50 protein-coding genes, 1 tRNA gene and 15 pseudogenes (1 of these 66 only partly in view) are annotated in these 55701 nt (G+C 68.3%); 32 read left to right on the plus strand and 34 right to left on the minus strand.

Annotation, left to right across the window (positions count from 1 at the left end; all coding sequences use genetic code 11):
• Positions 1–176 precede the first annotated feature (176 nt).
• Together G5C60_RS54035 and G5C60_RS10565 are read right to left on the minus strand one after the other, a co-directional pair.
• Positions 177–817, minus strand: a pseudogene (locus G5C60_RS54035) (DUF4158 domain-containing protein); the annotation flags it as partial.
• Positions 818–896: 79 nt separating this feature from the next.
• Positions 897–1550 (minus strand): TetR/AcrR family transcriptional regulator, encoded by a 654-nt coding sequence (locus tag G5C60_RS10565; RefSeq protein WP_165257331.1) that lies wholly within the window; start codon positions 1548–1550, stop codon positions 897–899.
• A gap of 133 nt (positions 1551–1683) precedes the next feature.
• On the opposite strand from G5C60_RS10565, the gene G5C60_RS10570 reads away from it, so the two are divergent.
• On the plus strand, positions 1684–2433 hold the full coding sequence (locus G5C60_RS10570) for an NADPH-dependent F420 reductase (RefSeq protein ID WP_165257333.1): 750 nt from the start codon (positions 1684–1686) through the stop codon (positions 2431–2433).
• Between the two features lie 943 nt (positions 2434–3376).
• Here the strand turns inward: G5C60_RS10570 and G5C60_RS10575 are convergent.
• The 5 genes and pseudogenes from G5C60_RS10575 to G5C60_RS10590 all read right to left on the minus strand — a co-directional run bounded on the left by G5C60_RS10575 (position 3377) and on the right by G5C60_RS10590 (position 6812).
• Positions 3377–4123 carry an MBL fold metallo-hydrolase gene (locus G5C60_RS10575; RefSeq protein ID WP_165257335.1) on the minus strand — a complete coding sequence of 249 codons (747 nt, stop codon included), beginning with the start codon at positions 4121–4123 and terminating at the stop codon, positions 3377–3379.
• Between the two features lie 83 nt (positions 4124–4206).
• A complete protein-coding gene (locus tag G5C60_RS10580) occupies positions 4207–4764 on the minus strand; it encodes an ester cyclase (protein WP_165257337.1) in 558 nt (185 codons plus the stop codon).
• A 16-nt stretch (positions 4765–4780) separates the two neighbouring features.
• Positions 4781–5395, minus strand: coding sequence for an MBL fold metallo-hydrolase (locus G5C60_RS10585; protein WP_241266669.1), 615 nt, complete (start codon positions 5393–5395; stop codon positions 4781–4783).
• A gap of 120 nt (positions 5396–5515) precedes the next feature.
• Positions 5516–5716, minus strand: a pseudogene (locus tag G5C60_RS54040) (zinc finger domain-containing protein); the annotation flags it as partial.
• 94 nt (positions 5717–5810) lie between these two features.
• Positions 5811–6812: a helix-turn-helix transcriptional regulator gene (locus G5C60_RS10590; protein WP_165257339.1), complete on the minus strand. Its 1002-nt coding sequence runs from the start codon at positions 6810–6812 to the stop codon at positions 5811–5813.
• A 158-nt stretch (positions 6813–6970) separates the two neighbouring features.
• Between G5C60_RS10590 and G5C60_RS10595 the strand changes: the two genes are divergently transcribed.
• Together G5C60_RS10595 and G5C60_RS10600 are read left to right on the plus strand one after the other, a co-directional pair.
• Positions 6971–7393 carry a VOC family protein gene (locus tag G5C60_RS10595; RefSeq protein ID WP_165257341.1) on the plus strand — a complete coding sequence of 141 codons (423 nt, stop codon included), beginning with the start codon at positions 6971–6973 and terminating at the stop codon, positions 7391–7393.
• Between the two features lie 135 nt (positions 7394–7528).
• Positions 7529–8269: pseudogene (locus G5C60_RS10600) on the plus strand (aldo/keto reductase); the annotation flags it as partial.
• 292 nt (positions 8270–8561) lie between these two features.
• Here the strand turns inward: G5C60_RS10600 and G5C60_RS10605 are convergent.
• The 3 genes and pseudogenes from G5C60_RS10605 to G5C60_RS51030 all read right to left on the minus strand — a co-directional run.
• Positions 8562–8991, minus strand: a pseudogene (locus G5C60_RS10605) (MmyB family transcriptional regulator); the annotation flags it as partial.
• Positions 8992–9058: 67 nt separating this feature from the next.
• Positions 9059–11050, minus strand: a complete 1992-nt coding sequence (locus G5C60_RS10610) for a leucine-rich repeat domain-containing protein (protein WP_165257343.1) — start codon at positions 11048–11050, stop codon at positions 9059–9061.
• Between the two features lie 149 nt (positions 11051–11199).
• Positions 11200–11331, minus strand: a pseudogene (locus G5C60_RS51030) (IS5/IS1182 family transposase); the annotation flags it as partial.
• 33 nt (positions 11332–11364) lie between these two features.
• On the opposite strand from G5C60_RS51030, the gene G5C60_RS10615 reads away from it, so the two are divergent.
• On the plus strand, positions 11365–11799 hold the full coding sequence (locus G5C60_RS10615) for a YceI family protein (protein ID WP_420907361.1): 435 nt from the start codon (positions 11365–11367) through the stop codon (positions 11797–11799).
• Between the two features lie 319 nt (positions 11800–12118).
• Here G5C60_RS10615 and G5C60_RS10620 read toward each other — a convergent pair whose 3' ends face one another.
• Together G5C60_RS10620 and G5C60_RS10625 are read right to left on the minus strand one after the other, a co-directional pair.
• Entirely contained in the window at positions 12119–13102 is a 984-nt protein-coding gene (locus G5C60_RS10620; RefSeq protein ID WP_165257347.1) for a sugar-binding transcriptional regulator, read from the minus strand.
• Positions 13103–13159: 57 nt separating this feature from the next.
• Positions 13160–13432 carry an HPr family phosphocarrier protein gene (locus tag G5C60_RS10625; RefSeq protein WP_165257349.1) on the minus strand — a complete coding sequence of 91 codons (273 nt, stop codon included), beginning with the start codon at positions 13430–13432 and terminating at the stop codon, positions 13160–13162.
• Between the two features lie 465 nt (positions 13433–13897).
• Between G5C60_RS10625 and srlA the strand changes: the two genes are divergently transcribed.
• The 9 genes from srlA (at position 13898) to G5C60_RS10670 (ending at position 22157) form a co-directional block, all read left to right on the plus strand.
• Positions 13898–14569, plus strand: coding sequence for a PTS glucitol/sorbitol transporter subunit IIC (srlA, locus tag G5C60_RS10630; protein WP_206439337.1), 672 nt, complete (start codon positions 13898–13900; stop codon positions 14567–14569).
• Positions 14566–15618, plus strand: coding sequence for a PTS glucitol/sorbitol transporter subunit IIB (gene srlE / locus G5C60_RS10635; RefSeq protein WP_165257351.1), 1053 nt, complete (start codon positions 14566–14568; stop codon positions 15616–15618). The genes srlA and srlE overlap by 4 nt, the downstream gene beginning before the upstream one ends.
• Positions 15618–15989: a PTS glucitol/sorbitol transporter subunit IIA gene (locus G5C60_RS10640; protein WP_165257353.1), complete on the plus strand. Its 372-nt coding sequence runs from the start codon at positions 15618–15620 to the stop codon at positions 15987–15989. Before srlE ends, G5C60_RS10640 begins: the two co-directional genes overlap by 1 nt.
• Before the next feature lie 117 nt (positions 15990–16106).
• Positions 16107–16475 carry a hypothetical protein gene (locus G5C60_RS10645; RefSeq protein ID WP_165257355.1) on the plus strand — a complete coding sequence of 123 codons (369 nt, stop codon included), beginning with the start codon at positions 16107–16109 and terminating at the stop codon, positions 16473–16475.
• Between the two features lie 11 nt (positions 16476–16486).
• Complete coding sequence (locus G5C60_RS10650) at positions 16487–16909, plus strand: transcriptional regulator GutM (protein ID WP_165257357.1); 423 nt, start codon at positions 16487–16489, stop codon at positions 16907–16909.
• 675 nt (positions 16910–17584) lie between these two features.
• A complete protein-coding gene (locus tag G5C60_RS10655) occupies positions 17585–18916 on the plus strand; it encodes an NAD(P)H-dependent oxidoreductase (protein WP_165257359.1) in 1332 nt (443 codons plus the stop codon).
• On the plus strand, positions 18913–19899 hold the full coding sequence (locus G5C60_RS10660; RefSeq protein WP_338145771.1) for a thiamine pyrophosphate-dependent dehydrogenase E1 component subunit alpha: 987 nt from the start codon (positions 18913–18915) through the stop codon (positions 19897–19899). Before G5C60_RS10655 ends, G5C60_RS10660 begins: the two co-directional genes overlap by 4 nt.
• 18 nt (positions 19900–19917) lie before the next feature.
• Positions 19918–20967 (plus strand): alpha-ketoacid dehydrogenase subunit beta, encoded by a 1050-nt coding sequence (locus G5C60_RS10665; protein ID WP_165257361.1) that lies wholly within the window; start codon positions 19918–19920, stop codon positions 20965–20967.
• Positions 20967–22157, plus strand: a complete 1191-nt coding sequence (locus tag G5C60_RS10670; RefSeq protein WP_165257363.1) for a dihydrolipoamide acetyltransferase family protein — start codon at positions 20967–20969, stop codon at positions 22155–22157. Before G5C60_RS10665 ends, G5C60_RS10670 begins: the two co-directional genes overlap by 1 nt.
• 234 nt (positions 22158–22391) lie before the next feature.
• Here G5C60_RS10670 and G5C60_RS10675 read toward each other — a convergent pair whose 3' ends face one another.
• A complete protein-coding gene (locus G5C60_RS10675) occupies positions 22392–23339 on the minus strand; it encodes a sugar-binding transcriptional regulator (protein WP_165257365.1) in 948 nt (315 codons plus the stop codon).
• Between the two features lie 437 nt (positions 23340–23776).
• Between G5C60_RS10675 and G5C60_RS10680 the strand changes: the two genes are divergently transcribed.
• Entirely contained in the window at positions 23777–24088 is a 312-nt protein-coding gene (locus tag G5C60_RS10680) for a hypothetical protein (protein WP_165257367.1), read from the plus strand.
• A gap of 46 nt (positions 24089–24134) precedes the next feature.
• Here G5C60_RS10680 and G5C60_RS10685 read toward each other — a convergent pair whose 3' ends face one another.
• From G5C60_RS10685 to G5C60_RS10695, 3 genes and pseudogenes are all read right to left on the minus strand, one after another.
• Complete coding sequence (locus G5C60_RS10685) at positions 24135–24314, minus strand: hypothetical protein (protein WP_165257369.1); 180 nt, start codon at positions 24312–24314, stop codon at positions 24135–24137.
• Between the two features lie 153 nt (positions 24315–24467).
• Positions 24468–25049: a hypothetical protein gene (locus G5C60_RS10690; protein WP_165257371.1), complete on the minus strand. Its 582-nt coding sequence runs from the start codon at positions 25047–25049 to the stop codon at positions 24468–24470.
• A gap of 268 nt (positions 25050–25317) precedes the next feature.
• Positions 25318–25522 (minus strand): annotated as a pseudogene (locus G5C60_RS10695) (cold-shock protein).
• 312 nt (positions 25523–25834) lie between these two features.
• On the opposite strand from G5C60_RS10695, the gene G5C60_RS53080 reads away from it, so the two are divergent.
• Positions 25835–25957: a hypothetical protein gene (locus tag G5C60_RS53080; RefSeq protein WP_277611199.1), complete on the plus strand. Its 123-nt coding sequence runs from the start codon at positions 25835–25837 to the stop codon at positions 25955–25957.
• A gap of 127 nt (positions 25958–26084) precedes the next feature.
• A pseudogene (locus G5C60_RS10700) lies at positions 26085–27163 on the plus strand (IS30 family transposase).
• A 63-nt stretch (positions 27164–27226) separates the two neighbouring features.
• Here G5C60_RS10700 and G5C60_RS10705 read toward each other — a convergent pair.
• Positions 27227–27532 (minus strand): annotated as a pseudogene (locus tag G5C60_RS10705) (transposase); the annotation flags it as partial.
• Positions 27454–27813 carry a GNAT family N-acetyltransferase gene (locus tag G5C60_RS10710; RefSeq protein ID WP_165257373.1) on the minus strand — a complete coding sequence of 120 codons (360 nt, stop codon included), beginning with the start codon at positions 27811–27813 and terminating at the stop codon, positions 27454–27456. The gene G5C60_RS10710 and the pseudogene G5C60_RS10705, both read right to left, overlap by 79 nt.
• 108 nt (positions 27814–27921) lie before the next feature.
• Between G5C60_RS10710 and G5C60_RS53615 the strand changes: the two genes are divergently transcribed.
• Entirely contained in the window at positions 27922–29211 is a 1290-nt protein-coding gene (locus tag G5C60_RS53615) for a phosphatase PAP2 family protein (protein ID WP_165257375.1), read from the plus strand.
• Positions 29212–29586: 375 nt separating this feature from the next.
• Positions 29587–29974, plus strand: a pseudogene (locus G5C60_RS10720) (transposase); the annotation flags it as partial.
• Between the two features lie 166 nt (positions 29975–30140).
• Here the strand turns inward: G5C60_RS10720 and G5C60_RS10725 are convergent.
• The 5 genes and pseudogenes from G5C60_RS10725 to G5C60_RS10745 form a co-directional block, all read right to left on the minus strand.
• Positions 30141–30477, minus strand: a pseudogene (locus G5C60_RS10725) (hypothetical protein); the annotation flags it as partial.
• Positions 30477–31097, minus strand: a complete 621-nt coding sequence (locus tag G5C60_RS10730; RefSeq protein ID WP_165257377.1) for a hypothetical protein — start codon at positions 31095–31097, stop codon at positions 30477–30479. The gene G5C60_RS10730 and the pseudogene G5C60_RS10725, both read right to left, overlap by 1 nt.
• 428 nt (positions 31098–31525) lie before the next feature.
• A complete protein-coding gene (locus G5C60_RS10735; protein ID WP_165257379.1) occupies positions 31526–31969 on the minus strand; it encodes a hypothetical protein in 444 nt (147 codons plus the stop codon).
• 239 nt (positions 31970–32208) lie between these two features.
• Positions 32209–33061: pseudogene (locus tag G5C60_RS10740) on the minus strand (IS5 family transposase).
• A gap of 380 nt (positions 33062–33441) precedes the next feature.
• Positions 33442–33807, minus strand: a complete 366-nt coding sequence (locus tag G5C60_RS10745; RefSeq protein WP_165257381.1) for a hypothetical protein — start codon at positions 33805–33807, stop codon at positions 33442–33444.
• 254 nt (positions 33808–34061) lie between these two features.
• Here G5C60_RS10745 and G5C60_RS53085 point away from each other — a divergent pair.
• A pseudogene (locus G5C60_RS53085) lies at positions 34062–35374 on the plus strand (NF041680 family putative transposase); the annotation flags it as partial.
• 20 nt (positions 35375–35394) lie between these two features.
• On the opposite strand, the gene G5C60_RS10755 reads toward G5C60_RS53085, so the two are convergent.
• Positions 35395–36306, minus strand: a complete 912-nt coding sequence (locus G5C60_RS10755; protein ID WP_165257384.1) for a MerR family transcriptional regulator — start codon at positions 36304–36306, stop codon at positions 35395–35397.
• A gap of 385 nt (positions 36307–36691) precedes the next feature.
• Between G5C60_RS10755 and G5C60_RS10760 the strand changes: the two genes are divergently transcribed.
• From G5C60_RS10760 to G5C60_RS10785, 6 genes and pseudogenes are all read left to right on the plus strand, one after another.
• Positions 36692–37684 carry an Imm49 family immunity protein gene (locus G5C60_RS10760; protein WP_165257386.1) on the plus strand — a complete coding sequence of 331 codons (993 nt, stop codon included), beginning with the start codon at positions 36692–36694 and terminating at the stop codon, positions 37682–37684.
• Between the two features lie 337 nt (positions 37685–38021).
• Positions 38022–38420 (plus strand): hypothetical protein, encoded by a 399-nt coding sequence (locus G5C60_RS10765; protein ID WP_165257388.1) that lies wholly within the window; start codon positions 38022–38024, stop codon positions 38418–38420.
• Positions 38421–38468: 48 nt separating this feature from the next.
• Positions 38469–39335 carry a hypothetical protein gene (locus G5C60_RS10770; RefSeq protein WP_165257390.1) on the plus strand — a complete coding sequence of 289 codons (867 nt, stop codon included), beginning with the start codon at positions 38469–38471 and terminating at the stop codon, positions 39333–39335.
• A gap of 124 nt (positions 39336–39459) precedes the next feature.
• Positions 39460–40260 (plus strand): annotated as a pseudogene (locus G5C60_RS10775) (recombinase family protein); the annotation flags it as partial.
• A gap of 172 nt (positions 40261–40432) precedes the next feature.
• The gene (locus G5C60_RS10780) at positions 40433–41212 is read left to right on the plus strand and encodes a methyltransferase domain-containing protein (RefSeq protein ID WP_165257392.1); all 780 of its coding nucleotides are present in this window, start codon (positions 40433–40435) and stop codon (positions 41210–41212) included.
• Positions 41213–41300: 88 nt separating this feature from the next.
• Positions 41301–41924 carry an outer membrane protein assembly factor BamB family protein gene (locus G5C60_RS10785; protein ID WP_165257395.1) on the plus strand — a complete coding sequence of 208 codons (624 nt, stop codon included), beginning with the start codon at positions 41301–41303 and terminating at the stop codon, positions 41922–41924.
• Positions 41925–41999: 75 nt separating this feature from the next.
• Here the strand turns inward: G5C60_RS10785 and G5C60_RS10790 are convergent, their stop codons facing one another.
• The 3 genes from G5C60_RS10790 to G5C60_RS10800 form a co-directional block, all read right to left on the minus strand.
• The gene (locus G5C60_RS10790; RefSeq protein WP_165257398.1) at positions 42000–43232 is read right to left on the minus strand and encodes an ISL3 family transposase; all 1233 of its coding nucleotides are present in this window, start codon (positions 43230–43232) and stop codon (positions 42000–42002) included.
• Positions 43187–43615 carry a transposase family protein gene (locus tag G5C60_RS10795; protein ID WP_165257400.1) on the minus strand — a complete coding sequence of 143 codons (429 nt, stop codon included), beginning with the start codon at positions 43613–43615 and terminating at the stop codon, positions 43187–43189. Before G5C60_RS10795 ends, G5C60_RS10790 begins: the two co-directional genes overlap by 46 nt.
• Before the next feature lie 408 nt (positions 43616–44023).
• Positions 44024–45214, minus strand: coding sequence for an epoxide hydrolase family protein (locus G5C60_RS10800; RefSeq protein ID WP_165257403.1), 1191 nt, complete (start codon positions 45212–45214; stop codon positions 44024–44026).
• 63 nt (positions 45215–45277) lie between these two features.
• On the opposite strand from G5C60_RS10800, the gene G5C60_RS10805 reads away from it, so the two are divergent.
• The gene (locus tag G5C60_RS10805; RefSeq protein ID WP_165257405.1) at positions 45278–46234 is read left to right on the plus strand and encodes a WYL domain-containing protein; all 957 of its coding nucleotides are present in this window, start codon (positions 45278–45280) and stop codon (positions 46232–46234) included.
• 398 nt (positions 46235–46632) lie between these two features.
• Positions 46633–47145: a transposase gene (locus tag G5C60_RS51790; RefSeq protein ID WP_420907358.1), complete on the plus strand. Its 513-nt coding sequence runs from the start codon at positions 46633–46635 to the stop codon at positions 47143–47145.
• Positions 47146–47347: 202 nt separating this feature from the next.
• Here G5C60_RS51790 and G5C60_RS10815 read toward each other — a convergent pair whose 3' ends face one another.
• Both G5C60_RS10815 and G5C60_RS10820 read right to left on the minus strand, forming a co-directional pair.
• Positions 47348–47788, minus strand: coding sequence for an HIT family protein (locus G5C60_RS10815; RefSeq protein ID WP_206439342.1), 441 nt, complete (start codon positions 47786–47788; stop codon positions 47348–47350).
• A gap of 134 nt (positions 47789–47922) precedes the next feature.
• A pseudogene (locus G5C60_RS10820) lies at positions 47923–48066 on the minus strand (ATP-binding protein); the annotation flags it as partial.
• Between the two features lie 825 nt (positions 48067–48891).
• Between G5C60_RS10820 and G5C60_RS51035 the strand changes: the two are divergent.
• Genes G5C60_RS51035 through G5C60_RS10840 form a run of 5 tightly spaced genes read left to right on the plus strand, consistent with a single transcriptional unit; the run spans position 48892 to position 51905 of the window.
• Positions 48892–49275 carry a tyrosine-type recombinase/integrase gene (locus G5C60_RS51035; RefSeq protein WP_241266682.1) on the plus strand — a complete coding sequence of 128 codons (384 nt, stop codon included), beginning with the start codon at positions 48892–48894 and terminating at the stop codon, positions 49273–49275.
• Positions 49272–49586, plus strand: coding sequence for a helix-turn-helix domain-containing protein (locus G5C60_RS10830; protein WP_165257412.1), 315 nt, complete (start codon positions 49272–49274; stop codon positions 49584–49586). Before G5C60_RS51035 ends, G5C60_RS10830 begins: the two co-directional genes overlap by 4 nt.
• Positions 49587–49601: 15 nt before the next feature.
• Complete coding sequence (locus tag G5C60_RS10835; RefSeq protein ID WP_241266672.1) at positions 49602–51044, plus strand: site-specific integrase; 1443 nt, start codon at positions 49602–49604, stop codon at positions 51042–51044.
• Positions 51045–51083: 39 nt separating this feature from the next.
• A complete protein-coding gene (locus tag G5C60_RS51795; RefSeq protein ID WP_241266673.1) occupies positions 51084–51227 on the plus strand; it encodes a hypothetical protein in 144 nt (47 codons plus the stop codon).
• Between the two features lie 27 nt (positions 51228–51254).
• Entirely contained in the window at positions 51255–51905 is a 651-nt protein-coding gene (locus tag G5C60_RS10840; protein ID WP_165257415.1) for an HAD family hydrolase, read from the plus strand.
• 89 nt (positions 51906–51994) lie between these two features.
• Here G5C60_RS10840 and G5C60_RS10845 read toward each other — a convergent pair.
• From G5C60_RS10845 to sucC, 5 genes and pseudogenes are all read right to left on the minus strand, one after another.
• Positions 51995–52378 (minus strand): annotated as a pseudogene (locus G5C60_RS10845) (ATP-binding protein); the annotation flags it as partial.
• 196 nt (positions 52379–52574) lie between these two features.
• Positions 52575–52659 (minus strand) — tRNA-Leu (locus tag G5C60_RS10850).
• A gap of 252 nt (positions 52660–52911) precedes the next feature.
• Complete coding sequence (locus G5C60_RS10855; protein WP_165257418.1) at positions 52912–54468, minus strand: aldehyde dehydrogenase family protein; 1557 nt, start codon at positions 54466–54468, stop codon at positions 52912–52914.
• Positions 54469–54647: 179 nt separating this feature from the next.
• On the minus strand, positions 54648–55532 hold the full coding sequence (gene sucD, locus G5C60_RS10860) for a succinate--CoA ligase subunit alpha (RefSeq protein ID WP_165257429.1): 885 nt from the start codon (positions 55530–55532) through the stop codon (positions 54648–54650).
• A gap of 11 nt (positions 55533–55543) precedes the next feature.
• A protein-coding gene (gene sucC / locus G5C60_RS10865; protein WP_165257431.1) for an ADP-forming succinate--CoA ligase subunit beta crosses the window boundary here: on the minus strand, positions 55544–55701 show its 3' portion. Its footprint extends 973 nt past the window's final position; the window shows 158 of its 1131 coding nt (coding positions 974–1131); its start codon lies off the right edge, out of view — the gene reads right to left on this strand; its stop codon occupies positions 55544–55546.

The following is a 55701-nucleotide window of genomic DNA, read 5'->3' on the forward strand; positions in this document are numbered from 1 at the left end:
GGCGCCGTTGGCCTCGGCGATACTCTCCTTCGCCGCAGGGGCCGGGCGCGCCCGGCAGTCTCGACTATGGGGGTGTATCGGCGGGGGCGGGAGAGGATCACCTATCCATGGACCGACGGTCCTCCCCAGCCGGCCACCATGGAGATCGCAAGAAAGAGCTGCGGACCCGGGAGTGTCTGGTCCACCCGCTCCAGGGCCTTCGCCAAGCCCGTGCCCGTCGTGCGTGTCGGCGGCCGGCGCAGCCGCTCCAGCTCCGAGAGCTTGCGCCCCTGCGGCACCCCGAGCAGCGCCACCAGATTCGCCGGCAACGACGCGTCCGACCGCCGCGCGGCACCCGCGACCGTGGCGTACAGCCGCTTCTCCGCGACCACACCGCGGCGACCTGCTTGGCCAGCACCGAGACACCCGGCAGCAGCACCCGGTTGCGCCGCAGCCACCCCACCGCCTGGTTGAACAGCGCCACCGGCCCCTCGGCGCCTGTCCACGACCGGCCGTGGAGGAACGTCCGGAACTTCCGGCCCCCCTCCACATCCTCGAAGGAGTGGTAGCCGTTAGGCGTCCCGGATCTCCCATGCGTGCTCGTACGCCGTCTTCAGCCGCTCGGTGTACCGCTTCACGCACAACGGGTCCTCGATCCCCAACTGCGCGGCCAAGTGCTCGACCACCGACCACGGCACGTCCAGCGGATCGTCCACCAGGAACCGGCCGACATACCGCACGGTGCACATCTGCACCGCGAATCCCAGCTGGTGGCCTTCGTCCGCCGCAACGCGATCAGGTCCCGATCCACGTCGTCCAGGTAGAAGGACCGCTCCAGCGCGGAGGCCTGTAGGAGCCGGATTCGGTTGTGTCGGCAGCCCGCGCGTCGGTGAGCTTCTGGCGCATGCCGGTCGGCCCTACCGGATCGTCGGCAGCAAGGAGTCGTGGAAGAGTGCCGGGGGTAGAGGCCCGGTGCCGGTGGCGCACATGCCGTCGAAGGTGAGCCGCAGGTAGCGCCGCCAGGCCGACGGATCGGCAGCCAGCAAGGGTGCGGCGGTGTAGTACACGCCGCAGATCAGCAGCATCACGTCCTGCCCGTTCAGGTCCGCACGGAGTGAGCCGTCGCGTTGCGCCCGCCGCGCCAGTGACTCGGCTGTTGCGATCAGCTGCTCCTGTCCGGCCTGTATCTCCGGGTGCCGAACATCCGACACCATACGGAGTGCCTCCGCGAGCGCCCGGTTGTTTGCGTAGAGCTCGACGCCCGCACTCATGAACTGCAGCAGGGCGGCGTCGGCGTCGGCCTGCTCGGCCTGCTGGCGGCCCACTGTCACCAGTCCGTCGATTTCCTCGCTGATGATCGCGGCGAACAGGTCCTCCTTGGTGGGGAAATGCCGGAAGACGGTTCCCTTTCCGATTCCCGCCCGTGCCGCGATCTGTGCGATGGACCCTTCCGCGCCGTGCTCGGCGAACACCTCCGCGGCAGCCTTCAACAGCGCCTTTCGCGTCCGCACCGCGTCGGCTCTCATCCGTCGCGCGGGCGGCGCTGCAACGGCTTCTTCTTCAGTGCTCATGGGTCCACTCTACGCAACATGACCGAGCGGTCCGGTTAGGTGGTACGGTAGTTAAAGTGACCAGCCGGTCCGGTTATGGTTCGTGGCTGTGGCCGGTCCGGCATTTCCTCATCCCATTGGAGAACAGAGCACCATGAGCAAGACACTCGGCTTCATCGGCAGTGGCAACGTCGGCGGCATCTTGGCCCGCCTTGCTGTCGCCGCAGGCCTGGACGTCGTCCTGAGCAACTCCCGCGGCCCCGAGTCCCTCGCCGGTCTCGTCGCCGAACTCGGCCCCCGCGCCCGGGCGGCCACTCCCGCCGAGGCCGCCGAGGCCGGGGACCTGGTAGTGGTGTCCATCCCGCTGAGCGCCTATGAGCAGATCCCGGCCCAGCCGCTGGCGGGCAAGATCGTGATCGACACGCTGAACTATTACCCGGAGCGCGACAGCCGCATCGCCGAGCTGGACGCGAACGAGCTGACGACCAGCGAGCTGGTACAGCGCCACCTGGCCGACTCCCGTGTGGTCAAGGCGGCCAACAACATCGTCGTCAGCCAGCTGTTCAGCCTTGCCCGCCCCTCGGGTGCGCCGGACCGCAGTGCCATGCCGATCGCCGGCGACGATGCCGCCGCCAAGGCAGAGGTCGTGGAGTTGCTCGACATCCTCGGCTACGACGCGGTGGACATCGGCACGCTCGCCGACAGCTGGCGCAGCGAACCAGGCACGCCCGTCTACTGCAAGCCCTACTTCGGGGAAGTGCCCAAGGACGTGAGCTTGGACAAGACGATGGAATGGATCTTCCAGGCCCCGGGCGTTCCGGTACCTGCCGACCGGGTGAGGGAACTGACCGCCACGGTTGTCCGGCCAGCGGGCGGCAGCTTCTCGATCGACGACTGGAGGTGAGTGGAGAGCACCGCGGAAGAAGAGGTGGAACCGGAACTCCTGACCGGGTCCGGACACCGACCCACCGTGGGGGTTCCGGCCGCCAGCGGGGAGACAGACGCCTGCGGCCGCCGCCCCGGCTGCGACTGCTGCCGCTGAGCCGACACCTGCACGAGGCAGAGGGACCCCGGCCGTCACACGGCCGGGGTCCCTCTGCTGTCCAGACCATCTCCGCGAGCGTGGTCTTCCCAAAGCCCCCCCGCACCGTGCAGTCCGGCCACAACGGTGATCCCCACCGACCGCAACCGCCTTCGGCGGCCCAGCTCAGCCGCCACCTGCCGGACCTGTGCACGGTTGACTACCCACCGCGGCATCTCCGGGGCCGCTGGCGGTGGTGGGTCCTCGGCCGTCGACGAAGACTTGACCTCGTGGAACAGCACATACAAGGCCAGCAGCAGGGCTAACGTCAGATCCACGCCCAGGACGATCCACGCGTGTCGCAGAACCTGGTCGAGCGGACCCGGCCACCGGTCCTGACCGGTGGCCGCGTTCTGCGCCAACGACGTCACCGCACTGACCACCGCCGTGATCACGGCCGACGCAGCTAAGCGGGAGTGTCCTGACTACGTAGCTCGATTTCGCGGACGTTTTCCCAAGCCAGAGCCTGGGCGGACGTATGACCTGGTAGTCGCTCTGGATCTGACCCTGAGACGATCATCGGCGCGCCGGGTCGGTCGATTGCAGGGCCGGGACCTGGCAGCACCTCAGAGGGCTACGACCGACGTCTTAAGCCGGCACGGGGTCGGCGGGGGCATGTGGCTGGACCGAAATGTCGGGTGGGACCGCCTGTCAGGTCAGGATGAAGGCGTGGTGGCTGGACCTCTCCGGCGACGCTTCGGAGGTTCTGCTGCGCGCATGCGCCCTTCTCGGCTCGAACCGGCCTGCCGCGCTCCGAAGGAGGCCGCTACGCCTCGGCGCGAACCTTCTCGAAGAGGGTCGGGTCGTGTGCGGAGAAGATCACCAGGTCGGGATCCGCGTGGCGATACAGCTCGGCGAGGCGGGCGTGGTTGTCCCGGACCCTTTTCAGGTCCCGGGCGACGAGGGCTTCCATGGCACGCAGCGCGGCGGGGACGGGCGTACGGCCGTCGATCGTGCCGTGGTGGTAGAAGGCTGCGACACACGCGTGTCCGCGGGTGTGGCCGGGGAGCGAGATGAGGACGATTCCGGGGGCGATGGCATCGAGTTCCCTGGCGGCGGCGAAGCCTCGCCACTTCTCCCCGTCGGGGCTGTGTTCGACGATCTTCGGGCCGTGGGCCCATTGGGCCGACTGATAGCGGATCTTCTCCCGCCGGGACGGCGAGATCATGGACCCGAGTGCCTCGGCCGCGGTGAGGTGGACCTGGGCCCGGGGGAAGTCGGAGAGACCTCCGATGTGGTCTGCGTCGAAGTGCGTGAGGGCGAGGTGGCGGACGTCGTCCCGGCTGAAGCCGAGCCGCTCGATCTGGTGAGCGGCGGTTTCCTCGGCCTTGAAGACGGGTCTGAGAAAACGGCGCGCCGGCCCGACTCGCCGTTTGGGATCCGCGATGTCGTCCAGGCCGAAGCCGGAGTCGACGAGGACCAGCCCACCCGCCGTCTCGATGAGGAGGACGTGGCAGACCAGATGTGCGATCGGCAGGAGCATCGTGCCGCAGTTGAGGTGGTGGATCTTCATGGGCGGGTCCTTGGTGTGGCGGTTCACGGCCCCGTTGTTCGGCTGTTCGGCGCTCGTTGCCCGACGCTCATTGCTCGACGCCGTCAGTCGGCGAAGGCAGGAGGTGTGGTGTCGACGAGCGTGGGATCGGGCTTGTCGCCTGACATGGCGACCAGGCCCTTGAGGCACTGTGCTGCCAGGAGCCAGTTCTTGGGGTTCCTCATGTTCAAGCCGCCGATGAGTTGCTTGAGCATGGTCAAGCTGTCGAAGTAGATGCGCTCGCAGACCAGGTTCTCGTCGCCGTTCTCGTCGGTGTCGAAGATGAAGTACGCGGTCATGCGCACCCGGAAGCGGCTGCCGGTGGGTGGTATGGCGCCGAGTGGGCCGCGGTGGGTGCCCAGCAGCCAGAACTCGGCGATCACGGCGTCGTCGCTGTGGCGGAAGGCGATGATCTCGTGGTCCTGGTCGGGAAAGGCGACCCGGCTGTCGTGGTAGTAGCCGCGCACGGCCGTGTCGCCGTCGTGGACCTGCATGGTCGGGATCAGTTCGTAGTGCGGGTGCGGGAACGTCGACAGGACGTCGTCCCAGTCTTGGCGGACCTCGTCCTGGAAGTGGTCGAGGACGAGCTTGTGGCGGGCCTTGCGGATCTCGTCAGTGAGCATGAGGCTTCCCGGTCGGTCAGGCCGTGTGGTGAATGGCCTTGTGGGTGAAGGTCGGTGTGGTGCCGGGGTTGACCCAGGAGGGGGTCAGTTCGCTGGAGGGGAAGAACTGCAGGAACCGGGGGTCGTTCTGGGAGCGGTCGACCAGGGTCTTCTCGATGACCAGGGAGTTGTACTGGTCGGCGGTGGTCTCGATGGTGTTGGCGTTGAGCACGATCTCCTGCTGCCAGGCGCGGGCCCAGCGGGCGATGCCCGGCATCCGGGAGTGCTCGGGGGTCAGGCACTCGGCGGCGATGGCGTTCTCGCTGCTGGCCCAGATGCCGGTGGAGGTGTTCAGTACGAGGGTCTGGTTGCCGAGGACGTGGCCGGGGGTGTCGGCCACGGCGACGCCGGGACCGAGCACGAGGCTGCCGTCGAGGGCGAGGAAGGCGTCGGGGCGGACGTCGCGGTAGGTCTCCGGCTGGTACCAGGGCTGTTGGAGCGGGTGCAGCTGGGACATGGCGAGCAGTTCGCGGCGCTGCACGATGACCTTGGCGTTTGGAAAGGCCGGTTTCACAGTGCCGCCGAGGTCGGGCTGGGGGCCTGTGGTGCCGACCCAGCGTCGCAGGTCCTGGGTGTGCAGGTGGCCGAACATCAGGTAGTCGTACGGCGCCCGGTAGACGTGGCGCGCATCACGACAGGCAGACCGCCGAGGTCCGTCCGGCAGTTCCGGCTGCTGGCTACCGGCCCGATTCGTTGACTTCGTCAGCTTCGGCACCTTGGCGAAGCGGCCGGTGTGGTAGGCGCTCGTGACTGCCCCGCTGCGCGAGCGGCACGGCGAGCCGGGGGCGGCCTTGCACTTCGGGCACGGATGGCGCTCGACGAGATCGGCTTCGGACTCAGGTCCGGAGGAAGGTTCTTGATGGGCCGTCAGGGACCCTGATTTTCGCACAACGCAAGTCGCAGGATGGTTCATGCGAACCCCTTCCCTGCTCTCGGATCGCGTGCAACCGAGCGTTGGGTCGGCCCCGGAGGTTCGCAGGGCTTGAGCGGCGTGGTGAGTTCTGTTCTCACCGCGCCGGGCCGGTCTCTGGTCCTGTGGTGGGTGCGGCGCGGGCGTAGCGGGCGGCGAGGTCTGCGAATGCGGTGGCCAGTTGAGGTGGGCCGATGACTTCGATATCGGTGTCGAAGCGGCCGATGGCGGCGGCGAGTCCGGTCCATGACCAGGAGCCGAGGATGAGCCGACAGTGGTGGGGGCCGAGTGCCTCGACTATTCCGTCCTGGGCGAAGGGTGCGGCGTTGGCGGCCGGGAGGTGGAGGATGACCTCGCCTTGGCAGGGCCAGTCGGTGGTGGTGCCGTCGTTGCCGCGGAATCGGCTGGTGACGAAGGTGGAGACGGTGCCGCCGGGGAGGTCACGCGGGGTGAAGCGGGGGCCCGTGGGTGTGCGGGGCCGGATGCGGTCGACGCGGAAGGTGCGCCAGTCCTCGCGGCGCAGGTCCCAGGCCACGAGGTACCAGCGATGACGCCAGGTGACCAGGTGGTGGGGCTGTACGCGGCGGACGTCATCGGCCGGGGTGCTTGGATCCGGGGCGTAGTCGAAGCGCAGTTCCTCGCGGGCGTGGATGGCGCGGCTCAGGTCCATCAGGACCTGAGCGTCGACCTGGGGGATGTCGCCGGCCGCCGCGGGCGGTTGGACGGCGGTGATGTGCAACAGGTCGATGCGGTGGCGCAGGCGGGGTGGCATGACCTGGCGGAGGGTGGCCAGCGCGCGGGAAGCGTCTTCGGCGACGGTGGTGCCGGCGGCCGCGGTCTGCAGCGCGACGGCCAGGGCGACGGCCTGGTCGTCGTCGAACAGCATGGGCGGCAGGTGAGTGCCGGCCTCCAGGCGGTAGCCGCCGGCCGGTCCTTTGAGGGTCTTGATCGGGTAGTCGAGTTCGCGCAGGCGGTCGATGTCGCGGCGCACCGTGCGCGACGTGATGCCGAGACGCTCGGCGAGATCATCGCCGGACCAGTCACGGGGCGTTTGAAGGAGCGAGAGCAGCGCGAGCAGCCGGGCAGATGTTTTATGCATGGCACCCATACTCCCCGGAGTACCGGACATAACCTGTCCTCTACCTCTGCCATCGTGGCATACGAGCCGTTAGGGAGGCATCGCTCCTGGTCACGGCAGCCGCCGCTGGAGCTGGGACGGTCGGCGGCGCATTCGTCACATCGAGCAAGGAGCAGGTCATGTCCGTCACGACCACCACTCACCTGAACTTCCGGGGCACTGCACGCGAGGCGCTGGACTTCTACCAGTCCGTCTTCGGCGGACGTACGGTCGCGGTCACCTACAAGGACGCAGGCGCCGTGCAGAACGAGAGCGAGGCGGACTGGGTGATGTGGGGCGAGGTGGCCGGCGACAACGGCTTCCACGTCATGGCCTACGACGTTCCCTCACAGCTGCCCTGGAACCAGGGCGAGAACCCGTTCTTCGTCTCCGTGCGTGGCGACGACGCCGAGGAGATCAGCGCCCTGTGGGGCAAGCTCGCCGACGGCTCGACCATCGTGCGTCCGCTGGAGCCCGCGCAGTGGGCACCGCTGTACGGCATGCTCACCGACCGCTTCGGCGTCACCTGGGTCCTGGACGTCACCGCCCCGTACAACGGCTGAACCAGCCGACCGACCTGACATGCCTGCGCCGTCCGGGCCGCCGCAGCCGCACGGGCGGTCCGGACGGCGCAGGCACCGAACACGTACGGCAGCGGAAGGAAACGGGGCACCGTGAGGATGCGGGGCACCGTGAGGATGCGGAAGCCGGGACGGACCGGCATCGAAGTCAGTGCCTGCTGCCTGGGCACCATGGTGTTCGGCAAAATGGGCAATCCTGATCACGACGACTGCGTGCGCATGATCCACCGGGCGCTGGATGCGGGCATCAATTTTGTCGGCACCGCCGACGTGTACGGCTACAGCGAGACCGAGGAGATCGTCGGAAAGGCCCTCGAAGGGCACCGCGACGAGGTCGTGCCGGCGATCAAGTTCAACGGACCGATTGGCGAGGACCCCAACCGCAGCGGCAGCTCCCGGCGCTGGGTCGTCCAGGCGGTCGAGGGCTCGCTGGAGCGGCTGGGGACCGACTACATCGACCTCTACCAGATCCACCACCCCGGCCCGTACACGGACATCGAGGAGACCCTCTCCGCGCTCACCGACCTCGTGCGTGCCGGGAAGGTCCGCGCGATCGGCTCCTCCAATCTGCCGGCCTCGGAAATCGTCGAGGCCCAGTGGGTGTCCCAGCAGCGTGGACTGCACCGCCTGCGCACCGAGCAGCCCACCTACTCCATCCTCAACCGCGGCATCGAGCGGGAGGTCCTGCCCACCTGCCGCCGCTACGGCCTGGGCGTTCTGGTGTGGAGCCCGTTGGCCATCGGCCTGCTCACCGGCCGCTGCCGCAAGAACGCCCCGCGGCCCGACAACGCCCGCATGCAGTGGGTCTCCCGGCACCTCACCGACGAACGCAAGCTTGAGGCGGTGGAGCAACTGCTCACAAACTGACGATCACCCACTCCAGGTCCCGACGTGACGGGACCATTCGCACAACGTGCCAGCGCCGCCCGCGTGGACCGGGACGAGTACGTGGTGTGCGTGTTGGACGCTCACCTTCCGCGGAGAGTGCCTTCGATTGGACGGCCTGACGGTGTTGTACCGGGTGGCCGGCGCGTTGCGCATGGCGGTCTCGGCCATGTCCTCATCCTGCGGCACCAGCGACACCACGGTGGCCGCCGCGCTCAGCGGCGACAGCGCCCGCCGGTCCGCGTCGGTGAGCTTGTCCGTCCACTCCAAGGACGTCCGGAAGTACCAGAGCGTCGGTGCCAGGGGATCCTGGCGACGCGCTGTAGAGCACGAGGTGCTGGTCGCGGTCCGTGAGCGTGAGCGTGTCGCAGTCGACGTGATCTCCCCGCCGGCCGGGCGGGGCGGAAGGTCTTGGTGAGCATCGGCGCGGTCTGCACGTCGTGCCGTTCCCAGAGCCGGGCGAAGTCGGGCCTGGCGTTGCGTAGCTCGTCGACGAGGCCGGTCACCACGGGATCGGTGGGGTAGCGGGCGAGGGTGGCGTGGAGCTCCATGACGACCTGGTGGCGGAACTCGGCGGCGTCGGAGATCCCGTACAGCGTCGCCTCAGGTCGCTGCGGCCCGAGGAATGCCCGGCGCGCGAGATTGCGGTCCTTGGGGGCGAGCGGTGCGAAGTCCTCCATGAGAGCGGCTGTTAGGGACAGTTGGAGGGGGTACGCGGCAGGGGCGCCCGCTGCCGCGTCCCTAGGGTGCCTGGAGCCTGGATCAACTGTGGGGTTCAGCCGGCGCGTCCGGCTGACTCGCGTGCAGGTGCTGAGCACGTAGTTCGCGTATTTCCTGGGCGAGTTCGGAAGAGTAGGGCCGCCAGACGTCGACGTCTCGTTCTGCGATCTGGTCGTACACAGGAGCGGGTTCTCCCTCCCAGATGGTCTTGAGGATTTCGAGGGGCACCTTGATTTTCTTCAGGGACGGCATGTGGAGGAGTGGGTGGAGGTCCTCGTCCTTGAGGCGGTAGCAGCTGTTGAGGTCGACGCTGATGAGGTCGGGCAGGCCGCGCAGAGCACTGATGTCCTTCACCTGCTTCAGACCGAGCGACAGGTGGCGGAGGTTTTTGTGACCGGCCAGGTGGGAGAGGTCCCGCCAGTCGATCGTGTAGTCGATCTCATAGCCGCCGAAGTGGGAGACGCGGAGTTCGCTGACCGGCCCGACTGGGATGTCCTCCACGCGGGGGCAATTCCCGAGGATGAGGCTCCTCAAGTCGGGGCAGCCCTCCAGGGCATGCAGCGAGCCCAGGTTCGGCATCTCGTCGAACCACACCTCGTCCACCGGGGCGCCGGCCAGGCCGCCGGGATCCACGAGCACCGGGCAGTGCGAGAGCTTCAGATCGTGCAGCGCGGGCAGGTCGCCGAGGCCGTCGAGGCCGGTCAGTGAGGGCGAGTAGCGTATCCACACCGCGCTCAGGGCGGGCAGGTCACCGAGTGGGCCGGGCCGGCGCAGGGCCTGGCAGTGGGTGACTTTCAGTTCGGCCAGGTCACCCTGGCGTTCGAGGCCCTCCAGGGTGACCACACCGTCGCATTGGTCCACGCGCAGGGACACGAGAGCGGGTACGGCTGCGAACGGCGTGAGGTCGCGGACTTGCCCGAGCCCTCGCAGGTCGAGCTCGTGCAGTGCCGGCAGGTGCGTGAGCGCGGAAAAGTCCCGCAGGGCGGGGCAGTCGGTGAGGCAGACCGCTTCCAGGGAGCCGAGCGTGTCGATGCCGTGCAGGGAGGTGAGCTGTTCGCACCCTTCGACGGTCAGTTTCTTCAGCTGGGTGAGTGCGGACATCCCGCTCAGGTCCGCCAGTCGGGAGCAGTTCTTGATTTCCAGCCGGTCCAGGCGGGGGTGCGGGCCGAGCCCTGTGAGGGTCTCCAGGCGGGGGCAGTCGTGCACGATCAGCTCGGTCAGGCCGGGCATCGCGTCGATACCGGACAGGTCGTTCAGGTGGCTGCAGCTGCGCAGGTCCAGGTGGGTCACGGCCGGGACGTCACGCAGGCCGGTCAGGTTATGGATCCCGGTCCAGCCGAGGTCGAGGCTCGTGAGCCGGGTCAGCCCTGACAGGTGGGAGGCATCCTTGAAGGAGCGGCAGCCGCGCAGCGTCAAGGTCTCCAGCGCGGGGAACGCTGTGGTGAAACCGTCGGCGGACCGCACCCTGGTCATGCTGAGGTCCAGCTCTCGCAGTTTCCCCAGCGACAGTAGGGGCGTGGTGTCCTGCACTGCGCGGCAGCGGTGCAGGCCCAGCCGGGTCAGCTCGGTGAGGCGGCTGATCGGGGTCAGGTCCTCGATGCCCGCGCAGCCGTTGAGGTCGAGCTCGGTGAGGCCGGTGAGCGTGCCGACCTCGGTGAAGTCCGTGATCTCCTTGCAGCGGTGGATGCTCAGACCACGAAGCGTGGTGAGATGGCGCAGACCCGTCAGTGAGGTCATCCGGCGCAGCCGTATGGATGTCCGGTTCTCTCGCACGAGGGCGGGGGCGAGTAGCGCGGCGCAGAAACCGTCCGGGTCGGCCACCTTGGGCCACAGCCCCAACAACACCTCCGAGGAGATCTCGGCCGCACTCGCTGACTGGGCTGCCAGGGCGAGTGCTGTTCCGTCGTCCGGGATCAGGACGAGTTCCGCGATGGCCTTACGCATCTTGACCGGCTTACCCGTCGCCAGCAACTCGCGCAGGATGGTCAGTTGGGAGCCATCGGCGGCCTCGCTGCCGGCATTGCTCGAGATCATGGCACGACACCATAGGGGGTGGGTCTGACAGTGGTTCCGTGATGCGGACGGCTCCACGTACCGCCCCGGATTCCTCCCATGCCTTGCAGCCGTTGCGGTCACCGACCGTGACGACGAGATTGCCCCGCGGACGACCCTTCTCCAGGTTTCGACCGCAGCTTCTCCAGCAGCACCACATGCAGCTGATCCCAGACCCCGGCCTGGTTCCACCCGGCAAGACGCCGCCAGCACGTCACCCCCGAACCGAAACCCAGCTCCCGGGGCAGCAACTCCCACTGGACGGCTCGATAAGCGACCACACTTCATCCGACACGATCCAGGGCCGCGACAGAGGAGTCTTCAGCACGTTCTCCGGCCTCGGCCAGGTGCTCACCGAGGGCTCCGCGCACGGCACCTTGACGATCGACGCCGCCTCCGTGGACACCAGGGTGGCCAAGCGTGACGAGCACCTGCGGGGAGCGGACTTCTTCCACGTGGCCGACCACCCCTCGATCGTGTTCGCCGCGACTCGCGTCGCCCCGAGCGGCCGGGCGACCGCTCAGGTCACCGGTGAACTCTCGGTGCTCGGCAGGACCCGCCCGGTCAGCTTCACCGCTCATGCCACCGAGGCCTCGGCCGACGCCGTCACGCTCACCGCCGAACTCGGCATCGCCCGTAAGGACTTCGGGAAGACGTGGAACCGGCTCGGCATCATGAAGGACATCACGATCGTCACGATCACGGCGCGCTTCACCCGCTCGGCACCCTGACGCGGCGCCACGGCTCGCTCGTCCTGACCACTACGTGTTCGGTGGTGTTCATTCAACGAGCGACATCGGCCTCCTGCTCGCAGCTGCTCGCGAGCAGCTGCACGGCACCGGTCGCCTGAGGACGGGGACGCAAGGCGCGGCGAGGTGATCCGTTCCCCAGCAATCCGTAGCTTCAGCACCACATGCATTCGGCCCCCTCGACAGGTGTCGAGGGGGCCGAATCTTTGTAGCGGGGACAGGTCGGGGCAAGCGTCCCGAAGGAAGCCCATCGACTTCGCGACTTCGCGACGCCGTAGGCACCGGAGGTTAAACGACAAGGTCAGGGCCTGTTCCTGGTCCCGATGATGTCGGAGGGGGCCTGGGCGGAGAGCAGGGCGCGAGCGAGGGAACTGTCTGAGATCAGCACATCGACCGTGCCGCTGCGCAGGGCGCCGAGCACGCCGCGGGCCTTCTCCGACCCTGCCGCCACCCCCGCCACGAGCGGGATCCTGGACAGTTGCTCGAGAGACACGGCCAGCACCCGATCCTCGACCGGACCGGGAATCGCTCTTCCGTTGACGTCGACGAAGCGCGCGCAGAGGTCGCCGGCCGGTTGTCGGCTGTCGAACTCCTCCTTTTCCCGCGAGTCGAGTGCCAGAGCGTCGATGATGGCCGCGGAGGAACCGACGCCGTGGCTGCCGATGCCGACCAGCGCGATGCCGACCTGCTCGGCTGCCTTGAGCGCGGCCTGGACGGAGGGCTCGGCGAGCAGTATCTGCCTGCTCGCCGGGGTGGTGAGCAGGGCCGGAGCGTGCAGGCGGCGGAACCGGCCGCCGAGGCGCGTGGCGAGGTCCCGTACCAGTTCCTCGCCGGTGATCTCGCAGTCCACCGAGGACAAACCGCCGACGAGGGGCACCACTTCGACGTTCAGCCCGCCATTGTCGGGGACGTGCTGCACAACCGCCTGAAGCGTGCGCCCCCAGGAGACCCCGACGCGCTGCGCGGGCCGCATGGTCTCCAGCAGCCAGCGGGCTCCGAGGTCCCCGACGTGGGCCAGGGTGCGGTCACTTCCAGGGGCTTCAGACACCCTGCAGTCGCGCAGCCCGAACGTCGCACGCAGCTCGCTCTCGAGGGTCAGGTCGCGCCCGGCCGGATCGTGAATGCTGATTTCGACGATCCCCCGCTCCCGGGCTGCGGCGAGCATGCGGGAGACGTTGGGCCGGCTGACACCAAGGGCGTGGGCGATCTCCTGCTGGGAGCGGCCTTCCTCGTAGTACATGCGAGCGACCTTCACCAGCAGGTGCTGGTCACGTGCGGTCGGCATGGTGATTCCACGACGGTGCGTCAAGCGGTGCGGTCCGGTGACCGCGGGGAGTGCCCGTCATGACACCGCGTCGAGGTCCCGCGCGAGCAGGTCGGCGAGTTCGGCAAGGGCAGCGTCGGACTCGGCGCCTTCGGTGCGCAGCACGGCCTCCTCACCGTGCTTGAGGGCGAGGGACAGTACGGCGAGCATGCTCTTCGCGTTCACCAGCGCCCCGTCCTCCCGGCCTATGGACACCTGGCACGGTCGCTGCGCGGCCGCCTGGACGAATGCTGCCGCGGGCCGGGCGTGCAGTCCTACCGCGGATGCGATCGTGACGCGGGTTTCGGGCACAGCGTTCTCCTTCGTGGCTCCGGCCAAGTACGCTCGCGCAGGCCGAGGGCTGGGCGAGGCTGCACGCTACACAGCCGTTGGACAGATGTGAAGAGGGTTTGCATCGATGTGCAAACCGCCGCCAGTCGCTGCTGCATTTCTGCGGGGGCAGGGCGAGGTTCGGGCTGACGGGCCGAGTTTTCACCGCTGTCACACAGGGCAATCGGCGTCGACATCTTGTCGCGCCTTGTCGCGCGGTGCTACACCTCTACCGAACAGAGGTGAGGAACCCTGAGCAGACGTGCAAACCCGTTGTGCTGAAAATCCCCCGGTTCCTCCTGTTACATCCCGATCGCTTCGGCTCCCCACCCAAGAGCCGCCTACACGTCTCCGCCGTACGGGCCATGGGCTCCGACCGGCCTCCGCATCCCCACTCGGAGACAGAGACCTCCGTATCCCCGCTCAGAAACAGAGAGGAGGGCCGAGATGGTTACCGTTGCTGCTGCCGCCCTGGCCGCGTCGACGCCCCAGGGCGAGGAGAGTGACAACCCCGTAATTCGCGGCGCAGTCTGGGCCGGCTCCCACTTCATCGGCCTGTTCAACGAGGCCGGCAAGCAGTTCACCGGTCTGGTGACCGGGATTCTCCCCACGCTGATCGTCCTGCTCACCGCGATGTACGCGTTGGTGACGTTCGTCGGCGAGAAGCGTGTGACCCGGGCCGTCGAGTGGTCCTCGCGCTGGTGGATCACCCGCTACACGGTGATGCCGGTCCTCGCCGTGCTGATGCTCACCAATCCGATGTGCTACTCGTTCGGCAGGTTCCTGCCCGAGAAGTACAAGCCGGCCTTCTACGACTCGGCGGTCTCCTTCGTCCACCCGGTGACCTCGTTCTTCCCCTACGCCAACGCCGGCGAGCTGTTCGTCTGGCTGGGCATCGCCAGCGGCGTACAGAAACTGGGGCTGTCCACAGTGCCCTTGGCGCTGTACTACCTCGCCACCGGCGTCGTAGTGATCTTCATCAGGGGCGTGGTCACCGAGCGGATCACTCTCATCCTGATCAAGCGGACCGGCCGCACCGAGATCTTCCGCAAGTTCGACGAGGAATTCACCACGGGCACCGGCAGTAGCACGCTCATGGTGACCGGAGGGACACGATGACCACCATCGAGCAGAGTCCCCGCACGTACCCGTCGGTGTTCGTCCGCAAAGGTACCGGCGGCTGGGGCAACGGACTCACACTGCGTCGCACCGACACCCGCAACAAAGTGCTGTCGGTGACGGGCGGGGGTATCCACCCGGTCGCCCAGCGGATCGCGGAACTGACCGGGGCGGAGGCCGTCGACGGGTTCCGCACCTCCGTTCCCGACGAGGAAGTCATCTGCGCGGTGATCAACTGCGGCGGCACCGCACGGATCGGCGTCTATCCGCGCAAGCGGATACCGACGATCGACGTCTATCCCGGCTCGCCCGGCGGCCCGCTCGCCCAGTTCATCACCGAGGACATTTTCGTCTCCGCCGTGGGGGTGGACGATGTCGTGGTCGAGGAGGGGACGGAGGACGGCGCTGATACAGGGCCGGCGCCGGATACGCCGTCGGCCGCGGACGACCGCGAACAGAGCGCGGGTCCGGTCCCTCAGTCCATCGCGGAACCGGCGGGAGGCGGCGGACGCTTCTCCCGGATATCCGACGGCTTCATCAAGTTCAGTTCCGGGATCGGTTACGCGGTGAACACCCTGCTGGCCTCGGGCCGGCAGGCCATCACGCTGACGATCAACACCATCCTTCCCTTCATGGCGTACGTCAGCCTGCTGCTGGGGTTCGTCATCTACACCGGCGTCGCCGAGAAGATGGGCGAGGGCCTCAAGCCACTGGCCAGCAACCCGTTCGGGCTCATCGCCCTCGGTGCCGTGGTGGCCCTGCCCTTCCTGTCCCCGATCCTCGGGCCGGGAGCGGCGATCGCCCAGATCATCGGCGTGCTGATGGGTACGCAGATCGCCGCGGGCACCATTCCCGTCGAGTACGCTCTGCCCACCCTGTTCGCCATCAACGGCCAGGTCGGCTGCGACTTCATCCCCGTCGGTCTCGCCCTCGGCGAGGCGAAACCGGAGACGGTGGCGGTCGGTACGCCGGCAGTGCTGCTCAGCCGTCTGATCACCTCACCCATCGCCGTGGCCCTCGCCTGGCTCGTCAGCTTCGGGATGTACTGATGAATGCTCCCTACTACCAGAGCACCATCCTCCGCGTCGGCAACGAAGCCGCGGACCTCATCGACGGCGGCGTCCTCATCCTCTTCGGTGAGCCGCTGCCCGGTGACCTGGAGAGCCTCAGCGTCGTGCACAAACCGGTCGACACACCGGCCCAGGAGATCCGACCGGGCGACGAACTGTGGCTCGGTGAGACGCGGTTGACCCTGACAGCGGTGGGCGAGCGCGCCCAGGAGAATCTGACGACTCTCGGGCACATGGTCGTCTACGTCGCCCCCGATCCGGTTGCCGGGCTGCTCCCCGGAGCAGTGCACGCCGAGGGTCCACTGGCGGCCCCTGAGCCGGGAGCCGAACTGAGGCTCGTCCGCGCGTGACGGTGCGGGTGGGCCAGGCGGGGACGCGATGCGGCCACGGCGCCCCGTACGACCCGTACGACCCGTACGAGGGTGTGTCCGACACGCGATGGCGGAGCAAGGAAGGAGCAGTACCCCATGAACGCCCCTGATGACAGCGCCCCGGCCGAGGACGTCTGCCGCGACTGCGGCGGGACGCTGGTCGAAGGATCCATGGCGTTGCCGCTGCTCGGCTCTCCTCGCTTCGCCTACCGTCTCGGCACCACCGAAGTCACCACCGAGGTGGCGGCCCTGATGTGTCTGAGCTGCGGAACCGTCCGGCTGCGCGGCCGGAACCCCGACCGGATACGGAACGCGGTGGAGGCCAAGAAGGTCCGCCACCGCCACTCCCTCGGCCTGCCCCGATTCCCGGGACTGCCGGACCGCTCGCCCTTCCTCCCCGAGGGCGGGCAGGGGCCGGCAGTCCCTCCCCCTCGTGAACGAAGGGCCGAAACCGAAGGCCCCTGAGAAGAGGACTCATGGCATACCTTCCCCTGGCACTGCTGCTGCTCGGCGGCTTCGCGCTGACGATGGTGTCGAGCATGGCGCAGCACCGCTACTACATGCGCACCGTGAACCGGCTCGCCGCCCAGGAGCACCGGGCGGGTGTCACCCTCGTCTCCGGCCGGGCCACCGGGCGGTTCCGCGGCGCCGTGGTGCTGCTGCTCGTACGGCGGAGCGACAAGGTCGTCGAACGGGCCCTGGTGATGCAGGGGGCTTCCGTTCTCGCCCGTTTCCGTGAACGCCCGCAGCTCACCGGGGAGCTGAGCACGGCGCCCTCCCGGGCCACATCCGCCGTCATGGCGCGTGCGGTTGAGGACGCTCGCGACCGCTACCGCCGGATGCAGTCGGGGGCCGCGACCGATCACAGCGCCGCTGTACGGATGTGGCCGGCACGGTGAGCAACGTCTATTGCCAGGTGCTGCCCGGAGCGAGCGGTGTACGGCCGCGGAACTCTGACGCTTCCCGAGACGGGGCCCCGTTGGCCCTGGCCGCCGGTGAGCCCAGCCGGTACCGCACATGACATGGCGGGTCGGCCTCCTTCACTTCGGAGTTCAGCCGCCGCCCTTGGTGTAGTACCGCACCTCTCAACGCACGATCAACCGAGTCAACGCACGATCAACCGAGTTGCCGCCACGGGGCACATCCCGGGCGTCGCGCCGATCAGCGGCGCGCCGTCACCGAGCGGCTGGGCCGGTCTCGCCACCTGACGACACTCTCACCTCGGGGCGCCGGACCCCGTCTCGCCGTTCCTGTGCCGGCCTGCGTCATACCGCCGGCCACATGGCCGCCGCCTGTGCCGCAGTCCCGCCCTGGCTCCCACCTCCCTCGATGCTCCGCGCTGTGACGCGCAGTCAGATCGGTCGCGCCGAACCTGGTATGCCCCACACGACCGCCTGACGGGCGGTCATTCACCTACCGCCGACGACATCGAGCGCCGTAATCCCGCACGAGTCCAGCCCTTGTTCCGAGGACGGCATACGTGCTACCAAGTAAATCACCAACGTGCATATCGTTTGCACATATGTGCAGCTCCTGCGGTGGGTCACCGGCAGGGCGGCAGGAAGGACCGGAGCATGAGTTACATGGATCAGTTGCGGCAGCGGGAGCGGGAGCTCGGCCGACCGGTCCGGGTGGGCCTCGTGGGTGCTGGACAGATGGGCCTCGGTTTCGTCGCGCAGGTGGCGCACATCCCGGGCATGGACATCTCCGCGATCGCCGACATCGACCCGGAACGGGGCCACGAGGCGTTCAAGCGCTCCGACCGCGGCCCTGCGCTCAGCGGCGGTACGCCCGACGAACGCGCTGCGGCGGTGCTCGGGGGCCGACCGGTCGTCGTCACCGACGCGCTCGACCTCGTCTCGCTGCCGATCGACATCATCGTCGACGCCAGCGGTGTGCCGGATGTCGGCGCCTCCGTCGCCTTCTTCGGTCTGCTGGCGGGCAAGGACATCGCGCTGCTCAACGTGGAGTGCGATGTGACGGTCGGTCTGCTGCTGTCGACGGTGGCGCAGCGGATGGACCGGGTCTACACGGTGTGCCGCGGCGACGAACCGGTGGAGTGCAAGCGTCTGGTGGACTACGTGCGCGACATCGGGTTCAGCGTGGTCTGTGCCGGCAAGGGCAAGAACAACCCCCTCGACCCGACGGCGACCCCGGAGGCACTGGCCGATCAGGCCAAGGCCAAGGGCATGAACCCGAAGATGCTGGCCAGTTTCGTCGACGGCTCCAAGACGATGATCGAGATGGTGGCGCTGGCCAACGCGACCGGCCTCCAGCTCAGCCGACGTGGCATGACCGGTCCCCACGCGACGGTCGCCGACCTGGCCAAGACCTTCCGCCCCGAAAGGGACGGAGGCGTGCTTCCCGCTGCCGGGGTGGTGGACTACTGCACCGGTCCGGTCGCGCCGGGCGTGTTCGTCATCGGTCACAGCGACGATCCGGTCGTCACCGCCGAGATGGAGTACCTGTCGATGGGCGAGGGGCCGTACTACACCTTCTACCGGCCCTACCACCTGGCCAGCGTCGAGGCTCCGCTCTCCGTCGCCGAGGCGGTCCTTGACCGCACCCCGAGCCTCGCGCCGACGGTGTGGAACGCCGAGGTGGTCGCCGTCGCCAAGCGGGACCTGCGGGCCGGCGAACGCGTCGACGGCATCGGCGGATCCACCGTGTACGGCCTCGCCGAGAGCGCTGAGGCGACGGCGGCCGGTGGTCTGGTGCCCCTGGGCCTTGCCGCCGGAGCCGAGGTGGTGCGGGACGTCCCCGCCGGCACCCTGCTCACCGACCAGGACGTGCGGATCGACCACAGCACCATGATCGCGACACTGCGGCGCCTCCAGGACCGGCTGCTCGCGGGCGAGCGGATCGACCTGCCGACGACGGTGCCGACCGACTCCCTGGCCGCGTGAGGAAGACCGTGAGCATGGACCTGATCAAGGACGCCGAGCCGGCCCGTTCCGCTCTCACCACGATGTGGACCATCCGCCGGTTCGAGGAAGCGGTGGACGACCTGTTCGCCCGCGGCATGATGCACGGCACCATGCACCTGTCGATCGGTCAGGAAGCAGTGCCGGTCGGTGCCTGCGCCGAACTGCGCGACGGCGACTACATCACCTCGACCCACCGCGGCCACGGACACTGCATCGCCCGCGGCGCCCGACTCGACCGCATGATGGCCGAGTTGCTCGCCAAGGAGACCGGCTACTGCCGTGGCCGCGGCGGTTCGATGCACATCGCCGACGTCGCGACGGGCAACCTGGGCGCGAACGGCATCGTCGCCGGCGGCGTGCCCATTGCCGCTGGCGCCGCGCTGGCGAGCCGGCTGCGCGGCGAGGACCGGGTCGCGCTGAGCTTCTTCGGCGACGGCGCGGTCAATGAGGGTGCCTGGCACGAAGGAGTCAACCTCGCCGCCATCTGGGACCTGCCCGTGGTGTTCATCTGCGAGAACAACAACTACGGGATGTCCATGTCCGTCCAGCGGGCGTTCCGCGTGGAACGCCTGGCCGAGCGCGCCGCCGGCTACGGCATCCCCGGCGTGACCGTGGACGGCAACGACGTGCCCGCGGTGCAGGAAGCTGTCCGCACCGCCGTCGAACGAGCCCGCGCGGGCGACGGCCCGACCTTCGTGGAAGCACTCACCTATCGGTGGAAGGGCCACTCCAAGAGCGACAAGAACCTCTACCGTACGCGCGAGGAGATCGACCAGTGGCGAGAGCAGGACCCGATCGCCCGCTACACCGCCACCCTGCTCGACGCCGGCACACTCACCGAGGCAGAGGCGCAGCAGTGCCAAGCCGACGCACGTGAGGCGGTGCGCGAGGCCGTACGCACGGCGAACGCCGCCCCCGACGCCAGCGCAGCGGAACTCACGTCGGCCGTCTACGCCGTCTGACTCTCTGGAGACCCGTACATGACCACCACACTCCCGAGCCCGGCGGCTGCGACGACGACGCGGCCGTCGGCCGACCCGTCAGAGCGCACCCTCACCTACGCCGAAGCGGTCCGCGAGGCCCTGGCCGAAGCCATGCAGACCGACCCCCGCGTCTTCATTCTCGGCGAGGACATCGGCGTCTACGGAGGCGCCTTCGGCGTCACCGGAGACCTGGTGCACCGCTTCGGCGAGGACCGTGTGCGCGACACCCCGATCAGCGAACTCGGCATCGTCGGCGCGGCGGTCGGCGCCGCGCTGGCCGACATGCGGCCCATCGTGGAGATCCAGTTCTCCGACTTCACGGCCCAGGCCATGGACCAGATCGCCAACCAGGCCGCGAAAATCCACTTCATGCTCGGTGGCGCGGCCCGCGTCCCGATGGTGCTGCGCGCCCCGACCGGCTCCGGTACCGGCGCCGCCGCCCAGCACTCCCAGAGCCTGGAGACCTGGTTCGCCCACATCCCCGGACTGAAGGTCGTCATGCCCGCGACCCCGGCGGACGCCAAGGGCCTGCTGCTGGCCGCGATCGACGACCCCAACCCGGTCATCGTGCTGGAGCACAAACTGCTCTACAAGCAGAGCGGCCCGGTGCCCACCGGCGCCGATCGCGTTCCGCTCGGGCGGGCGGCGGTCCGCCGGAGGGGGCAGGACCTGACCATCGTGGCTACGGGCATCATGGTGTCGCGAGCCGAGGAGGCCGCCCAGCAACTGCTCGCCGAGGAAGACATCAGCGCGACCGTCGTGGACCCGCGCACCCTTGTCCCTCTGGACGAAGCGGCGATCATCTCCGAAGTGGCCGCAACCGGGCGTGCCCTGCTGGTCCAGGAAGCCCCCCGGACCTGCGGCTACATGGCGGAGATCGCCGCGCTGATCGCCGACTCGGAGGCGTTCGGCCGCCTTCGGGCCCCGATCCGCCGGCTCAGCGGCCTGGACGTACCGATCCCCTACGCTCCCCAGCTGGAGCGCGCGGCCGTGCCCCAGGTCCCCGACATCGTGGCCGAGGCCACCCGTCTGGTCAGGTCGTGGTGATGGCCGAGATCCCCCTGGTCATGCCCAAGATGTCCATGACGATGGAGGAGGGCACGTTCCTGACCTGGCACAAGGCGGAGGGCGACGAGATCCGCTCCGGCGACGTGGTGTGCGAGGTCGCGACCGACAAGGTCGACATGGAGGTGGAATCTCCCGTCGACGGAATCCTGGTCCGGCTGGTGGCTCAGCCGGACGATGTCGTGCCTGTCGGCGAACCGATCGCCTACCTCAGCAGCGCCGCAGGCGACTTGTTGGGCGACCTCCTCGACGCACCAGCCGAGGCGGATGCCCCTCCGCCCGCTCCGGCGGTGCTCGCCACCACGCCCACTCCGCCGTCGTCCCTCTCGACGGTCGTGTCGGCCGTGCCGCTCGCCCGACGCCGGGCGGTGGAACTCGGCGTGGACCTCGCGACCCTCCACGGCACCGGACCGGGCGGGACCATCAGAGTGGTCGACGTCGAGGCCGTCACCTCCCAGCTCGTCGCGCCCGCGGCCCAGGTACTTCACCGTCCGTCAGCCACCAACGGCACACTGGCAGGCACAGGCACACCGGCCTTGCGGCACAGGTACCGCAGGGCTGTCGCCCGCCAGACCAGCGCAAGCGCCGCCATCCCTCAGGCTGTCGTCTTCCGTGACCTCGACCTCGGGGCGGTTGCGGAGCGCCGCGGCCTGAGCGGCTGGACCAGCCTGATCGTACGGGCGTACGCGGATGCCCTGCGGGACAGCCCGCTCAACGCCCGGTGGACCGGGGAGGGCAGCGAGGTATGGTCCGACGTCGCGGTGGCGTTGATGGTGGACACCGAACGCGGCCCGGTCGCCCCGGTGCTCGTCAACCCCGACCGGCTCCCGATCGACGAGCTGGACGACCGCGTCGGGCGCATGACCGACCAGGCCCGCGGCGGCAAGGTGCCGGTTGAGCACCTGACCGCGGCCACCACCACCGTGCACGACCTGGGCGCCCTGGGCGTCGACGCCTTCCAGGTACTGCTCAACCCGCCCCAGGCGACCGCGCTCTCGGTCGGTGCGGTGGCCCCGCACGTCGTCCCCGTCGGCGACGGAGTCGGGGTACGCACCCGCTGCCGGGTCGGTCTCACCGTCGACCACCGCGTCGGTGACGGCGCGGACGCCGCGCGCCTGCTGGACGCGGTCCAGCGGCGTCTGGACGACCCGAACTGGCTCGGATGGCGGTGAACCTGCCGCTCACCCAGGGTCGCTCCGACGACTGCTCAGCGGGCGCCCGCGCCACCACCGGTGGCACATGAACGCGCTGCCGTCCGTCCACATTGTCCTTGCCCTGACTGCCAGTGGACGCGGCGGCAGCGTGCTGTCCAGGTTCTCAGGCAGCGGGTCATGCCCTGACGTATCTGACGTATCGCTGGACGGGATGCGACATGCATGCGGTATGCGGCGTGCGGACGGATCCGCTCAGGCCGCGGCAAGCAGCGCCTCCGCCAGCTGGGCATCGCAGATGAGGGCGTCCACGTAGTGTCCGCGCAACGCACCCAGCACGCCCCGTGCCTTCTCGACGCCCGCGGCCAGCCCCACCACGGTCGGTATCTGACGGAGGTCTTCCAGCGAGATGGCCAGCACCCTGTCCTCGACCGCTCCGTGTACCGGGTTGCCGTCCTCGTCGAAGAACCGGGCGCACACATCACCCACCGGCTTCGCCGCTTCAAAGGCCGCCCGGTCGCGATCGCTCAGGTGGAGCGACTCGATGACCGCCGCGGAGGAGCCCACCCCCACCGCGCCGACACCGAGGAAGGCCACGGAGGACTTGCGGCCGGCGTCCAGCACGCCGACGATGGACGGCTCGGTCATCAGGGTGTCACGTGATGCCTTGGTCTCCAGAAGGGCGGGCGCGTGGAGTCGCTGGTAGGTGGTGTCCAGGCGGTCGGCCAGCTCCCGCACCAGTTCCTCGCCGGTGATCTCCGAGGCCACGGCGGAAAGTCCGCCCACCAGGGGAAGAATCTCCACCGCGAGGTCCTGCCCGGAGGGGACGGCATTCACCATGGCCTGGAGCGTGCTCCCCCAGGAGAGCGAGATGCTGCTGCCGGGCTTGACCGTGTCCAGCATCCAGGCGGCCGCCAGCTCCCCCACCTTGGCCAGCGCCGACTCGTCGGTGCGCACGGAGGCCACGCGGCAGGAGGACACTCCGAAGGCGGCCTGCAGCCGCTCCTCCAGATCCAGATCGCGTCCGGCCGGATCGTTGATCCGGATCTCCACGATCCCCTGGTCACGTGCGGCAGTGAGGATGCGTGAGACGTTCGAGCGGCTGACCCCCAAGGCGCTGGCCACCTGCTGCTGCGACAAATTGTCCAGGTAGTAGAGCCGTGCCGCCTTCACCAAGAGGTCACGTTCGCGGGACGCCGGCATGTCCACCCCCTCACCTCGCCCTGTCGTCACATCTGCTCAGATTGTTGCACAGCCGACCACTACGTCGTTCCGCTCAGAGACTTAACCGGCAGTTCCCGGCCTGCTTACAACTTCCCGCGCGGGTTCTCCTTCGACCCACGGACCTGGACAGGGAGTGACTCGCATGGAATTATTATCACGTCCGTGAATTTAATACTCACATATGTGAGTATCGAGCGAGGTCCAGCGACCCGGTGAGCGAATCGTTATGGTTGAACGCCCAATCACCCCACGCGCCTGGTGCACCTGGAACTGACGGCAGAACCACCGCTCATTCGATGCCGCGGACGCAGCCCGGCCAGTCAGGTCACTGGCCGTCCCTGCCCCCACCCCGACTGATTGCCGCACTACTTGCACGACGGGCGCGGTGCGCCTTTGAGGAAGCCAAGGAGCCGACCATGACCGAAACCACGGAGACCGCGTATCTGGAGTGCACCTGCAGCGGAGAGCAGCTTCATCGGCTCACCTACGTCCACGGCTGCCTGCTCACGATCATCTGTGACAACTGCGGAAAAACCACCACGATGCCCAGAGAACTGGTCATAGGGCAGTACACCCGGGACTTCCGCGGCCGTCTCGGCCGGCTGCCCGCCAAGCTCCGGTCTGATGCCCAAGACCATCCGGTGCGCTTCGTGGTCGGCATGCCGGCCAAGGTGATCAACAAGCTTGGCCAAGTGCTGCACGAGATCAAACTGATCGCCCGAACCTGACCCGGCCAGTCCGCAACGTCTCGAACAGACGGCAGGATGGCTGAGATCAGTGCGGCGAGGGCGGGGCGGGGTTGTCGTTTTTCCTGCGCCACGCGAGGTGCAGCGGCTGGTGCCGGCGGGCGGAAACCTGGACCCGGGGTTCGCCTTCGGCCTCCTTGCGCTCCTGCGCCCACGCGCTCACTCTCCGGATGCTGCCGTCCAGGTACAGGCTGAAGGGTGCGGCCATGGCGTCGCCGACCGTCTCGGTCAGCCACTGGTGCCAGTGTCCCGGAGCAACTGGCGTCTCTGCGCTGGCAGGAGAGCGACCACGAGATGCAGGCAGCCCTCTTGAATGCGCCTCAGTCCGGGGCCTCCTGCATCACCGGGGCTTTCGGCGCCGTCAGGTGCGATCAGACCGCCGACGGGCAAGAGCCGCCATGACCGGGTTGTAGTTGATCTGACCGCACCACCGGAGGGAGGGGTGGGGTTCGCTGTGGCGCCGGACCGCCTCCACCAGAGTGCGCCATCCGACTTGGGGCAGTGTGATGCGATAGCGGACTCGGGCCAGTTCTGGTGCCAGAGGTTCGTCATCGTGGATCAGCGCACGCAGGACCGGGTCGCGGTCATTGGCCGGGCCGCGGGGAACCACCTCCAGCGATACGGCCTGTGCGGCGTAGTACACGCCGATGCCGGCCACCGATTCCCACCGGATGACCTGCTGGGCACGGCCATTGTGGACCCATAGTCCCGTGTGGTCTGCGGCGATCTTTTGATGCCGCTGCCGCCATGCCACCACCAGCATCAGTACGCCGAGCGCGCCAACCCCCACCATGACCAGTGTCTCCGTGGTGACCCGGCCCGTCACCAGTCCGCCCACCCCAAAGAACCCAAGGAGAAGTGGGACGACAGCCGCAATCAGCAGGCCCAGCATGGTCCTGCGGCCGGCATGCAGCACCGTGGCATGAGGGGATGGAGAGAGCATGACATGAGAGTTTAGGAGGCGTCGGCAGCCGGGGCTCGGACGCGCGGGCACTGGGCACAGTGACCGCAGTGAGGTTCAGCCGGACGTCCATGCCGAGGGGTTGGACCAGAACAGCGGGTGAGGCCTCGCCGGTCGGCCGGAGTGAGCAGCGCGGCCCACATCGGAACGTCCCTCTGAGGAGGAGACACGCATGCTGCATCGGCTTCACGGAATGCGTCGGGCCTCCGGAACACGTGTTCCGGAGGCCCGACGAAGTGTGACCACGATGTCAGGCGGGCGTGATGTTCTCCGCCTGCGGGCCCTTCTGCCCCTGAGTGACGTCGAAGGTCACGACCTGGCCTTCCAGCAGCTCGCGGAAGCCGAAGGAGTTGATGTTGGAGTAGTGCGCGAAGACGGTCCGGTCCGCCGCCGTCCTGGGCAATGAAGCCGAAGCCCTTTTCGGCGTTGAACCACTTGACGGTTCCCCTGGCCATACTGGTGCCTTCCAGTCGATATCGGACCAGCATCGCGCGGATCCGGAGGTGATCGCCCTGGTCCGGCGCTGCACAGCAAAGCGCCCGCGCCGGAGCGCGGGCAGGTACTGCGAACCATGACATCTGAACAGCGCCGCTACACGGCGAAACCATCTCCTACCAGAGAGCAACAGCCGTGATCCAGCCGGGGCATGAATGCTCTCAGTAGTGATCCGCGCGTCGGCGCTCAGTGCCGACCCAGGCCGGGATGCGGGCGCCGTGGCCTCGCTTGGCATAGTTGGCCCCCACTGAAGCGGCGGGGAAGGAAGGGGCATGGACGAGGAACCGGAGTGCTACCGGGTCGAGTTCGCGAGTGGTACTGCCGCCCCGGTGGCGAAGCGGCGCTCCTTCCGCGACCACGAGCGCAACGACATCGAAGCTGACCTGCCCGGCTGACCCCCTGGACCGGCCTTGGGTTCTAGAGGTGGTTGCAACACCTGACCCTCGGGGTTGTCGCGATGACCAAGCCGCGTCGGAAGCCGAAGAAGCCCGGACCCGCGCCGTTGGCAGACAAGCGTGATCAATACCTTCGCCTCATGGCGCAGGGGATGAGCAACTCGGCCGCGTGCCGAGAGGTGGGAATCAACCGCAAGACCGGGAACCGCTGGAGGTACGGAAGGAAGGTCGTCGACCGGGCCCGCAACGTACGTGTCTACCTGCCGATCACCGAGGTACGGGAATCCGACCCGGTCTCCAAGCGGTTCTTGTCGGAGAACGAGCGGATCGTCATCGCCGACCTCCTCCGCGCCGGGCAGTCCCTGCGCACCATTGCCCGGGAACTCGCCCGGGCCCCAGCCACGATTAGCCGGGAGGTGCGCCGTAACCGCGACCCACGCACCGGCAAATACCACCCCTTCATCCAGCAGCCTGGACCGGCGTTGGAGCCCGGAGCAGATCTGCCAGTCCCTGCGCGCCGCCTTCCCGGACGAACCCGACCGTCACCTGGCGCACGAGACCATCTACCAGGCCGTCTACCTGCCGCATCGCGGCGGCCTGGAGCGCACGGCCGGCACTTTGCGCACCGGCCGTCCCGCGCGTCGACGTCGTAGGCGCGCTGCTCAGCGCGCCACTCGGTTCATCGACCCGGGAACGCTGATCAGCCACCGGCCAGCGGAAGTTGACGACCGCGCGGTCGCCGGGCACTGGGAAGGCGACCTCATCGTCGGCACGTCCAACCGCTCCGCGATCGGAACCTTGGTCGACCGCACTACCCGCTACGTCAAGCTTCTCCACCGCCCTGACAGCCACTCCGCCGAGAACGTCCGCGACGCGCTCCTGCACGCCTTCACCGACCTGCCCGCCGAGCTCGCCCACTCGCTGACCTGGGATCAGGGCAGCGAGATGAGCCGTCACGACGAGTTCACCCGCGCCGCCGGCATCCCCGTCTACTTCTGCGAACCCGCCGGCCCGTGCCAGCGCGGCTCGAACAAGAACACGAACGGCCTGGTGCGCCAGTACTTCCCGAAGAGCACCGGCCTGTCCATCTTCAGCGCCGAGGACCTCACCTTCGTTGCCGCCGAACTCAACAGTCGCCCCCGCAGGACCCTCGGCTGGCAGACCCCCGCTGACCTCTTCGTTAAGCTTGTCGCAACACTGGAATGATCACTGTGTTGCGATGATCGCTGGAATCCGCCCTCGGCCGCGACGGCGTCGAGTTCCTGGCGAGGTGAGTGACCGCTTCAGGTGGGCCGGCAAAGTAGTCACGGTCTCCGCCAGTGCGTCGCGGACCAGTTCGGTGCCACGACCGCCTGGCAGGTGCAGGAGCATCACGTAGCGGGTGGAACGTTCAACCAGCGTGCCGATGGCGGAGCCGCCTTGCTTGCCGATGATCAGTTCGCCTTCCCAGTGGCCGGGGATGGCCCGGTCGGCAACCTCGGCGGGACGGTCGCTGATCATGACCATTTGAGGTCGTCGGTGGCGATGGACCATGCGAAGACGGGGACGGGGGCCTCCCAGCCGAGTCGGCGGACGTACCCGCTCGATGTCGTCCACAGCGTGGAGACCACCGCGCCCTGGTCGCGTAGGTGGCGCAGCCGTTCGGCGAGCATGTCGACGGAGAGCCGGGCGCCGCGCTCCTCAGGGGCCACGCACCCGGCGCTGAGCGGCGCGGAGGGCACGGCCTGCCCGCCGAAGTACTGCGGCACGAGGAGACCGATTCCGCCGGCGATGAGCTGCCCGTTCCGCACCCCGACGCACTCCGGCCGAGTGCTCCCGGCCGGAGCCCGCGCATTCGTCGCCGAGGTGACGGACATCCGGGTGTGAACCCCGCCGGATTGTCGATGATTGTCGATGTAACGACAAAAACTGACCCCTGCCTATAGGCTCTGACAATCTGTCACCGACTAGCCCATGGGGGTCTCGTGACACAACGCCCGCTCGCCGGATCATTCAGAGGGTTACGCCGTATCGCGGTCCTCACCGCACTCGCCCTGACCGTCCCGCTGACGGCCACCACCGCCGAGGCACACAGCGGCGTGGAGGCCGCCCCGGGCAATCCCGTCCTCGCCTGGAACATCCACGCCCAGACCGCCATCTACGACACCGCCAAGCAGTCGCCCACCACCGGCAACCGCAGCTTCGCCATCGTGCAGGGCGCCGTGTACGACGCGGTCAACGCCGTCGCCGGCCGTCCGTACGAGCCCCTGGTCAGCGCGCCCCGCAGCCGCCCTGGGGACTCCACCGCCGCGGCGGTCGCCGCGGCCGCCCACGACACGCTGCTGTGGCTCTTCCCCGGGCAGGCCGAGTCGCTGAAAGCCCGGTACGACGAGGCGCTGGCCGCGATCCCCGACGGCCGCGCCGAGGACGGCGGGGTGGCCGTCGGCAGGGCCGCCGCCGCGGCGATGACCGAGAGCCGCCGTGACGACGGCTTCGATCCCACCGCGCCGTGGACCGTCGGCACCGAGCCGGGCGAATACCGGCTCACCCCGCCCGGCTACGTCAACGTCGGCGCCTGGGTGCCGAACCTGAAGCCGTTCGTCGTCCCCGACGCCGGCGCCTACCGGGTCAAGCCCCCGCCGGCCCTGACCGGCGCCGCTTGGGCCCGCGACCTGAACGAGGTCAAGAGCCTCGGCGCGGCCACCAGCACCGTCCGCACCGAGGACCAGACCGAGGCGGCGATCTGGTGGGACGACCCCCGGATGGTTGAATGGTCGATCACCCGGCAACTCGCCGACGCGCACCGCCTCAACAGCCTGCGGACGGCCCGGCTGCTCGCCATGGTGTACGTGGCCTCCGCCGACACCCTGATCGCCTGCTACAAGGCCAAGGTGCACTGGAACTTCTGGCGCCCGGTGACGGCCATTCCGCTCGCCGGCACCGACGGCAACGCGGCCACCGATCCCGACCCGGACTGGACGCCGCTGCGGGTCACCGCCCCGTCGCCGGAGTACCCGTCGGGCCACGCCTGCTTCACCACGGCGGTCATGACGGCCCTGGGGTCGTTCTTCGGCCGAGACGACCTCACGTTCGCCGCGTACAGCCCCGCCTCCGGCACGACCCGCCACTACGGCAGCCTTCAGGCGGCGACAGCCGAACTCCTGGAGGCGCGAATCTGGGCCGGCGTGCATTACCGCTTCGCCTCCGAGCACGGGCACCGGCTCGGGCTGGCGGTCACCCGCGACGTCCTGAACCGCGCCTTCCAGCGGCGCTGACGCGGCCGTCCCTTCCACCAACGCCGGGAGGACAGCTCGGGACAGCACCGACACCGGCGCCCTGGCCCGTCGCCTCGAAGCCGACAGATACCGCTTACGGCCGGTCCGTCGCCGTATCCGGTCATGCAGCCTGGTTGTTGCGGGCAGGGTGCGACACTGAGCATCCAACGGAGTTCCTCGCGCGACAGAAGGATCTTGGTCGATCTCCTGTCTATGGGGAACTCCGTTGTCCCGTGGGGCTTTCGCCGGACAGCCACCCAAATCGGGGCAGAGTTCACAGAGCTAGAGCCTTTACAGACTCGCTCCCCAACCCCCGCCACCTGCGGTTACACGCTAAGACGGTGTCCTACGTGGTGAGGCGGGCGTTGACCCGGTATGGGGCGGGGAACGTGGAGTTGGATCGTGCCGGACGGGCTGTGGGACATCGCGAAGCCGCTGATCCCGGAGCAACGAACACGGCCGCAGGGCGGCGGAAACAGCCAACACCCCTGATGAGACGCTGTTCGCGGCCATCATCTACGTGTTGGCCAGCGGCTGTGCCTGGCGGGCGCTGCCGCCCTGCTTCAGCGTCTCGAAGTCCACTGCACACCGGCGATTCCTCATCTGGTCCAGAGCTGGCGTCTGGGGCCGTCTGCATGAAGCCGTGCTGCACCGGCTCGACGACGCCGGCCTCATCGACGTCACCCGCGTCGTCCTCGACACCGCCCACGTCAGGGCTAAAAAAGGGGGCGAACACACAGGTCCGAGCCCCGTGGACCGAGGCGCAGCGGCCGGATGGCCGCCCGAACCGCTCGGAATGGGATCGCACCCCCGAGCTACCAGGAGGCCCTGCCTTCATGCGCGTACCGCCGGAAGATCACCCGACCAGGAACCCCGTTCGATCCACACGTTCCAAGATCGGTCGAGATACAGCCTCTCAGTCCGGCGCATCAGCTCACAGGGGGAAGACCGCGAGACATGATGAGCTTGCTGGTCAGCTCCACCGTGGCCAGGTACCACCAGAAGATCCAGTCGAGGAACGCTGCGTCGTAGTCGCCGCGTTGGTCGGCCCGACGGTGACGCAGGTCGAAGCGGTTGGGCGATCTCGAACAGCGCACCCTCGTCGTTTCCGAGGTGTTCCTTGATCAGGGCTCGGCGCTCTTCCAGCACACGGGCGAGGTTGAAGATCGCCGACCTCTTGCTCTCAGAAGACGCATCACGCCCTCGGAAGAGTGCGATGGCGTGGCGAACGCCAGCGGTGATGTCGGGCGAGCTGTCGTGGAGGGCTAGTAGGAGTCGTAGTCGATGAAGGCGAGGCAGACAACGGTTCCGTCCGGCTCCACCGCTTCGTAGCCGCCCCTTTCCTCCCCCTCTACGGGAAAGAACAGGGCGTTGCCTCCGCGGTCCGGATCGGTGACGATTTCGGCATAGTTGGCTTGGCGACCTTCACGGTCGCCAGCCGCGATGATGGACTTGGCGTTGCGGAGATGGACCTCGGCGCCTTCCTCACCGGCCCGCTTCGGGTCGAACGGGTTGCTGCACAAGACGGCATATCCTTCCAGCGGGGCCGGTTCGTAGCCGTCATATCCGTCGCCCCAGTCGGCCGCCCTGATACGGGCGGCGTCTGCCAGCGGCACGACAACGATGTTGGCCCGGGCCACCGGAGGCTTGTCGTCCTCCCGGCACCAGTAGAAGCCCGCGTACACCGGAGCCTTGCTCAGTCCTGTGGGCAGATCCTCGTGAGAATAGCCGCCGCTACCCATCCCGAACCCGGTGACCGTCTCCTCCAGCGCCAACTCGCCTACGTAGGCGAACCATTCTGGCCTGGGCGTGCACCTTTCGCGATAGCGGTTGATGTGATCCACCCATTGCCGTAACAAGGCTTCAACGGTGTCTGCGGTGCCCACGAGGTCGTCTGGATCCTTAGCTGAGATCATGCCGCGGACTATGACACAGGGGTCTGACAGTCACGCCCCCTCCCCCTTCGCTACGCGGCTGCGCACTCAAGTCGCCGCTACCGCCGACGACTTGCCACGGCCGCACAGCCACCCACTCCCGTCAGTCATGTCCGACGGATACCGGCGCACCCGGTCCGGATGATCAGCCGCGTTGCCGTACACGTGCGCGAGGCAATCGCACGACAGGGCGGGCGAGTTGAACTCGACGGCTCGGACGCGTACACCAACGACAACAGGGCCTCCGGGAACCGCTCGGAATGGGATCGCACTCCCGAGCTACCAGGAGGCCCTTCCTTCATGCGCGTACCGCCGGAAGATCAGCCGTCCAGGAACTCCGTTCGATTCACACGTTCCAAGGTCGGTTGAGATGCGGATTTTCAGTCAGCACTAGGCCAAATCTGAACAACCCAGACCTCAAGGGGATCGTCGTGCGGCCCTACAGGAGGGAAGGGATCGAGTGCCAGCGAAGCCTCAACATGATCTCGCCCTCGGCAGAGCAAACGCAGGTGATAGTGCCCCGGCCGCAGCGCGATCTCCCCGTAGCAGACGCCACCCAAGTCGACCACCGCGAGGCGATCTTCCATCGGAGAACGGAAAGCCCGTTCATACTCCCAAGAGCCTGATGGCTGAGGAGCGGGCCCGTCCCACACCTCCAAACGCACCAGAGGGTAGAAATCGTTGTCGCTGGAGGTAAGGCTCCAGCCTTCCCCGGGGATCTGAACAATGTCGTCCTCCGCCGGTGCTTGTTCGAAGAGGATGGGGCCGATCTGGATGGTCCTGTAGTACACGCGCGGGCGGACATCAACAGCGTTGATCAGCATGGGCACTTACTCTCCTCACCATCGAGCGAGCAGGGCCCGTCAGGCTAGCCCCGACTTGAACTCAAAGCCCCCTCAACTCACCTCGCAACGACCACGAACGAGCACTCACCCCTGGCTTCACGCGCGTACCGCCGGAAGATCACCGTCCAGGAACTCCGTTCGATCCACACGTTCCAAGATCGGTTGAGATACGGCTTCTTACTGAGCGTTTGGTCCGGTGATTCGTGTTTGGTACCGGGTCAGGTTCCGCGCCAGTTCAGGGTGGCTTCGCCGGTGAGTCTGCGGGCCATGAGGTCGATCATCGCGAGGTGGATCATGGCTTCGGAGCGGTGCGGGTGCCTCTCGTAGTCGCGGGCGAGGCGTCGGTGGTGCATGAGCCGGCCGATGCTGCGCTCGATGGTCCACCGTCTCGGGATGATCGTGAACCCGCGGGCGCCGCCCGGGCGTTGGACGGGGTGGACGTCGATGCCGAGGCGGGCGCCGTGGTCGATGGCGGTGGTGCGGTAGCCCGCGTCCACCCAGGCCTTCGTCCCAGGCCTTCGTGATATGCGGGTGGGCGGCGGCGATGCGGGACAGCAGGGTCACGCCGGCTGCGGTGTCGAAGACGCCGGCGGCGGCGACCGGCACGGTCAGCAGCAGGCCGAGGGTGTCGCAGCCGAGGTGGCGCTTGCGTCCGATGATCCGTTTCCCGGCGTCCGTGCCCTGATGCGTGAGGTGGACATGGGCGGAGGTCTTGATGCTCTGGGAGTCCAGCACGCAGGCCGACGGCTCCGGGCCTGGGCCCTCGGCTTCGCGGACCAGGCGCCGCAGCAGGCCGGTGAGCTGCTCGAACACGCCGTCCTGCTGCCACTTGGCGAAGTACCCGTACACCGTGGCTCAGGGGGCGAAGTCGTGCGGCAGGTAGCGCCAGGGGATGCCGGTGCGGTCCACGTACAGGATGGCGTTCATGATCTGGCGCAGGTCGTGTTCGGGCGGTCGGCCGATGGCCGGCGCCCGGGCGCGGCGCTGGTTCCGCCAGGCTGTCAGGACGGGTTCGATCAGCGCCCAGCGCGCGTCCGGCAGGTCGCTGGGACAGGGGCTGTGCGGGGTCATGTTTGCGAGATAGCCGACCGCCGTCGGTCCCGCCAGTGGTCAAAAGGCGGCGCTCGGGGGTGTGTTGGGAGCAGACAGGAGCAGCCGGAACGAAACGACCCCCAGGCGTCGCGGACGCGTCGACTGTCCCATCAAGCACAGCGGCCCCGGCGTTGCAGGACCCTGGAAACGACACCGACTCGACCGAGACAGGACCAAACGCTCAGTAAGAAGCTGTGTCACATCCCCATTCCGCACGTCACAGCGTCATGGAGAGCGGTAGTGACTCTGCTTGCCGTTCGGCTCGCCGTCGATGGACAGCCGAACGGCAACGGAAGCTTCAGGCAGCCTGGCGGTTGCCATGTCCCGCCAGGCCCTCAGCCTGATGAGCCCTACTCCAGTTAAATCTGAACGTTGGCGCAGTTTCGGTAGCTGTTCCCCACTTCGTCGTCGAAGACGAAGACAGGGATGTCGGCTTCGGTCTCGGCCTCGATGACAGCACCAACCTCGGCTCCCTGATCGTCCACATCGGCAGTGACGTCGACATCCGCATCGGAGCCGGCCGCGCTGCCGCTGACGTCGACATCCGCATCCGGATCAGCCGTGCTGCCGCACGGCCCGTCAGCGAAGGCTCCGGGGGCTGCGCCTAGGACCAGCACGGCGGCAGCCGTTGCAGAGATAACAGCGGCGAGGGCACGGCGAGGATGCATGAGACCTCCAGGTGAGACGCTGATGCCTTCACTGGAAGCATCCGCCTGACTGCTCATCAACCCATGCGCAGATGTGATGAATCCATCATCTCGGATGAGACATCGCACTTGTGTGCTTGCCTCTGTCGCTCTTGACATGCCGGGATCAGACACGCTTCTCAGCTTGTTCTTTATGGTCTGACCTCGAACGATGTCCCGAACGTGATCGCTCGTACGAGGATTCCGGGGACGTGGACACGGCCTTCGTCTGATCCTGTGCTCCGACCAAAGAGGCACTTGACCAGTACGAAGGCCGTGGGGGGAATGAGTCTGTGCTGCAACCCGATGTCCGGCGGGAGGCGTTCGCAGTGGCGTCACGCTTCCGGGGCGACTTCTTCGACTCCCTGCCCGTGCGCGGGGACACGCTGTTCGAGCTGACCGACGCGCTGCTGTGCGCGGACGGTCCGGTGGCCACGCCGGTCGATCTGACGCTGACGGCCGAGCATCGGCGTGGGCACGGCGCGATGTACGACGCGCTGAACCGCGGGGACGTCGATGTGCCGCGGCTGCGGCAGGTGCTGGCCGGGCTGCCGCAGCCCGTGGCCGCCGACGGGCGTCTGGTCCTGGCCGTCGACGTCATCCACTGGCTCCGGCCCGGCGCGCCGACCAGTGCGGACCGCTTGTTCTGTCATGCCTACGGCCGCAGCGGGCGCTCGTCGGACCAGTTCGTGCCCGGCTGGCCCTACTCGTTCGTTGCCGCGCTGGAGTCGGGCCGGACTTCGTGGTGCCAGATCCTGGACGCGCTGCGGCTGGGACCGGCCGACGACGTTGCCGAGGTCACCGCGTCCCAGGCCCGCCAGGTGGTCACCGACCTCATCAATGTGGGCGCTGGAAGGCAGGTGACCGTGACATCCTGATCGTCTTCGACGCCGGCTACGACGCTCCGCGCATGGCCTACCTCCTCGACGGTCTGCCGGTGGAGGTCCTGGGGCGTATGCGCACGGACCGCGTCATGCGCAAGCCCGTCCCGGTGCCGTGGATCTCGCCGCCGCAGGGCGGACGTCCGCCGAAACACGGCAAGGAGTTCCGCTTCGCCAAGCCCGCAACCTGGGGCGAGCCCGATGCCGCGACTGTCCAGGCCACCGACCGCTACGGGACCGCTCGCGTGATGGCCTGGGACCGCGTCCACCCGAGGCTGACTACCCGCTCCGCGTGGATCGACCACACCGGCGAACTCCCCGTCATCGAGGGGACACTGATCCGCCTGGAGGTCGACCGTCTGCCCGGTGGCCACGATCCGCTCCCGGTCTGGCTGTGGTCGTCGGCCACGGGGATGACCGGCGAGGACGTCGACCTGCGCTGGCAGGTATTCTTGCGCAGATTCGATCTTGAACACACCTTCAGAATGATCAAGCAGATCCTCGGCTGGACCCGTCCGAAGCTCCGTACACCCGAGGCGGCGGACCGGTGGACCTGGCTGATCGTCGCCGCCCACACTCAACTCCGCCTCGCCCGCCCGCTGGCCGCCGACCTCCGGCGCCCCTGGGAGAGGCCGACCGAGCCCGGTCGGCTCACCCCTGCCCGCGTCCGCCGCGGGTTCAGGAACCTCCGCCCACCTCTCGTCTGCCCGGCCCGTGCGCCACGGCATTGGGCCTAGGCCGTGTTTTAGGTAGCGGGTGAGTCTTGGGCGGAGAGTTCTTCGGCCAGTTCCATACAGCGCAGGCGGGCTGGGGAGAAGTCGTAGGGCATGTTGCCGGTGGCTTCCAACACGCTCATGGAGTCAGCCTCCCGCCTGCCAGAGCTGAGGTCGGCCTCGCCCTCGCCGTCATCGGCGGTGGCAGGGTGCAAAGTGTCCCAGGCGTCGAAGAGGTCATCGTCGTCCTTACCCAGGCCGGACTCCTCTATGACGGCCTGCAGGGCGCTTTCGAAGGTGTGCCGCTCGACGGCCACTTGAGCCACCCGTGGATCATCGACGGCGACACTGTCATCGAGTGCCTCCTCGGCGTCATCGATGCGGTCGGAATCTTCCCGCAGAGTGGGATGCGTGGCCAGGACGACGAAGCGGGTGGCCTGGACGGCCGCGCCGAGCGGGCCGAAGATCCGCTCAGTGACCAGCAGACTGTCCAGGTCCGCCTGACGCAGGGAGCCCTCGGGCAGGCTCTTGAGGCGTTCGGTGACGAGGTCGGAGAGCAGGCCCATCCGGCTGCCTTCGGTGCGCATCCGCTGCACGGCGGTCCGTTGCCGCCGCAATTCCGCCTCCTGCTCGGCGAGGGTTTCCTCCAACCGCTCCAGGATGCCCGCGATACCTTCTCCGCTGTCCGCACCGGCGGAAGCCGTGCCGGTGGTAAAGGCGTCACGGATGTCGTCCAGGGCGATCCCGGCATCGGCCATCTTGCGAATCCACAGCAGGCGGATCATGTCCTCGTACCCGTAGCGGCGGCGGTCATCGCCGCCCCGCTCAGGCTCGGGGAGCAACCCGATCTCGTGGTAATGGCGAATCGCCCGTGGCGTGCTGCCGGCGAAGGCCGCCGCGTCACCGATCTTGACCTGGCGGGGTGGCATGAAAGACGAATGCATGAGCAGGGACCTTTCCTCAAGGCATCGGGACGTAAGTCCACCGGACCACATGCCGCTACGGAAGGTGCAACCCCATACACACCGACGGCAGGCTGAGGGTTCACAGCCACTGATGAATCGCCGCGACCTGAACCGTCGCCTCGAACCGAACCGCAAGTCAATCGAACCGGGTTGCCACGGCCCGGTTCTGAGGGGGCCGGGTCATGGCAACATGCCCCGGCTACCCGACCAATGGCGCGGTCTGGCCACTCGATACGACAAGACCGCCGCCATCTACCTTCATCATCTGGTCGGCGAGGTGATCCGAAAGAAACGCTCTAGTGCTGTCAGTGCCCGTTGATAACGTGCTTCGTCCAGTCGTGGAGTTCATGAAGGGACGGGGTACGTGCGGAATGTGACATGCCATCAGGTCGGCGAGTATCGGTTGGCCGAGGCGCTCGACGACATCGACGGGCGGGCCTACACGCGGTGGCACTCGCTGCGGTACGGCAGCATCTCGCCGACGCTGATCCGGGCCATGGCGGACGAACTACTCGACCATGTCGCCGCGCGAACGGTGACGGAGCCGGGGCTCGACGCTGCGGCCGGCACGGTCGCCGTCACCGCCGCGGAGTGTGTGCACGGAGTGCTGAGCATCATGTGCTTCCCGAGCGGGGACCAGGAACTCCGGTTCCCCCTCGTCGGGGAGCGGATCAGCACGGACCCGGACGACGACGAGTTCGGGGACGGGCCCATCACCTTCCGGGACGTCGTCAAGGAGGCGCCCACCGCGCGGACCTGGCTCGACATGTTCGAGATGTGTGTCGTCAGCGGGCATGTGTGGGACTGGGAACGGGCCACCGGGCTGCTGCTGCGCGGCGACTACGCGCCCGCCATCCGTGACGGCGTGCCCTACAACCGGTACACCTCCGTCTCCGACCCCGCCGACCTCGCCGCCATGGACGCCCTGTGCCCCTATCTCACCGAGGCGGCCGGGCATCTGCCCCGCGACTGGCCTACGGTTCCGCTGTGCAAGCCGGACGCCGGGGAGCGTGCGGAGGCCGCCCGGCGGCTCGACGAGGTCGGCGACGCGCTGAGCGCGGACCAGCGGCTGCTCCGCGTACTCCTCGACGACGACCAGCACGCCTTCGAGGACGCCCTCGTCGCCCGGCTGGTCGCATACCGGGAGAGCGTCGAGGCCGATGCCGGTAATCCCGCGCCCCGGTCCCTCCTCCCCCTCGGCACCCTCGCCCTGGCCTGCCTCGCCGTCCAGGTCCATGGGTGGGAACTCGGTGTCCGGTCCGGGTATCTGCCGTACGGTCTGCTGGGATCGCCGGACGCGCCGCGCCGGGCGGCGGAGGGGAACCGGAACAACTTGGGCTCCTGGGCCGCCAAGTAGGCCCACCCGGGGTGCGGAAGTGGGCCTGGCCCGACATCCAGGACATCGTCGTGGAGACGGACTCGTCCCCACCGAGGCAGCGCATACGTCTGTGCGACAGCCAAGGACGCAAGACCACCCTGCCCCACGTCGGCGAACGCCATCTGCCGGATCTCCACGCCCTGCGACCCCGGTAGCCCCGACGGCGCCGAGCCTCAGTCCGTCTTGCCGTACGTGGGAGGACGCCGCTCGGAGTGCCTCTTTGAGTGAGCGGCCCCGTACGGCGGCCCGGGGCGTGGGTGCGGCTCTACGATGCGGGGATGGCTTCCTACCCGCGCATGACCAGCGTTGCCGTGCCATGGCCGAGGCCCTCGTCCCGTTGCTGCGCCGCGCCTGTCCCGAGGGCGCCGGCGGCTTCGGTGGCTCGTACCAGGTGAACCTGGACGATGAGGAGGCCGTCGGCCTGGGCGGGGTGGAACTGATCAGGGCCGCGATGCGCAAGGCGGCCCGTCAGCTCGGCTGGAAGGTCACCACGATCGGGCGGATCGGCACCCGCTTCGGCACGATGGTCGCCGTTCAGGACACCCGGGAGATCCCAGAGGAGTACCACCCGGTGGTCGACGCGGCGATGGAACAGCGCATGAGTGCCGCGCTGTCCGAGGTGTGGGGCAAGCCGGACGCGGCTGCCGTCCAGCGCGGCTCAGTCGCCCTCATGACGCAGGAGTTCCGCGCAGCTGTCGCCGCGGCGAACGCCTGACCCGCCCGCAGTCCGCGGCTTCGGCCCGTGCGGGGGTACGTGTACCGCATGGCGGGCGAGAGGGGGCGGTGGCCGGTCGTTGTGGACCGGGCCCGGGAGATCGTGGACGGCTACGAGGGCGGCGTCACGCTTCGCCAGGTGATGTACCGGCTGGTCTCCGAAGGAGTGCTGGCGCACACCCCATCGATGTACCGGCGTCTGTCCTCCCGGCTGGCACAGGCCCGTCGGGAAAGGCGCTTCCCGGACCTGGTCGACACCCTCCGCGAGGTGCACGTTCCGCCGGCCTGGCCGGACGCGGGCGCGTTCTTGTCCGAGGTCGTTGACTGGTTCAGCCTGGACCGCACCCGAGGTCAGAAGTATGCGCTCTACGTCGCGGCGGAGAAGGACACCCTCCGCCAGCTGCTCACCGGCTGGCTTGCCGAATACGGCATACCGGTCCTGGTGGTCCGCGGCTTCGGCTCCCAGTCCTACGTCGACGTCGTCCGCGACCGCACCGCCCAAGACGACCGTGAGGCTCACCTGCTGTACATCGGTGATTTCGACTGCTCGGGCTCCGACATCGAGCGGGACCGGGTTAAGCGCACCGGCTGCTGGAGCCGGGTCACCCGGGTGTTGCTCACCTACGACCAGGTCCGCGCCCACGAGTTGCCCGCGACCGAGGGCAAGCGCGGCGATCCCCGGTGGAAGGCCTTCGCCCGTCGCTATGGCTTCGACATCGAACGCCCGGTGCAATGGGAGGTCGAAGCACTCGAGCCGGCCGAGATGCAGCGCCTGGTCCGCGCCGCCGTCGCCCCCTACATCGACCGCCAGGTGCTCGCCCAGCAGATCGCCCGCGAGGACGACCAGCGCCGCGCCTTGTCCGACTTCGTGCAGCGCTGGGGTGCGGCGGGTGAAGGAGACCGGAACTCGTCTTAGTACTGCACCGGCGCCTGGGCGGCCTGCGCGTAGTGCAGGATGACGGCCTTCGCTCCGGCAGCGACCTCAGTGGCAGCACCGGCCGCAGGCGGGCGGAGCTTCCGGCCACTTCGCCCGCAACCCCCGCTACACCGGCTACGAGATCTGGAACAGGCAACGCAAGGAAGAACGCCTCCTCGACGTCGACGACGTCACCCTCGGCCACCGCACCAGCATGACCCACAACCCCGCCGAGGAGTGGATCCGCCCCAACGACCCCGCCCACGAAGCCATCATCAGCCCCGATCTCTTCGACACCGCAGCCACCCTCCGCAGACAACGCGCCCGCAACCAGGGCCGACAGGAACGAACCGGCAAACAAGGCGGACGCCCCTACGCCCTGCGCGGACGGGTCCGACACAGCCGGTGCGGGCGCAAGATGCAGCCCGCCACCATCCGCAACCACGTCCACTACCGCTGCGAATTCAAAGACCAGCAAGCCGCCCTCTACCCCGACCTCACCCACCCGCACACCGTCAACCTGCGCGAAGACGTCGTCTGCCGGGCCCTGGATGAGTGGATCGCCCGGGCCTTCGCCCCCGACCGGCTCACCGCCACCATCGAAGCACTCACCCTCGCAAGCACCGCAGCAAGCACCGCACAGACGCACACACCCGAGCAGGCTCACGCACGCCAGGCGATCAAGGACTGCGAGCGACGACTCGCCCGCTACCAAGCAGCCCTCGAAGCCGGAGCCGACCCAGCCGTCGTCACCCAGCGGATCAACCAGGCCCAGAGAGACAAAGAGGCGGCGCGCAAGAAACTCGACGCGCAGCAGATCCGAAAGATCACTGAGAGTCTTGCGGACCTTGCGCAGTGCATCCAGACAGCCGACGCCGAGCACAAGGTGGCACAAGGGCGGCTCGACCTACGGTGCCGGACGTGAGTCGTCGGCTGTCGAGGCGCGACGTCCACCCGCGATGGGAGCCCACGAGCTGGAAGAGCAACGTGATCCAAGTTCCTCTGAAGTAAAGGGCTGAGCTGGGAGGATACTTGTAGGTCCTCCATGGATTCGCGATCGCCCCGTTAACCAATTGCGGCACAGATATGGTGACCGTGTGGATGAGGATGAACTGCTACTTCACGCCTCATCGTTCGGCGCAGCGGCGGTCGCCTACGCCGAGCACCGTCCCGACTACGCGCAGGCCGCGGTGCGCTGGGCGCTCGAGCCCGCGCCGGGCCCACGCGTGCTCGACCTCGGTGCCGGAACCGGCAAACTGACCGCCACGCTGGTCGCGCTGGGTGCCGACGTCATCGCGGTCGAGCCCGACCCGGCCATGCTGACCGAGCTGCGCCGCTCGCTGCCGGGCGTCCGTGCCCTGTGGGGCAGTGCCGAGGCGATCCCACTGCCGGACGCTTCCGTCGATGCCGTGCTGGCCGGCAACGCCATGCACTGGTTCGACATGGCCGTCGCGGGACCCGAGATCGCCAGGGTCCTCGCACCCGGCGGCATTCTGGCCGGCCTGTGGAACCTCATGGACGACCAGGTCGAGTGGGTTGCCGGACTCGCACGGGTCAGCGGAAGCGCAGCCATCGGCCCGCGTGACACGCCCGCCAGCTGGCGTATCGAGACGGCCGACATGCACCTCCCGAAGACCGGCGTGGCCACCCGGTTCGGCTCGCCGGAGCAGGCCGAATTCCCGCACGGGCAGCGCCGCACCGCCGACTCCCTCGTCGCGACCATCGCGACGCGCGCCGGGATACTGGTCATGCCGGAGCAGGAACGAGAGCCCACGCTGGGCCGGATCCGCGCATTCCTCGAGAGTAGACCGGAGACCGCCCGTGGCGAGTTCACCCTGCCGATGCTGACCGGCGTGCTGCGCGTCCGGCGGCTGTGAAAGCCATCGACCGCCGAGCAACTGGCCGCAGTGGTCGACGAGTTGCTGGCGCGCGCGGCACCATGACGGTGGGAAGGGGGACCGAACCGTGCCGGAGGATGTCGGGGACTTCGAGGACGTCGAGGACGAGATCGTCACGCGCCTGGAACAGGAACCCGGATCGAGGCTGTGGACCCTCACGGCACCCGCGGACACCCTGTCGCAGCCCGTGGTCACGGAGGACCGGGTGTACGTGTCGGTCGGCGGGCGGATCACCGCGTTCGACCTGGACACCGGTAAGGAACGGTGGCGCAGCCCGTACCGCGACACCGCGTCGCGCCGCGTGTGGGACTTCACCGTGGCGGGCGGCTGTGTCGTGGTGCCGTGGGAGCGGACACCGCGACCGTCCCTCCCCCAGGGGGTCACGGTCACCGTCCTGGACACCGAGTCGGGCACCGTACTGCGCCACATCGCCGTGCCGAGGATGTCCAGCTGTGTGAGCGACGGGCGAACCGTGATCGCGGCGCACTTCACGGACCCGGACTGGGCGCTGAGCGGCTACGACGTCCTCGGCGGGGATGCGCTGTGGACGCGCCCGATGCCGCACATCGAGGTGAACTGGCAGGCGGCCGAGAGCCACTATCTCAAGACGGCTTCGGACTCCCATGCAAAGGAGTGGACAGCCGCGCTGCAGCAGAAGTCACGGGGGCTCGTCCGACACATGGCGCCCTGAGCTTCATCTGCCAGCACTGGCTGTGACGTCGTTCAGCGGGGTCTGGCAGCGATCACGGGGAGCCGTCACGGACGGTCACTGAAGCAGGATCATCTTGCGAAGTGGTTCGAATTCGGCCCGTCCGTATAGCTGCCTTTTGATCTTTTTGATGCGGTTCACGGCGCCCTCGGTGCCGCCCGAGCTCCAGCGAAGGGTAAGTCCGGCGGTGACGGCGTCGAAGTCACTATTGAGGCCGCGGGCGAAGCCGGTCAGTCCGGGCAGCTTCGCCTCGGCGGTGTCCTCGATCCAGGCGGGCAGCAGGACGCCGGTCTGCTGGGTGAGCATGTCGCCGAAGTCGCGGACCAGCCGGTGCGTGGTGGCCAGTTCGGGGCAGGCGTTGAGCACTGCCTTGAGCTGCTGGTGTTCGTTCTCGGTGAGCGTGGAGGGACGGCGGGTGAGCCAGCCGGTGACCTGCCGGACGCTCGGTGGCGCCGGAGGCCGGACCGGGGCGGTGGGCCACTGCAGACGGCTGCGGGCCCAGTCGCGGAGACTGCTGTAGAGCACCGGCCTGCCCTGGGCGGCGAGTCCCTCGCGCAGTTCCTTGATGGAGATGACGCCCGCGGTTTCGTCGATGCGTCGCTGTAGGTAGGGGCGGTGGATGTCGAGGCGGCTGGGTCGGGTGCGGCGGCCGGTGACGGCGTCCTGCCAGCGGGCCGCACGGGCGTATCGCTGGACAGTATGGCGACCCCAGCCCAGATGCCGGGCGATGGCACGCAGGCCCATCCCCTCGTTCAACATGCCGTGGACCAGGGCATGATGCGCCCGCATGCGCTCGGCCCGGCGCCCGGTCGGCAACGCATCGTCGGGCACCGACGCTGCCTCACCAGTGCTGGCCGTCGAGATCGCGGCGTCCTCCTCTTCGGGCTGAAGAGTGAGGGTGCGCAACTGGTCGCGGTGGGCCGCGACGCACTTCTCGACCGCCTGACCGAGGTTCTGCCATAAATGGAACCGGTCCGCGACCTGCAAGGCATCCGAGGCACCAAGCGCGGCGCCTTCAGCGTAGGCTCCGGCCCTGTCCCGGCAGATCACCTCCACCCCGGGATGGGCCGTTAGCCACGCGGCCAGGGGCGCCGCCTCGCGCCCGGGCAGCACCTCGATGGGCTGGTGCCGCTCACCATCCGTGATCACAGTGGTGTACGAGTGGCCACGCCTGGTGGCGAAATCGTCGACACCGAGGACGCGCGGGGTGTCGTAGAGCGGGTCGGGCATCGCCCGGATCCGGTTCAACAGTCCCATCCGCCCCGTCGCGACCCCCAGGGCGTTGGCCACCGGGCTCCGGCCCGGCCGGCCAATGCGAGCGCGATCCGGTCCAGCACAGCGCCCAGTCGATCGGTGCACCGGGCGTACGGGCTGGTCAAGCCCGGTATCTGCTCGACAAATGTGCGCTGAGGGCAGGAGCCGTCAGCACAGACGAATCGCCTCACCGACAGCAGGATCCGCACGGCGTGCCCGGCCACTGGGAGATCCTGCAGACGGCGCTCGTAGCGGTCATGCACACGGGCCGATGCCCGGCCACAGGCTGGACACGAGCCCGCGTCGCGGCGGCCGCTCAGTCGCACCACCATCCCGCACGCTCCGTGCACCGCCGTGGTGACCAGTACCTCGAATCCCTTGAACAGCACGTCCTGCCAGGAGATTTCGTCGTAGTTCATGTCCTGGGCGTCGACGCCGACGGGGCAGTTCAGCCCGTCTCACCGGAATATGACGGAGCGTCACGCCCGGTGGATCACGGCGGGGCGTACCCCGGCTCACGGTCTGGAATCGAACAGCCCCTTCACGGACCGTGACGGCTCCTCGTGATCGCTGCCAGACCCCGTTCAACGACGTCAGAGCCATTCTGCTCGTATCCGCCGTGGTCGGCTGTGGCCGGTGACGGTGCTGGTCTTGCTGGCCGATGGCGTAGGTGGCCATTGTGTTGCGGCATAGTTGGCCAGTTCCGGGGGCGTGTTCGTAGCGCATTGTTACTGCTTTGACCGCGAGAGGGCCCCGGCATCAGCACCGGGGCCGGGCCGCAGTCGGATCACTGGCATCCGGGCCGTGGGCGGGTCGTCGCTGTGAGATCAGCGCAGGTCGCGGAAGAACTCCCTGACGTCGCGGGTCAGCAGGTCGGGGGCCTCCAGGGCCGCGAAGTGCCCGCCGTGGTCGAACTCGCTCCAGCGGACGACGTTGTTGGCTTCTTCGGCCCAGTGCCGGATCGCCGTGTCGCCGGCGAAGTTCGCCACCGCAGTGGGCACTTTGGAACGCGTGAGGGGGAACCACCCGGCCTGGGCGTGCTTGCCTCCCTCGTAGTACATCCGCGCTGACGAGCCTGCTGTCGCGGTGAGCCAGTACAGCATCACGTTGGTGAGCAAGGTGTCCCGGTCAACCGCGTCTTCGGGCAGCTCGGCGGAAGGGTTGGACCACTCCTTGAACTTCTCGATGATCCAGGCGAGCTGGCCGACCGGGGAGTCGGTCAGGCCGTAGGCGAGGGTCTGCGGACGGGTCAACTGAATCGCCATATAGCCGGAGCCGACGGCGGCGAACATGCCGAGCGCCGCAAGGCGCTGCCGCTCCTGGTCCGTCAGCTTGGCCACCACGTCCTCCGGCGCGGGGCCCATCGGCTGGAAGCCGACGTTTGCGGCGTTCACGTGGATTCCGATAACCGACTCGGGCGCGATCCGGCCGATCTCCGGCGTGATCAACGCGCCCATGTCGCCGCCCTGGGCGGCGAAACGCTCGTAGCCGAGGCGGTGCATCAGCTCCACCCAGGCCCGGGCCACCCGGTTCGGACTCCAGCCCGCCTCGCGGGTGGGACCGGAGAAGCCGAAGCCGGGAACGGAGGGGATGACCAGGTGGAAGGCGTCGGCCGCATCGCCGCCGTAGGCGCGCGGGTCGCTCAGCGGGCCGATCACGCCGAGGAACTCCACGATCGAGCCCGGCCAGCCGTGGGTGAGGATCAGCGGCACCGCGTCCGGCTCGGGCGAGCGCACATGCAGGAAGTGCACCTGGGTGCCGTCGACCTCCGTCACGAACTGCGGGATCTCATTCAGTGCGGCCTCGTGCTCGCGCCAGTCGTAGCCGGTGCGCCAGCAGTCGACCAGCTCGGCCAGGTACCCGGTGGGGACACCGAGGTCCCAGCCGGCGCCGGGCAGCTCGTCCGGGAAGCGGACCCTGGCCAGGCGCTCATTCAGATCGTCGAGGTCGGCCTGCGGGATCTCGATCCGGAACGGACGGATCTCGGTCTTGGTGTCAGCAGTGGTGTGGTTCGTCATGCCCACCATGACACCCCCTATCGCGGAAGGATCCCTTCCGCAATAGGAGTAGAGTAACGCAATGTGATGACCGTCTCGGCCCGATTGCTCCAGGTTCTGTCCCTGCTACAGGCCCGCCCCTCATGGACCGGACCGGAGCTCGCCGAGCGGCTTGGGGTGAGCGCGCGCACCGTGCGCAGCGACATCGACAAGCTTCGCGAACTCGGCTACCCGGTGCACGCGCTGCCCGGCGTGGGCGGCGGTTACCGGCTCACGCCCGGGGCGAAGCTGCCTCCCTTGCTGCTCGACGACGACGAGGCCACCGCCGTCGCGATCGGCCTGAACAGCGCCGCCGGTGGCGCGGTCGCCGGGATCGAGGAAGCGGCCACCCGCGCGCTGGCCAAGCTCGAACAGGTCCTGCCCTCCCGGCTGCGCCACCGGATCACCCTCCTGCGCACCTCCACCGTCACCCCCAAACACGGCGGACCGACCGTCGCCCCGGAGGTCCTGACCGCGATCGCCGCAGCCTGCCGTGACCACCACCGCCTCCGCTTCGACTACCGCACCCACGACGGCACCGACCAGCGCAGGGAGATCGAGCCGTACCGGCTGGTGCACCTCGGCCGTAAGTGGTACCTCGTCGGCTGGGATCCCGGCCGCGCCGACTGGCGCACCTTCCGCGTCGACCGGATGCAGCCACGCACCCCCACCGGGCCCCGCTTCACACCCCGCGAGCCCCCGGAACAAGACCTCACCGCCTACGTCACCAAAGGCGTCGACGCCGCACTCACCCGCTACCGCGCACGGGTGCTCGTGCACAAACCGGCCACCGAACTGGTGCAATGGCTGACCCCGGCCACAGTCGTCGAAGCCGTCGACGACCACACCTGTCTCGTCCACGTCGGCGCGGAGAGCCCGCACATGCTCGCCGCACACATTCTCGTCATCGACGCCGACTTCGAGGTCGACGGTCCCCCCGAACTACTCGACGCCCTCCACACGATCGGCGACCGCTGCCACGCGGCACAACACCGGCGATGAGAGAGGAGCGGCTCACCCAGGCCCATCCATGAAGAGCCGCTATTCGGATGCCGGGGTTGCTGCAAGGTGGTCCGTCCAGGTGTTCACGGCCCGTCAGGACAGCAGATCCGCGTAGTGGCGTACAGGGATCTCCGCACGAGACCGCAAGTCGCCGCTTCCCGGCCGGGAGCTGTCGGCCGACGGGCCGAGCGCAAGAAGGCCGCACACGCCCTGGTCCACGAGTTACTCGCCCAAGGCCACTCCCGCCGGGCGATCGCCCGGCACCTGGGCTGAGGCCTCAATACCGTGCTCCGGTATGCGCGCGCCGCACGCCGGCAGGACACGTTCCGCGAGAACCGGCCCCGGCCCAGCAGGCTGGATCCCTACAAGTCCTGCTTGGAGCGACGGTTCGCCGCGGGATGCACGAGCGTCACCAGCTGCACAGCGAACTGCTTGCCGAGCACGCCCCGGTCACCTACGCCATGGTCCGCGCTCACATCGCCACCTTGCGCACCGCACCGTCGAGCACGCCGCCCCCGCCGCCGTCGGTGCGGCAGGTGACCGGCTGGCTCACCCGTCACCCCACGGCCCTGAGTGAGGAGGACCGCGCCGATTTGAAGGACGTCTTGGCCCGCTGCCGCGAACTGGACACGGCCACCGGGCATGTTCGCGACTTCGGCGAGATACTCACCTGCCGCCTCGGCCGCAGACTCCCCGCCTGGATCGACGCGGTCGACGCCAGCCAATTGCCCGGTCTCACCGGCTTCGCGCTCCACTTGCTCCGAGACCTCGACGCCGTGACAGCTGGGCTCACCCTGGAGTGGAGTTCCGGCAGCACCGAGGGCGCCGCGAACCGCATCAAGAAGATCAAGAGGCAGCTCTATGGACGAGCCGGATTCGAACTACTCCGCAAGATGATCCTGCTTCAGTAACGCTCCGCGACCGCTCCCCAAGATCTGTGCCAGAGCCGTTCAGTGGCTCCGGCATGTTGGCTCCAGCCGGCCCCGGTTGGTGAAGATCCTTGTCATCGGAACGTCTTGAAGTGGCCCCGGGAATTGGCGTCGATAGGGGCCACTCGATGAACTTCCTCGGCATCAGGCCGAAGACCGTGTCCGGCCCGCAGAGCGATGGTCGTCAGCGTTGCCCGGCGTCAAGGGCAGCGAGGCCGCCACGGACGGCAGCAGCCGCCTTGTCGAGCTGGTCTCGTTCCTGGACGCGGCAGTCAGCATCAATACGAAATGGGTCACCTGCGAAGCGGGGAAAGACATGCAGGTGAACGTGGAAAACCTCCTGGAAGGCTGCTTCGCCGTCCGCAAGGAACAAGTTGACGCCCTCACATCGCAAGCCTGATCGGCGCAGTGCGCGTCCGAGCTGATGCGCAACTTTCCAGACCTGGACGCCGACGTCCTCCTGGAGATCCTCCAGTCCCACCGCGTGTGCCTTGGGGATGACCAGCAAGTGGCCTGGGGTGACGGGCTGGAGATCCATAAAAGCGATCACCGATTCGTCTTCGTGGACGATGCTGGCGTCCGCCCGACCTCTCGCTATTGCACAAAAGATGCATCCGTCGTCCATCACAGCCTGTCCCCTCAAGACCCGAGTACCTCGTGCCGCTCACAACATCAGAAGCGGCACCCAGGCGCGAGCGACTTTCACCCCGCATCTGGCAACTCTCCCCGGGACCACTCGGGACATCGTGCCGTGGTGGTCTACTTCGCCTTGCCGTTCTGCATGGCTTTGGAGCGAGCCAGGCGGCAGGACTCAGTTCCGGTCTCGATGATGGTCGCGTTGAACGTGAGGCGGTCCACGATCGCCGCGCAGAGCCGTGGGTCGGTGAAGGTGCGGCTCCAGCCATCTGGGGCTGGCACTTGTTCCCTCACAAGAGTTGTGGCTGCCACCTGGCCGTATCCCGTTCCTGGGGTCCTCGTTGGTTCTCGCGGTAGCACTCCGGTTTTCCAGGTGTTGCCTTGACGGTTCAGGTGCGAGGAAGGTGTGCCGGTGGCGGAGGCGAGACTCCAGGTCATCGCGGGCGGGGCCGTCCCGCAGGAGCCCCAGGCGAGGGACCCGTGGCAGTTCCAGGCCGCGTGTGTCGACGCGTTCGTCGCCTCCTGGCGGGCCCGCGGGTTCAGTCCGGTGACCATCGACAACGACGTCGGCCTGCTGGAGCGAACCCTCGCGGCCCTGGGCCGCCCCGCGTGGGAGGTGACGCCTGAGGACATCGACCGAGTCGTTGGTGACCTGGCTGTGAAGGGCCGTGTGACGTCGACCCGACGCGAGTACGTCCAGATCTTCAAGGGGTTCCACCGGTTCCTGCAGGCCCGCAAAGCGGCCGACATCGAGGCCGCGTTCGGCGTGAGGCTGGTCTGCCCGGTCGACGAGTTCAACGCCTCCCGGCATGTCGGCGACGACTCCCCGGCCCTGGCCCCGCCGCCGACACCGGACAGGGTGGCGGAGTTCTTCGACTTCCTGAAGCAGCGGATCGCCACCGCCCGGAAGTACGGACCTGCCGCCCGCGACTATGCGATGTTTAGGACGCTGTATCACGCCGGGCTCCGCTCGGTGGAGGCATCGCTGCTGGATAAGCCGGATGTGCACTTCAGCCGCGGCCCGTTCGGCAAACTCCACGTCCGTTTCGGCAAGGGGCCCACACCTCCGGGCCCAGGCCGCGCTGGGTGCCCATGCTCGACGGCCTGGACCTGGTGCTGCGCTGGTTCCTGGAGGACGTACGGCCCAAGTTCCCGGACTCACCGGTGCTGTTCGCCGACGAGTCGGGCGGCAGCCTGCATCGCGGGACGATCCGCAACCGGCTTCGCTATCTCATGGAGCTCGAAGGGCGCCCGCCCGCAGACCGGTTCAGCCCGCATGCCCTGCGGAGGGCCTGCGCGACGCACAACTACGAACGCGGCGTCGACCTGGTGGCGATCCAGCAAATGCTGGGGCACTGGACGGTCAGCTCGACCATGCGTTATGTCCGGCCCTCCGCGACGTTCATCGAGGACGCCTATCAGCGGGCCGTCGCCGGCACTCTGACCGAGCTGACCGAGAAGGACACCACCGCATGAAGATCCGATGGCGGCTGCGGATGGCCGCCGCCCAGCGCGAGGTCTGGACGGGCACCGAGCTGCGGCGACTGCTGGCCGAGAAGGCCGGCCTGGAGCTGTCCTCCGCCTCGGTGTCCGCGCTGTTCACCAAGGAACCCTCGCAGGTGAAGATGACCACCCTGGCAGCGTTGTGCACCGCGCTGGAGTGCACCCCGAACGACCTGATCGAAGTCGACACCACCCCCGTCGAGCGGCCCGTGGCTCCGCCCCGGCCCGTCACCGAACTTCCCGAGGCCGTCTCCGGACGCGGCCGGTCAATGCCGCCGCTGTGACCGGCGGAGACAGCGGTGGGCAAGAGGCAACGCGACTGCGTCACCTGCGGGGCACCAGTCGGCTATCTCGACCGTGAGCACTGCTGCCGGCGCCGGCGCCGGATGCAGGAACAGGCCGCGAAGGCAACGTGCCCGGTCTGCGGCAAGGACCGTGTCCTCCGGGAGGACACCGGCCGGTGCATCACCTGCTCGCGCGTCTGCGAACAGTGCGGCCATCCGGTCCGCGCGGCCGGCAACCGGCTGTGCCGGGACTGCCACCGCAAGGCCGAGCGGTTCGCCGCCCAGCAGCCCTGCCCGCGCTGCGGCAAGCCTGGCTATCTGCGCGAGGACACCGGCTGGTGCGGCTCGTGCTCACGCCCGGGTCCGCCCAAGCAGCCACCCCGGATCTGCCGCGAGTGCGGCCAGCTGCGGCGGCATGCCGGACTGGGCCTATGCTCCGCCTGCTGGCAACGGCACCCCGGCCGCCCCTTCATCCGCGGCGAACACCTCCGCGACCAACTCGCCGACCCGCCCGCCTGGCTCGAGGACTTCGTCGCGCACGTCGCGGCCCGCTTCTGCGTCGCCCGGGCCTGCGGCCTGGTCACCGACCTGGGCCGGCTCCTGAACGATGAGCACTCCAACTCGCCTCAGGCCCTGCTGGAGCGAGCCCGCAGACCCGGACGCTCGATGGGCTCCTTCGCCCGTGCACTGGAGAACTTCTTCACCCTCCACGGCCTGGCCCGGCCCACCGACCAGGCGGAACGACTCGCCGCCGGACGCCGCAAGCGCCGCATTGACGCCGTCCCCGAACCGCTCCGTCCGGCCGTGGTCGCCTTCGCTGCCTCCCGCATGCGGGCCCAGGACCGGGCCCTCCGGGCCGGCACCCGCCCCCGCAGCGACCACACCCTGGAAACCGCCCTGAGTATCCTGCGGGACCTGGCCCGCTTCCTTACCGAGCACCGCGACAAGGACGACTGGGCCCTGGTCGACGTGCACGATGTCGAAGCCTTCCTCGCCACCGTGCCCAAGGCCCGCAAACGCCGATTCGTGGTACTCCGGCAGTTCTTCCGCTTCGCCCGCTCCCAGCACATCGTGCTGATCGACCCGACCCGCACCCTGACGGCGAAGTCGGTGAACGGCTTCCGCGGCAGGACGCTCACACTCGACCAACAGCGCGAGCTCTTCCGACGCTGGACCACGGGCGAGGATATCCACCCGCACGAGGCCCTGCTGGGCATGCTCGCCCTGCTGCACGGCGCCTCCAGCGCGAAGGTGCGTCTGTTGCAGATCACCGACATCGACGCGGCGGCCCAGACGGTCCGGCTCTGCAAGCGACCCCACTCCGTTCCGCTGGATCCCGCCTCCTGGACAGTGCTGCAGCGATGCCTGGCCCATCGCGAGGCATGGCGAACCGACAACCCACACGTGATAGTCACCAAGGGAACAAAGGCCGGGCGAAGCCCAGCCTCAACTGCCTAAATTTCGCACGTCCTTGACAACTGTGGGGTCCCTCCTCGGATGATCCGCAGCACCCACCTCGTCGACCTGGTCAACACCATGGACCCCAAGCTCGTCGCCGCCGCCTTCGGCATGAACCCGCAGGCCACCCTGATCTACCTCGCCGACCGCATCGATCCTGGACGCGAAGCCCACCTTCCCTGACACCGCCCCCATGATCTACTGCCGATCATGCCGTTGCTGATGCTGGACCTCGACAACACCCTCGTCGACCGCGATGCGGCCTTCCGCGCCGCCGTCCAGGCATTCCTGGCCGAGCACGGCCTGCCTGACACCGACCTGACGTGGGTGATGACCGTCGACGCCAGCGGCTATACCGCCCGCCACGATGTCGCCGCAGCCATGACCGACCGGTATGGGACCTTGGTGCCAACCACCGCCATCCGTGCCCTACTTGATAATGGCGCCGCCGATCGCGTCGTGCTGGCGAGCTCCTCGCGCGAGGCCCTGAGCAAAGCGCAGGCTGACGGCTGGACCTGCGTGATCGTCACCAACGGACGTATCACGCAGCAGGAAGCGAAGATCCGCAATGCCGGACTCGATCGGCTCGTGCAAGGCTGGGTGATCTCCGAGGGAGTCGGTCATAAGAAGCCGGAACCGGAGATCTTCCATGCGGCAGAGGAAGCCGTCGGAGTCTCCCTCTCTGGTGCCTGGGTCATCGGCGACTCTCCGCACGCCGACATTGCGGGCGCGAACGCACTGGGCCTTCGAAGCGTGTGGGTCTCGGACGGCCGACCGTGGACCCAGGACTCTTACCAGCCCACTCACGTTGCTGACGACGTTGCCTCCGCGATCAACTATGTCGTCAGCGCACCCAGATAAGGCACCACCAACCCGGCCCACCGTCTTGGTAAGGCCGAACCTGTTAAACATCGCCGCCACCTCACACAGGTTCGCCGGAACAAGTGCGCTTTGCTGAAGGTCTTGTTCGAGGTGAGGATGATGGAGCCCTTTTCGTAGCGCTTGGAGATGACCTGGAAGACCAGGCTCGCCTCGGCGCGTTCGAGGGGCTGGTAGCCGACTTCATCGACCACGAGAACGCTCGGCCGCAGGTAGGAGCACAGTTTGCTGGTCAGGCGCCCTGCTGCCTCGGCTGCTTTGAGGTTGCGGACCATGTCGTCGAGGCTGGTGAAGTAGGTCGAGTATCCGGCCCGGCAGGCGGCGACCGCCAGCGCGATCGCGATGTGGGTCTTGCCGACGCCGGGCGGCCCCAGCAGGGCAGCATTGGCCTTCGCCTCGACGAAGGACAGGGTGGCCAGGTCTTTGACCTTGCGTGGGTCAAGCTCGGGCTGGAAGCAATCCCCACTCGACGCGCAGCAGATCCGAAAGATCACTGAGAGTATCGCGGACCTTGCGCAGCGCATCCAGACAGCCGACGCCGAGCACAAAGGCCCGCTGTACGAAGCCCTGGGCATCACCATCAGTTACGAACACGAAACGAGGACCGCGACCGCAAGGTCGAGGCCCTCGTTTCCGTATCGTCAGTGGTTGTGTCCGAGGGGGGACTTGAACCCCCACGCCCGATAAAGGGCACTAGCACCTCAAGCTAGCGCGTCTGCCATTCCGCCACCCGGACCAGGTGTCTGTCACCTTGCAGGGAGTGTTCCGCGCGGCGACGGAGACAACAATACCAAGGTTTGGGAGTGCGTTTCACCTGCGTATCCGGGCCCGAAGATGGCCGGAGGAGCGAGCTGCGGGTTGCACCGCCGGTGATCGAGCAGGCACAGCAGGTCGTCGAGCGGTGGGCGGCACCGCGGTGACGGTGACGCCCACCGACTCCCTGGGGCAGACCTTCGACGTGCGGAGCCGCTCGGTCACCCCGTGGGGCTCAGGGCATCAGGTGGTAGTCGGGGAAGTTCCCGGGCAGCCGCTCCCCCGCCGGGCCCTGGGTCACGGCGCGCACCAGCAGTTCTCCGCCCACGAACGCGCCGCGCCACGACGCGCCGAAGCCGCCGAACAGCTCGTCCCGGTCACCGCGGGAGCGGGGTTTCCCGTGGCCGACCTTGAACGCTCGGATCTGCGGGGCCAGGCGGTCGTACGTGGCCGGGTCGTCGGTCGAGAGGGTGGCGACCAGGGCGCCGTTGGAGGCGTTCATGGCAGCCAGCAGCTCGGCCTCCGTATCGACCAGGACGATGGTGTCGACCGGGCCGAAGGGCTCCGCGTGGTGCAGCGGCGAGGACGGTGGCGGGTTCAGGAGCGTGACGGGCTGGACGTACGCCGCCGTGTCCTGGCCGGGCAGGAAGCGTGCGTCGGACAGCTTGCCGCGGTGCAGCGGGACGGCGCCGCGGTCGATGGCCTCGGCGACCTGGTCATGGAGCTCTTTCGCCTTGGCCGCGTTGATCACCGGCCCGAAGTCCAGCTGGGGATACGGATCGTCGGGCTGCTCGACCGCGAGCGGGTGGCCGATCCGCAGGGTGCGTACGGCCGGCAGGTACGCGGCGAGGAACTCGTCGAAGCACGACCGCTGGACGACGAAGCGCGGGTACGCCGTGCAGCGCTGCTTGCCGTAGTCGAAGAGCTTCGGGACGACCGCCGTGAGCGCGTCCCAGTCGGTGTAGTTCCAGATGCCCCAGGTGTTGAGTCCCTCCTGTTCGAGTACGTGTCGCTTGCCGAGGTCGGCGACGGCTGTGGCCACCGCGGCGCCCGTGTCGCGGCCACCGACGAAGGAGACGCAGCCGATCTCGGGCGCGCGGACGAGCGCCTCCGACAGCTCGCCTCCGCTGCCGCTGACGAGGGTGACGGGAATCCCTTCGCGTGCGGCGAGCGCGCAGGCCAGGGTGAGACACGCGACGCCGCCGTCGGTCGGGGTCTTGGCGATGACCGCGTTCCCTGCCAATGCCTGTACCAGCATTGCGTGAACGAGCACGCTCATCGGGTAGTTCCAGCTCGCGATGTTGGACACGGGGCCGTCGATCGGGGCCCGGCCCCCGACCATGGGCTCGATTCCGTCGACGTACCAGCGCACGCCGTCGATGGCCCGGTCGACGTCGGCTTGCGCGAGCCGCCAGGGCTTGCCGATCTCCCACACGAGGAGGAGGGCGAGAAGCTCGCGGTGCTGGGTGAGGGCGTCGAGGGTGGCCGCGACGCGGGCGCGGCGTTCGTCCAGGGGTACGTGGCGCCAGGCGCGGTGCTGGTCGAGGGAGGCCCGCACGGCCTGCTGGGCGGTGGCGCCGTCAAGGCGTGGCGGCCCCGCGATCGGGGTGCCGTCGACGGGGCTGGTGGCGGGCAAGGCCCGGCCGTCCGCCTGCCAGGCGGCGTTCCAGAGGTTGAGGACACGGTCGTCCCGGAACGCCTCGGGGGCGACGGCGAGGCAACGCCGCCAGGCGTCGGTCCAGGATGTGCCTGATTTGAGGGTGAGGGTGTTCGCGGTGAGGGTGGATGCCATTCGATTGCTCCGCTCTCGGTGCACAGTCGGGGCGGTGTCGTGCATGGCTCGCCTCTCGCACCAGCACTGGCTGCTGTCTTGCTGGCTACTGGCTACTGGCGGGTACGGAGACGCGTACTGACGAAGGTAGTGAGGCGCCGCGGCGCCCGACAGTTACCTCACATCAACTATGAGTGACATCACGCCGCCGCTTCCAGTACGGCGAGTACCAGTTGCGCCGTCTCCGTCGGCGTACCGCCCACGCGCACCCCTGCCGCCTCCAGCGCCTCCTTCTTCGCCTGCGCCGTGCCGGACGAGCCGGACACGATCGCGCCCGCGTGGCCCATCGTCTTGCCCTCGGGTGCGGTGAAACCGGCGATGTAGCCGATGACGGGCTTGGTGACGTGCTCTCGGATGTACGCCGCCGCTCGCTCCTCCGCGTCTCCGCCGATCTCCCCTATCAGCACGATGAGTTCGGTGTCCGGGTCGTCCTGGAAGGCGGCGAGGCAGTCGATGTGCGTGGTGCCGACGACGGGGTCGCCGCCGATGCCCACGCAGGTCGAGAAGCCGATGTCGCGGAGTTCGTACATGAGTTGGTACGTGAGCGTGCCGGACTTGGACACGAGGCCGATGCGGCCGGGCTTGGTGATGTCGGCGGGGATGATGCCCGCGTTGGACTGTCCCGGGGTGATCAGGCCCGGGCAGTTGGGGCCGATGATGCGGGTGCCCCTGGCGGTGGCGTACGCGTGGAAGGCGACCGAGTCGTGGACGGGGATGCCCTCCGTGATGACGACGGCGAGTGCGATGCCCGCATCGGCGGCCTCGTCAACTGCCGCCTTGGCGAAGGCGGGTGGCACGAAGACGACGGTCACGTCGGCGCCGGTGGCATCGATGCCCTCGCGCACCGAGCCGAAGACGGGCACGGCCCGGTCGTCGAAGTCGACGGTCCTGCCCGCCTTGCGCGGGTTCACGCCGCCGACCACGTCGGTGCCGGCCGCGAGCATGCGCCGGGTGTGCTTCATGCCCTCGCCGCCGGTCATGCCCTGGACGAGGACCTTGCTCTCTTTGGTGAGGTAGATGGCCATGTCCCGCTCCTTCAGCCGGCGTTGGCGAGTTCGGCGGCGCGGAGCGCGGCGCCGTCCATGGTGGTGGCCTGCTGGACCAGGGGGTGCGCGCGGCCGTCGAGGATCGCGCGACCGCGTACGGCGTTGTTTCCGTCAAGGCGCACGACCAGGGGTTTGGTCAACTGGACGG

The organism is Streptomyces scabichelini (assembly GCF_011045015.1).
GTDB classification, from domain to species: Bacteria; Actinomycetota; Actinomycetes; order Streptomycetales; family Streptomycetaceae; genus Streptomyces; species Streptomyces scabichelini.

What these genes read in the sequence shown, in the direction of transcription:
- G5C60_RS10675 (WP_165257365.1), bottom strand. Translation starts at nt 23,339, where the DNA reads ATGCCGGCGTCCCGCGAACGTGACCTCTTGGTGAAGGCGGCACGGCTC.
- G5C60_RS10655 (WP_165257359.1), top strand. Translation starts at nt 17,585, where the DNA reads ATGAGTTACATGGATCAGTTGCGGCAGCGGGAGCGGGAGCTCGGCCGA.
- G5C60_RS10840 (WP_165257415.1), top strand. Translation starts at nt 51,255, where the DNA reads ATGCCGTTGCTGATGCTGGACCTCGACAACACCCTCGTCGACCGCGAT.
- G5C60_RS10830 (WP_165257412.1), top strand. Translation starts at nt 49,272, where the DNA reads ATGAAGATCCGATGGCGGCTGCGGATGGCCGCCGCCCAGCGCGAGGTC.
- G5C60_RS10665 (WP_165257361.1), top strand. Translation starts at nt 19,918, where the DNA reads ATGACCACCACACTCCCGAGCCCGGCGGCTGCGACGACGACGCGGCCG.
- G5C60_RS10570 (WP_165257333.1), top strand. Translation starts at nt 1,684, where the DNA reads ATGAGCAAGACACTCGGCTTCATCGGCAGTGGCAACGTCGGCGGCATC.
- G5C60_RS10770 (WP_165257390.1), top strand. Translation starts at nt 38,469, where the DNA reads ATGGCGGGCGAGAGGGGGCGGTGGCCGGTCGTTGTGGACCGGGCCCGG.
- G5C60_RS10685 (WP_165257369.1), bottom strand. Translation starts at nt 24,314, where the DNA reads ATGGCCGCACCCTTCAGCCTGTACCTGGACGGCAGCATCCGGAGAGTG.
- G5C60_RS10580 (WP_165257337.1), bottom strand. Translation starts at nt 4,764, where the DNA reads ATGCTCACTGACGAGATCCGCAAGGCCCGCCACAAGCTCGTCCTCGAC.
- G5C60_RS10610 (WP_165257343.1), bottom strand. Translation starts at nt 11,050, where the DNA reads ATGATCTCGAGCAATGCCGGCAGCGAGGCCGCCGATGGCTCCCAACTG.
- G5C60_RS10585 (WP_241266669.1), bottom strand. Translation starts at nt 5,395, where the DNA reads ATGTTCGGCCACCTGCACACCCAGGACCTGCGACGCTGGGTCGGCACC.
- G5C60_RS10680 (WP_165257367.1), top strand. Translation starts at nt 23,777, where the DNA reads ATGACCGAAACCACGGAGACCGCGTATCTGGAGTGCACCTGCAGCGGA.
- G5C60_RS10620 (WP_165257347.1), bottom strand. Translation starts at nt 13,102, where the DNA reads ATGCCGACCGCACGTGACCAGCACCTGCTGGTGAAGGTCGCTCGCATG.
- G5C60_RS10595 (WP_165257341.1), top strand. Translation starts at nt 6,971, where the DNA reads ATGTCCGTCACGACCACCACTCACCTGAACTTCCGGGGCACTGCACGC.
- G5C60_RS10640 (WP_165257353.1), top strand. Translation starts at nt 15,618, where the DNA reads ATGAATGCTCCCTACTACCAGAGCACCATCCTCCGCGTCGGCAACGAA.
- G5C60_RS10690 (WP_165257371.1), bottom strand. Translation starts at nt 25,049, where the DNA reads ATGCTCTCTCCATCCCCTCATGCCACGGTGCTGCATGCCGGCCGCAGG.
- G5C60_RS10855 (WP_165257418.1), bottom strand. Translation starts at nt 54,468, where the DNA reads ATGGCATCCACCCTCACCGCGAACACCCTCACCCTCAAATCAGGCACA.
- G5C60_RS10650 (WP_165257357.1), top strand. Translation starts at nt 16,487, where the DNA reads ATGGCATACCTTCCCCTGGCACTGCTGCTGCTCGGCGGCTTCGCGCTG.
- G5C60_RS10795 (WP_165257400.1), bottom strand. Translation starts at nt 43,615, where the DNA reads ATGAACTACGACGAAATCTCCTGGCAGGACGTGCTGTTCAAGGGATTC.
- G5C60_RS10670 (WP_165257363.1), top strand. Translation starts at nt 20,967, where the DNA reads ATGGCCGAGATCCCCCTGGTCATGCCCAAGATGTCCATGACGATGGAG.
- G5C60_RS10565 (WP_165257331.1), bottom strand. Translation starts at nt 1,550, where the DNA reads ATGAGCACTGAAGAAGAAGCCGTTGCAGCGCCGCCCGCGCGACGGATG.
- srlA (WP_206439337.1), top strand. Translation starts at nt 13,898, where the DNA reads ATGGTTACCGTTGCTGCTGCCGCCCTGGCCGCGTCGACGCCCCAGGGC.
- G5C60_RS10815 (WP_206439342.1), bottom strand. Translation starts at nt 47,788, where the DNA reads ATGGACGACGGATGCATCTTTTGTGCAATAGCGAGAGGTCGGGCGGAC.
- sucD (WP_165257429.1), bottom strand. Translation starts at nt 55,532, where the DNA reads ATGGCCATCTACCTCACCAAAGAGAGCAAGGTCCTCGTCCAGGGCATG.
- srlE (WP_165257351.1), top strand. Translation starts at nt 14,566, where the DNA reads ATGACCACCATCGAGCAGAGTCCCCGCACGTACCCGTCGGTGTTCGTC.
- G5C60_RS10590 (WP_165257339.1), bottom strand. Translation starts at nt 6,812, where the DNA reads ATGCATAAAACATCTGCCCGGCTGCTCGCGCTGCTCTCGCTCCTTCAA.
- G5C60_RS10575 (WP_165257335.1), bottom strand. Translation starts at nt 4,123, where the DNA reads ATGAAGATCCACCACCTCAACTGCGGCACGATGCTCCTGCCGATCGCA.
- G5C60_RS10735 (WP_165257379.1), bottom strand. Translation starts at nt 31,969, where the DNA reads ATGCTGATCAACGCTGTTGATGTCCGCCCGCGCGTGTACTACAGGACC.
- G5C60_RS10745 (WP_165257381.1), bottom strand. Translation starts at nt 33,807, where the DNA reads ATGAGCAGTCAGGCGGATGCTTCCAGTGAAGGCATCAGCGTCTCACCT.
- G5C60_RS10800 (WP_165257403.1), bottom strand. Translation starts at nt 45,214, where the DNA reads ATGACGAACCACACCACTGCTGACACCAAGACCGAGATCCGTCCGTTC.
- G5C60_RS51035 (WP_241266682.1), top strand. Translation starts at nt 48,892, where the DNA reads ATGCTCGACGGCCTGGACCTGGTGCTGCGCTGGTTCCTGGAGGACGTA.
- G5C60_RS10765 (WP_165257388.1), top strand. Translation starts at nt 38,022, where the DNA reads ATGGCCGAGGCCCTCGTCCCGTTGCTGCGCCGCGCCTGTCCCGAGGGC.
- G5C60_RS10645 (WP_165257355.1), top strand. Translation starts at nt 16,107, where the DNA reads ATGAACGCCCCTGATGACAGCGCCCCGGCCGAGGACGTCTGCCGCGAC.
- G5C60_RS10755 (WP_165257384.1), bottom strand. Translation starts at nt 36,306, where the DNA reads ATGCATTCGTCTTTCATGCCACCCCGCCAGGTCAAGATCGGTGACGCG.
- G5C60_RS10710 (WP_165257373.1), bottom strand. Translation starts at nt 27,813, where the DNA reads ATGTCCGTCACCTCGGCGACGAATGCGCGGGCTCCGGCCGGGAGCACT.
- G5C60_RS51795 (WP_241266673.1), top strand. Translation starts at nt 51,084, where the DNA reads ATGATCCGCAGCACCCACCTCGTCGACCTGGTCAACACCATGGACCCC.
- G5C60_RS51790 (WP_420907358.1), top strand. Translation starts at nt 46,633, where the DNA reads ATGCACGAGCGTCACCAGCTGCACAGCGAACTGCTTGCCGAGCACGCC.
- G5C60_RS53080 (WP_277611199.1), top strand. Translation starts at nt 25,835, where the DNA reads ATGGACGAGGAACCGGAGTGCTACCGGGTCGAGTTCGCGAGTGGTACT.